50 protein-coding genes and 2 pseudogenes (2 of these 52 cut by a window edge) are annotated in these 57,671 nt (G+C 56.7%); 29 read left to right on the forward strand and 23 right to left on the reverse strand.

Annotated elements, in window-relative coordinates; translation table 11 throughout:
- On the forward strand, positions 1-302 hold the final stretch of the coding sequence (locus tag CSQ95_RS21950) for a DNA polymerase Y family protein (protein ID WP_099411054.1). It extends 1,171 nt beyond the left edge of the window; 302 of the gene's 1,473 nt are visible here — the last part of the coding sequence; its start codon lies beyond the left edge, outside the window; its stop codon occupies positions 300-302.
- A gap of 3 nt (positions 303-305) precedes the next feature.
- Entirely contained in the window at positions 306-3,452 is a 3,147-nt protein-coding gene (locus tag CSQ95_RS21955; protein WP_099411055.1) for an error-prone DNA polymerase, read from the forward strand.
- Positions 3,453-3,754: 302 nt separating this feature from the next.
- Here the strand turns inward: CSQ95_RS21955 and CSQ95_RS29295 are convergent, their stop codons facing one another.
- From CSQ95_RS29295 to CSQ95_RS21965, 3 genes are all read right to left on the reverse strand, one after another.
- A complete protein-coding gene (locus CSQ95_RS29295) occupies positions 3,755-4,045 on the reverse strand; it encodes a hypothetical protein (RefSeq protein ID WP_143450039.1) in 291 nt (96 codons plus the stop codon).
- A gap of 106 nt (positions 4,046-4,151) precedes the next feature.
- Positions 4,152-4,853 (reverse strand): lasso peptide biosynthesis protein, encoded by a 702-nt coding sequence (locus CSQ95_RS21960; protein ID WP_099411056.1) that lies wholly within the window; start codon positions 4,851-4,853, stop codon positions 4,152-4,154.
- Positions 4,854-4,949: 96 nt separating this feature from the next.
- Complete coding sequence (locus CSQ95_RS21965) at positions 4,950-6,293, reverse strand: RES family NAD+ phosphorylase (RefSeq protein ID WP_099411057.1); 1,344 nt, start codon at positions 6,291-6,293, stop codon at positions 4,950-4,952.
- Positions 6,294-7,126: 833 nt separating this feature from the next.
- On the opposite strand from CSQ95_RS21965, the gene CSQ95_RS21970 reads away from it, so the two are divergent.
- Complete coding sequence (locus CSQ95_RS21970; RefSeq protein WP_180279134.1) at positions 7,127-8,992, forward strand: DUF4209 domain-containing protein; 1,866 nt, start codon at positions 7,127-7,129, stop codon at positions 8,990-8,992.
- Positions 8,993-10,780 carry a site-specific integrase gene (locus tag CSQ95_RS21975; RefSeq protein ID WP_099411059.1) on the forward strand — a complete coding sequence of 596 codons (1,788 nt, stop codon included), beginning with the start codon at positions 8,993-8,995 and terminating at the stop codon, positions 10,778-10,780. It abuts the gene before it with no gap.
- Positions 10,781-10,922: 142 nt separating this feature from the next.
- Here CSQ95_RS21975 and CSQ95_RS21980 read toward each other — a convergent pair whose 3' ends face one another.
- A complete protein-coding gene (locus CSQ95_RS21980; RefSeq protein ID WP_099411060.1) occupies positions 10,923-12,185 on the reverse strand; it encodes an AAA family ATPase in 1,263 nt (420 codons plus the stop codon).
- 41 nt (positions 12,186-12,226) lie between these two features.
- On the opposite strand from CSQ95_RS21980, the pseudogene CSQ95_RS21985 reads away from it, so the two are divergent.
- The 3 genes and pseudogenes from CSQ95_RS21985 to CSQ95_RS21995 all read left to right on the forward strand — a co-directional run.
- A pseudogene (locus CSQ95_RS21985) lies at positions 12,227-12,673 on the forward strand (Tn3 family transposase); the annotation flags it as partial.
- A gap of 319 nt (positions 12,674-12,992) precedes the next feature.
- A complete protein-coding gene (locus CSQ95_RS21990) occupies positions 12,993-14,687 on the forward strand; it encodes an AAA family ATPase (RefSeq protein WP_099411061.1) in 1,695 nt (564 codons plus the stop codon).
- Positions 14,688-14,734: 47 nt separating this feature from the next.
- A complete protein-coding gene (locus tag CSQ95_RS21995) occupies positions 14,735-15,616 on the forward strand; it encodes a DNA adenine methylase (RefSeq protein ID WP_099411062.1) in 882 nt (293 codons plus the stop codon).
- Between the two features lie 447 nt (positions 15,617-16,063).
- Here the strand turns inward: CSQ95_RS21995 and CSQ95_RS22000 are convergent, their stop codons facing one another.
- Positions 16,064-16,363: a hypothetical protein gene (locus CSQ95_RS22000; RefSeq protein WP_143450040.1), complete on the reverse strand. Its 300-nt coding sequence runs from the start codon at positions 16,361-16,363 to the stop codon at positions 16,064-16,066.
- A 1,240-nt stretch (positions 16,364-17,603) separates the two neighbouring features.
- Here CSQ95_RS22000 and CSQ95_RS22005 point away from each other — a divergent pair.
- The 4 genes from CSQ95_RS22005 (at position 17,604) to CSQ95_RS22020 (ending at position 21,126) form a co-directional block, all read left to right on the forward strand.
- Entirely contained in the window at positions 17,604-18,674 is a 1,071-nt protein-coding gene (locus CSQ95_RS22005; RefSeq protein WP_099411064.1) for a type IV toxin-antitoxin system AbiEi family antitoxin, read from the forward strand.
- A gap of 2 nt (positions 18,675-18,676) precedes the next feature.
- On the forward strand, positions 18,677-19,600 hold the full coding sequence (locus tag CSQ95_RS22010; protein ID WP_099411065.1) for a hypothetical protein: 924 nt from the start codon (positions 18,677-18,679) through the stop codon (positions 19,598-19,600).
- Positions 19,601-19,626: 26 nt separating this feature from the next.
- Complete coding sequence (locus CSQ95_RS22015; protein ID WP_099411066.1) at positions 19,627-19,890, forward strand: hypothetical protein; 264 nt, start codon at positions 19,627-19,629, stop codon at positions 19,888-19,890.
- Positions 19,891-20,331: 441 nt separating this feature from the next.
- Entirely contained in the window at positions 20,332-21,126 is a 795-nt protein-coding gene (locus CSQ95_RS22020; RefSeq protein ID WP_099411101.1) for an SDR family NAD(P)-dependent oxidoreductase, read from the forward strand.
- 203 nt (positions 21,127-21,329) lie between these two features.
- On the opposite strand, the gene CSQ95_RS22025 is transcribed toward CSQ95_RS22020, so the two are convergent.
- A complete protein-coding gene (locus CSQ95_RS22025) occupies positions 21,330-22,334 on the reverse strand; it encodes a LysR substrate-binding domain-containing protein (RefSeq protein ID WP_143450041.1) in 1,005 nt (334 codons plus the stop codon).
- Between the two features lie 11 nt (positions 22,335-22,345).
- Here CSQ95_RS22025 and CSQ95_RS22030 point away from each other — a divergent pair, with 11 nt between their 5' ends.
- Positions 22,346-23,101, forward strand: a complete 756-nt coding sequence (locus CSQ95_RS22030) for an SDR family oxidoreductase (RefSeq protein ID WP_099411068.1) — start codon at positions 22,346-22,348, stop codon at positions 23,099-23,101.
- Positions 23,102-23,206: 105 nt separating this feature from the next.
- Positions 23,207-23,410 (forward strand): annotated as a pseudogene (locus CSQ95_RS22035) (NADP oxidoreductase coenzyme); the annotation flags it as partial.
- Between the two features lie 196 nt (positions 23,411-23,606).
- On the opposite strand, the gene CSQ95_RS22040 reads toward CSQ95_RS22035, so the two are convergent.
- The 7 genes from CSQ95_RS22040 to CSQ95_RS22070 form a co-directional block, all read right to left on the reverse strand.
- Positions 23,607-24,002 (reverse strand): ACT domain-containing protein, encoded by a 396-nt coding sequence (locus CSQ95_RS22040; protein WP_099411069.1) that lies wholly within the window; start codon positions 24,000-24,002, stop codon positions 23,607-23,609.
- A 159-nt stretch (positions 24,003-24,161) separates the two neighbouring features.
- The gene (locus CSQ95_RS22045; protein ID WP_099411070.1) at positions 24,162-25,115 is read right to left on the reverse strand and encodes a TIGR03571 family LLM class oxidoreductase; all 954 of its coding nucleotides are present in this window, start codon (positions 25,113-25,115) and stop codon (positions 24,162-24,164) included.
- A 363-nt stretch (positions 25,116-25,478) separates the two neighbouring features.
- Positions 25,479-25,880, reverse strand: a complete 402-nt coding sequence (locus CSQ95_RS22050) for a DUF6632 domain-containing protein (RefSeq protein WP_099411071.1) — start codon at positions 25,878-25,880, stop codon at positions 25,479-25,481.
- 107 nt (positions 25,881-25,987) lie between these two features.
- Positions 25,988-26,686 carry a DsbA family oxidoreductase gene (locus tag CSQ95_RS22055; RefSeq protein ID WP_099411072.1) on the reverse strand — a complete coding sequence of 233 codons (699 nt, stop codon included), beginning with the start codon at positions 26,684-26,686 and terminating at the stop codon, positions 25,988-25,990.
- Between the two features lie 63 nt (positions 26,687-26,749).
- Positions 26,750-27,082, reverse strand: coding sequence for a carboxymuconolactone decarboxylase family protein (locus CSQ95_RS22060; protein WP_099411073.1), 333 nt, complete (start codon positions 27,080-27,082; stop codon positions 26,750-26,752).
- 219 nt (positions 27,083-27,301) lie between these two features.
- Entirely contained in the window at positions 27,302-27,865 is a 564-nt protein-coding gene (locus CSQ95_RS22065) for a TetR/AcrR family transcriptional regulator (protein WP_099411074.1), read from the reverse strand.
- Between the two features lie 125 nt (positions 27,866-27,990).
- Positions 27,991-28,545, reverse strand: coding sequence for an OsmC family protein (locus CSQ95_RS22070; protein ID WP_099411075.1), 555 nt, complete (start codon positions 28,543-28,545; stop codon positions 27,991-27,993).
- A 370-nt stretch (positions 28,546-28,915) separates the two neighbouring features.
- Between CSQ95_RS22070 and CSQ95_RS22075 the strand changes: the two genes are divergently transcribed.
- Together CSQ95_RS22075 and CSQ95_RS22080 are read left to right on the forward strand one after the other, a co-directional pair.
- On the forward strand, positions 28,916-29,329 hold the full coding sequence (locus tag CSQ95_RS22075) for a hypothetical protein (RefSeq protein WP_099411076.1): 414 nt from the start codon (positions 28,916-28,918) through the stop codon (positions 29,327-29,329).
- 23 nt (positions 29,330-29,352) lie between these two features.
- Positions 29,353-29,682: a co-chaperone YbbN gene (locus CSQ95_RS22080; RefSeq protein ID WP_099411077.1), complete on the forward strand. Its 330-nt coding sequence runs from the start codon at positions 29,353-29,355 to the stop codon at positions 29,680-29,682.
- A gap of 120 nt (positions 29,683-29,802) precedes the next feature.
- On the opposite strand, the gene CSQ95_RS22085 is transcribed toward CSQ95_RS22080, so the two are convergent.
- Both CSQ95_RS22085 and CSQ95_RS22090 read right to left on the reverse strand, forming a co-directional pair.
- Positions 29,803-30,576: an SDR family NAD(P)-dependent oxidoreductase gene (locus CSQ95_RS22085; RefSeq protein WP_099411078.1), complete on the reverse strand. Its 774-nt coding sequence runs from the start codon at positions 30,574-30,576 to the stop codon at positions 29,803-29,805.
- Positions 30,577-30,653: 77 nt separating this feature from the next.
- Positions 30,654-31,769 carry an alkene reductase gene (locus CSQ95_RS22090; protein WP_099411079.1) on the reverse strand — a complete coding sequence of 372 codons (1,116 nt, stop codon included), beginning with the start codon at positions 31,767-31,769 and terminating at the stop codon, positions 30,654-30,656.
- 435 nt (positions 31,770-32,204) lie between these two features.
- Between CSQ95_RS22090 and CSQ95_RS22095 the strand changes: the two genes are divergently transcribed.
- From CSQ95_RS22095 to CSQ95_RS22110, 4 genes are all read left to right on the forward strand, one after another.
- The gene (locus CSQ95_RS22095) at positions 32,205-33,536 is read left to right on the forward strand and encodes a sensor histidine kinase (protein WP_099411080.1); all 1,332 of its coding nucleotides are present in this window, start codon (positions 32,205-32,207) and stop codon (positions 33,534-33,536) included.
- Positions 33,536-34,288, forward strand: coding sequence for a LytTR family DNA-binding domain-containing protein (locus CSQ95_RS22100; protein WP_099411081.1), 753 nt, complete (start codon positions 33,536-33,538; stop codon positions 34,286-34,288). Before CSQ95_RS22095 ends, CSQ95_RS22100 begins: the two co-directional genes overlap by 1 nt.
- A 107-nt stretch (positions 34,289-34,395) precedes the next feature.
- Complete coding sequence (locus CSQ95_RS22105; RefSeq protein ID WP_180279135.1) at positions 34,396-35,448, forward strand: S41 family peptidase; 1,053 nt, start codon at positions 34,396-34,398, stop codon at positions 35,446-35,448.
- A 364-nt stretch (positions 35,449-35,812) separates the two neighbouring features.
- Positions 35,813-36,202, forward strand: coding sequence for a hypothetical protein (locus CSQ95_RS22110; protein ID WP_143450042.1), 390 nt, complete (start codon positions 35,813-35,815; stop codon positions 36,200-36,202).
- Between the two features lie 40 nt (positions 36,203-36,242).
- On the opposite strand, the gene CSQ95_RS22115 is transcribed toward CSQ95_RS22110, so the two are convergent.
- Positions 36,243-36,521 carry a hypothetical protein gene (locus CSQ95_RS22115; RefSeq protein WP_143450043.1) on the reverse strand — a complete coding sequence of 93 codons (279 nt, stop codon included), beginning with the start codon at positions 36,519-36,521 and terminating at the stop codon, positions 36,243-36,245.
- A gap of 128 nt (positions 36,522-36,649) precedes the next feature.
- Positions 36,650-37,999, reverse strand: coding sequence for a glutathione-disulfide reductase (gorA, locus tag CSQ95_RS22120; RefSeq protein WP_218963634.1), 1,350 nt, complete (start codon positions 37,997-37,999; stop codon positions 36,650-36,652).
- 612 nt (positions 38,000-38,611) lie between these two features.
- On the opposite strand from gorA, the gene uxaC reads away from it, so the two are divergent.
- From uxaC to CSQ95_RS22170, 10 genes are all read left to right on the forward strand, one after another.
- Positions 38,612-40,006, forward strand: a complete 1,395-nt coding sequence (gene uxaC, locus CSQ95_RS22125; RefSeq protein WP_099411086.1) for a glucuronate isomerase — start codon at positions 38,612-38,614, stop codon at positions 40,004-40,006.
- 27 nt (positions 40,007-40,033) lie between these two features.
- On the forward strand, positions 40,034-41,632 hold the full coding sequence (locus CSQ95_RS22130) for a UxaA family hydrolase (protein ID WP_099411087.1): 1,599 nt from the start codon (positions 40,034-40,036) through the stop codon (positions 41,630-41,632).
- 11 nt (positions 41,633-41,643) lie between these two features.
- Positions 41,644-43,071: a tagaturonate reductase gene (locus CSQ95_RS22135; protein WP_099411088.1), complete on the forward strand. Its 1,428-nt coding sequence runs from the start codon at positions 41,644-41,646 to the stop codon at positions 43,069-43,071.
- Between the two features lie 148 nt (positions 43,072-43,219).
- Positions 43,220-44,512 carry an MFS transporter gene (locus CSQ95_RS22140; protein ID WP_099411089.1) on the forward strand — a complete coding sequence of 431 codons (1,293 nt, stop codon included), beginning with the start codon at positions 43,220-43,222 and terminating at the stop codon, positions 44,510-44,512.
- A 116-nt stretch (positions 44,513-44,628) separates the two neighbouring features.
- Positions 44,629-45,900 carry a porin gene (locus CSQ95_RS22145; RefSeq protein WP_099411090.1) on the forward strand — a complete coding sequence of 424 codons (1,272 nt, stop codon included), beginning with the start codon at positions 44,629-44,631 and terminating at the stop codon, positions 45,898-45,900.
- Positions 45,901-46,047: 147 nt separating this feature from the next.
- Positions 46,048-48,114, forward strand: a complete 2,067-nt coding sequence (locus CSQ95_RS22150; RefSeq protein ID WP_257218148.1) for a glycoside hydrolase family 28 protein — start codon at positions 46,048-46,050, stop codon at positions 48,112-48,114.
- 101 nt (positions 48,115-48,215) lie between these two features.
- Positions 48,216-49,151 carry a sugar kinase gene (locus CSQ95_RS22155; protein ID WP_099411092.1) on the forward strand — a complete coding sequence of 312 codons (936 nt, stop codon included), beginning with the start codon at positions 48,216-48,218 and terminating at the stop codon, positions 49,149-49,151.
- A gap of 55 nt (positions 49,152-49,206) precedes the next feature.
- Positions 49,207-49,929, forward strand: coding sequence for a GntR family transcriptional regulator (locus tag CSQ95_RS22160; RefSeq protein ID WP_099411093.1), 723 nt, complete (start codon positions 49,207-49,209; stop codon positions 49,927-49,929).
- A 103-nt stretch (positions 49,930-50,032) separates the two neighbouring features.
- The gene (locus CSQ95_RS22165; RefSeq protein ID WP_099411094.1) at positions 50,033-51,562 is read left to right on the forward strand and encodes a methyl-accepting chemotaxis protein; all 1,530 of its coding nucleotides are present in this window, start codon (positions 50,033-50,035) and stop codon (positions 51,560-51,562) included.
- A gap of 390 nt (positions 51,563-51,952) precedes the next feature.
- A complete protein-coding gene (locus tag CSQ95_RS22170; RefSeq protein WP_099411095.1) occupies positions 51,953-53,209 on the forward strand; it encodes an amino acid--tRNA ligase-related protein in 1,257 nt (418 codons plus the stop codon).
- A 592-nt stretch (positions 53,210-53,801) separates the two neighbouring features.
- On the opposite strand, the gene CSQ95_RS22175 is transcribed toward CSQ95_RS22170, so the two are convergent.
- The 6 genes from CSQ95_RS22175 to CSQ95_RS22190 form a co-directional block, all read right to left on the reverse strand.
- Positions 53,802-54,236, reverse strand: coding sequence for a hypothetical protein (locus CSQ95_RS22175; RefSeq protein WP_099411096.1), 435 nt, complete (start codon positions 54,234-54,236; stop codon positions 53,802-53,804).
- A 37-nt stretch (positions 54,237-54,273) separates the two neighbouring features.
- Positions 54,274-54,831, reverse strand: a complete 558-nt coding sequence (locus CSQ95_RS29300; protein ID WP_143450044.1) for a hypothetical protein — start codon at positions 54,829-54,831, stop codon at positions 54,274-54,276.
- Between the two features lie 53 nt (positions 54,832-54,884).
- On the reverse strand, positions 54,885-55,328 hold the full coding sequence (locus tag CSQ95_RS22180; RefSeq protein WP_099411097.1) for a single-stranded DNA-binding protein: 444 nt from the start codon (positions 55,326-55,328) through the stop codon (positions 54,885-54,887).
- Positions 55,329-55,433: 105 nt separating this feature from the next.
- Positions 55,434-56,000: a hypothetical protein gene (locus CSQ95_RS29305; RefSeq protein ID WP_143450045.1), complete on the reverse strand. Its 567-nt coding sequence runs from the start codon at positions 55,998-56,000 to the stop codon at positions 55,434-55,436.
- Positions 56,001-56,039: 39 nt separating this feature from the next.
- Positions 56,040-57,188 (reverse strand): PFL_4669 family integrating conjugative element protein, encoded by a 1,149-nt coding sequence (locus CSQ95_RS22185; RefSeq protein WP_099411098.1) that lies wholly within the window; start codon positions 57,186-57,188, stop codon positions 56,040-56,042.
- 27 nt (positions 57,189-57,215) lie between these two features.
- Positions 57,216-57,671 carry the 3' portion of an STY4526/YPO1902 family pathogenicity island replication protein gene (locus tag CSQ95_RS22190; RefSeq protein WP_099411099.1) on the reverse strand. It continues 219 nt past the right edge of the window, so only the last 456 of its 675 coding nucleotides appear in the window; the start codon falls outside the window, past its right edge — the gene reads right to left on this strand; the stop codon is at positions 57,216-57,218.

A 57,671-nucleotide genomic window follows, 5' to 3' on the forward strand; every position in this document is an offset into this window, starting at 1 on the left:
GCAATAGCTGGGGGCCGGCCACGGTGAAAATCACTTCGACCAGCGAGGATGAGTTGGTGCTGGATCGTCCATGCTTTGTACTGCCCAAGCCCATACAGCTGCTGACGCGCGATGAACGGCCCTTTTATTTGAGCCCTCTCAGGCTGATACGCGGACCGGAGCGACTTGAGGCCGGCTGGTGGGATGCGCAGTCGGTCGCGCGCGACTACTATGTTGCGCAAGGTACTGATGCGACATGTTACTGGATTTACCTCGAGCGTACCGCGGATAGTCGCTGGTTTCTGCACGGATTGTACGCCTGACGGATGCGCGCCATGGCGACCGCCCTGCCCTCCTACGCCGAATTGCAGTGCGTGAGTCATTTTACGTTTTTGCATGGATCGTCCGCTCCCGAGCAACTGGTGCAACGCGCCGCTGGCCTCGGCTATCACGCTCTGGCGATCACCGACGAATGCACGGTGGCCGGTGTGGTGAAGGCACATCTTGCCGCCAAGGAGGCTGGCCTCAAGTTGCTGATCGGGAGCCAGATGCTGGTGACGCCAGAGGACGGCTCACCGCCCTTCTCCTTGCTAATCCTGGCCATGAACCGGAACGGCTATGGCAATTTGTGCGAACTGATTACCGTCGCGCGCCGGCGCGCGAAGAAGGGAGAGTATCTTGTGCGGCCTCGTGATATCGCGGCGCCGCCGCCTGATTTGGTTGCGTTGCGAGGTATGCCCGATTGTCAGCTGATTCTGCTGCCAAGCTACGGCGCAGGGCTCGAAGTCATCGAGCGGCAGGGAGCCTGGCTGTTGCAATGTGCGGCCGGTCGTGCGAGGATCGCGCTGACCTTGCACTTTCGATCGCGCGACCAGGAACACAAGGACATCGTCGCTGCTGTCGGCGCCCAGTTCGACTTGCCCGTGGTGGCTACCGGCGACGTCGTGATGCATGTGCGTTCCGCCAAGCCCTTGCAGGACACGATGACTGCGATCCGTCATGGCGTTCCGGTCGCACAGTGTGGCTATCGGCTAGCATCGAACGCGGAGCAGCACCTGCGCTCCAGAGTAAGGCTGGGAAACCTTTATTCGCGCGCCGCGCTCGAGGAGACGATCCGCGTCGCAAATCTGTGTACGTTTTCGCTCGACGAGTTGCGTTACGAGTACCCGGTGGAGATTGTGCCAGAGGGGATGACGCCAAGCGGTTATTTGCGGCAGCAAGCCTACCTTGGTGCGCACTGGCGGTATCCCGCCGGCGTGCCGGCCAACGTCCAGTCTCTCATCGAGCGGGAGCTCGAATTGATTGCGGAGATGTCCTATGAGAGCTACTTTCTCACGGTCTACGATATCGTGCGCTTCGCACGGGCCAACAGGATTTTGTGCCAGGGACGCGGCTCGGCGGCCAACAGCGCCGTGTGCTACTGCCTGGGCGTGACCGAGGTCGATCCATCGCGTGGCACCCTGCTGTTCGAACGATTTATTTCCAAGGAACGTAACGAACCTCCCGACATCGACGTGGACTTCGAGCACCAGCGCCGTGAGGAGGTGATCCAGTATATCTATCAGAAGTACGGTCGCACTCGCGCTGCACTCACGGCCGTTGTCATCAGTTATCGCCCGAAGAGCGTGTTGCGTGACGTCGGCACCGCGCTTGGTGTTGATCTTTCCATTGTTGACAAGGTGGCCAAGGCCAACCACGGATGGGGAGGGCGGGCCGAACTGGCGGAGCGCATGCACAGCTGCGGACTGGATCCCGAGTCCGACGTCGCCCGAAAATGGGCTTTCTTGGCTGAGCACATGATGCGCTTTCCACGTCACATGTCACAGCACCCTGGCGGTTTCGTTATCTCGCACAGCAAGCTGTCGCGGTTGGTGCCGGTGGAAAATGCCAGCATGGAGGACCGTACCATCGTGCAGTGGGATAAGGACGATCTGGATGCGGTCGGTTTGTTAAAGATCGATATCCTGGCGCTGGGCATGTTGAGTGCCATGCGTCGCACGCTGGAACTGGTATCGGCCAGGCGCGGCGTGCGATTTGAATTGGCAGACATTCCGAAAGAGGATGCTGCGACGTACGAGATGATCTGCCAGGCCGACACGGTCGGCGTGTTTCAGATCGAGAGCCGTGCGCAGATGTCAATGCTGCCGCGGCTGAAGCCAAAGGTGTTTTACGATCTGGTGATCGAGGTTGCCATTATCCGCCCAGGTCCGATTCAGGGGGGGATGATCCATCCCTACCTGCGCCGGCGCGAGGGGACCGATCCCGTGTCCTACCCTAGTCCGGAAATGGAGGCGGTGTTGTCGCGCACACTGGGTATCCCGATTTTCCAGGAGCAGGTGATGCAGATCGCGATGGTCGCGGCCGGGTTCACAGCTGGCGAGGCAGATCAGCTGCGCCGTGCCATGGCCGCGTGGAAGCGAAAAGGGGGCTTGGAGCAATTTGAAGACAAGCTCAAAACAGGTATGGCGGCGCGCGGCTACAGCGACGATTTCGCTAACGGCATCATTGGTCAGATCCGGGGATTCGCCGAGTATGGTTTTCCAGAATCGCATGCTGCCAGTTTTGCTCTCCTTGCCTACGCATCGAGCTGGATGAAACGGCATGAGCCGGCCGCGTTTCTGGCCGCCCTGCTGAACAGCCAGCCGATGGGTTTCTACAGTCCGTCTCAACTGGTACAGGACGCCGTGCGGCATGGCGTTGAGGTGCGTGGTGTGGACATCAATATCAGCGGCTGGGAGGCCACGTTGGAGGCTTCAACTGGCGCCCAACCTGCGGTTCGCCTGGGGCTCAACCTGATTCGAGGTATGGAGCGTGAAGCCGCCTGGCGGATTGAAGAGGCGAGGGCGGTGCGGCCGTTCAAGGATCTGCATGACTTGGGCGTACGCGCGGCGCTCGATGCAGCGCAACTGAAGCTGCTGGCCAGTGCAAATGCGCTTTTGGAGATGAGCGGCAATCGGCGCCAGGCGATATGGAATGCGGCGGGGAGCGTTCCTGACCGCGGACTATTGCGGGAGGCCCACATCGTTGAGGAAGAGTTGACGATTGCGCCACCCACTGAAGGGCAGGAACTGGTGGCGGATTACCGCCATATGGGATTGACGCTCGGCCGTCATCCGCTTGCGCTATTACGTGAGCGATTGCACGCGATGCGCTTTATGCCAGCGGAAATTCTGAATTTGTATGATGATGCGCGTCTCGCGCGTGGCTGCGGCTTGGTGACCGTGCGGCAACGCCCGGAGACAGCGAAGGGTGTCGTGTTCTTGACGATCGAAGACGAGACAGGAAACGTCAACGTCATTGTCTGGCCGAGCCTTTTGGAGCAGCAGCGTCGTGAAGTGATGAGTGCGCGTCTGCTGGGCGTCTATGGCCAATGGCAGTGTGCGAACAACGTCAGGCATTTGGTGGCGAAGCGGCTGGTGGATCTTACCCATCTGCTTGGGGATCTGGATACACGCAGTCGCAACTTTCATTGAGCTATGTTTTGCCCCAACAGTAAACCTAAGTGAGTCTAAGATATAAGTCTTTGATTTTATGGGGTGTTCTAGTTGAACAATTCCTCTCTTGTTGTGGATTGACTTCAGATCTTTGGCGCCGACCAGTGGTGATTACGTGCGGGGTTGTAATTCGCAAAGTTCGATGAACTAGGCCTAGACAGACGGATAAAAAACTGTAAATCTTTGATTTTATTAGGTGTTCAAGTAGAACAACGTTGATTTCAACGATTTCTTCCGCGGTTATCGGTGCTACGAGCACCCATGGCGCGTTTCCTCACACTCTACAATTTCGACTGCTTGCCGTCGCTTACTGTTTCATCCTGTTTAATACCAGAGGCTTCAAGAACATCCTTTTTAACACGTGCCAAAATATTTGCAGCGGAATCATGAGGATGTATTGGGACCTCCCTACCGAGTCGATCTCGGATGTAATCCGTGGCCGGTTTGAGCGTATCACGCACTTTATCTGCTGGACTCGGATAGTCCCAAGTTCCCTTTGCTGGGTTTTCTTTTACAATTATTGCGCCCTTATCGATGGCATTGTGTACCTCCGGCGGCGTCGTCGTTTTCATCCGTTTTCCTCGAACGTCTTATGTCAATTTTTCGTGATCAAGTTCGACGGTAGCCAAATCGTTAACCGCCAGCAGCCTTGTGCCTCGCGTTAGATTGTGATCACATTTACATAGAAGTACCACCACAGCGATATTCTCTCCGCACGGCTCCGTACCTTGCGACGAGGTCTCGGACTGTGCAATGAACGTCAAGTTGCTTCGCTAGATCCACAGTAAGCTCCCAAATGTCTTGGTGAACGTCCGGCGTCTGTCGTTGCACTTCAGCGTATTCATTTAGCGTACTATTCGATACACGCAAAGCATCGCTGTCAAGTCCCCGGCCACCGGCGATGCCGAATTTTACATTTGACGGGTTGCCGCTATGTAGATCGACAGACGCAAACACCGGGCCGCCAGCATGTCTGCCACTCGGTAGTGGAAGGCTAATGGCAACATCCAAAACTTCACCATCGAGTTCAACCCATGAGTGGTCGAAGCATGGACCGTTGAACCTGACCTCGCCAATACATAAGCGAGGCTTGAGTCCCATCTCTGATAATAATATGAAGAGGACTGCGGAGGTCGAGTGACATGCTCCGTGGCAATTTGTTTCCCATACATATAGCAATAAGGCTCTGTAAGCCTCTGTTGCCGCCTCACTAAAATGTTTTTTAGCAACCACCTTCTGCATGTTACTCGAATAGTGTTTTACAAATGCCATCCTTCCCAACCACGTAATTTCACCATGGTCTGGCCCACGGTGCTGCGTGGCAAAAATTTCTTCGCGCTTTGGCCCTTCCGGTATCTCGTTATTGCTAGCTTGGTTCATATTGTCTCGCTGTTGTACTGAGGGGAGGTACCTCACAATGGATTATCCCGTCATGCGGGTCGTGGATGCTGCTGAGGGGGCACCAAGGCGGCGGGATTACCCATCATTACCATGTTGATCTTGGCTGACCAATCGTACTGACGTAGGATTGGTATTGATTGTTACTGAAGCTACCTTGTGAATGACAATGCTCGTCGGATCGAGTTGTAGGGCCGGCTCCGGCTGGTGCGTGCTCGCCAAATAAAAACGCCGCTCGCTCGGTTGTGGCAGATATATCTTCGGATCATACTCATCGTACTCGTCAGCGCCTTCATCGTGGGACGTCCATAATTCCGCACTGGCGGTAACCTTTTCAAGGTCGCCATCGACTGCAACCGCAGCTTTGTAGAATAGAACGACATTCATATTCTCGGCGCCGTGTGATCCGTTCGAAACTTGCACGGACGGGTAGAGAATACCGTCGATATGAACCTCAGTATGCATTGCTAGATAATCCGCGATCACCTGCGTGATAAGGTAATTGCGATCCTGTTCCTCTGGCATCACGGGGGCCGTCATTTTTTGCGAAAGCGCCTCGAGAAAATCACGTCGCTGAAATACAGCCATTGTCGCGGGATCGAATAAGCTAGCGTTGTGTGGGATCTGCACTTGTGCCAACAAAGCAAGGTTCAATAACTTCAATGGCCGCACAATGCAGAAGCGTGCAACAACAACCTGACTACCCACGGGGGGACGTACCTCGGCAAGCGCGGTGGCCTGCAGGGTCGCGCCGTAAAAGGCAGGTTGCCCGGCCGTATTCATCCGGCCTGCGTTGCCCATACCCACAGGTGGCGCTCCAAGCCATTTTTCAGGATGGCAAAGGGCTTTTTTGATATCCTGGTCGGACTGGAATACGCGGGCCCGATAGAATGCGCGGTACTCAGAAGCGGGTCCGACGTCGACCAACACCGACAATCCTTCGGCGGTGACGTCCGATGCAATCCCGCCGAATATCCGCTCCATGAACCCGGATACTTTTGGATTGAAGAATCTGGCTTCGCTGCGAAGGCTAATTTCCATTTGCGACCACTCCCACGGCAATGGCGAGGTAACGGCGCGACGTCGTACGAACCATGGATCATCAGGCCATTCCTCTTCCAACACCTCCACGATGTCGGCAGCCACCTCCCAGGTCACTCCTGCCATATTTTCGATCGTATCGGGAAAATCCTGGCCGCTAGGCATTCGATCATAGACAATCACAGCCATGGTCTGGCTTGAGTCCTCGTAAAAGGCATGTAGCACCTCACTGCAGCGCTCGGCCACCGTTGAAATTGGGGCCGCAGGGTAATCACCCGCACAGTAATCGCAGGAATAGTCGCCGGATGCCTGCGATTCAATTTCGAAGCGAAGGAAGGGCTCGGTAATACACGCGATACAAATATGTTTCATCGGTTCCATAAACAAGATCGGTGGGTATTACTGGTTGGATGGAGCGGTGATGATACGCATTTTGCAATAATAAAGCTACGCGGGCTTGGGCCGTCCCTCGTGCGCGGTGGGGCGATGCTACCGGCGACAAAAAACATGCCTCGTGCCCTGGCCAAAGCACCTCAGGCGATGATGCCAGCGCTGATGTAGCGACTGCAGGCCGGGCCGCACGACTTGCGTAGGCTGTGCCGTACGGTACGTAGGCCGCCGGTTCGTCCTCTCTCGATGCCATACGGTGCGTGCCGCACGCACCCACGCATCACTCCAACAGTTGGTGATACCGTCGACTAGGTATGGATTGATGCAGTAGACGGCAGAGCAACTGTTCGACTAGCAGGTGAAGCCCGTTCTATCCGGCGCACTTTGGCCGTCTGTATGCTGCAGTAGAGGAGGGGACGGCAACGGAGCAGACCGGAGCACCATCAAACCAAGCAACAGCTGCGACGCCGTCGTCCAGGCGCCAAGGTCGCAGGTCAAGTGACTGGCAGTAGTGCTGCGGGAAAGTGGTGGTGGCCGGCCAGCGGCAGAGGAGGGCGCCTGTTGCCGAAGACGGACTGGGCTAGCACCAGGTCACGGTCCACCATACCGGCCAGGTAGTTGGCAAACCCCTGTAACACGCGAGGTAGCGCATTGGAAATGCCTGTTCTTCCGTGATAATCCGTATTATCACGGAAGGATTATTACTCTTTTTGTGCGTGAAACGGGTATTATGGCCGGGTAAACCCCCATTTTTATGGGGCCGCCCACTACACACCATGCCGGGCGCCATCCCACCGTCCCGGTCACCCAGGAGCAACGTCGCCATGACTGCCACCCCTTCCACATCGCCCGAGTCGCCGCTCACGGCCGCCGACCTGGCCAGTTGCGGCTATCAGCGGGCCATCGCGCGCGACCCTGAGGAGTGGTATATCGCGATGTCGACGGAACTTGACCTTGAGATCCGCACGGCGCAGCAGGAGGGGGAGCAGACGCGTGAGCGCGCGCTGATCCTGCTCGCCAGGATATGCTCGCTGCAGCTGGAACCGGACAACAAGAGGGCACCATTTCAACCTGAGTGGAAAGCAGCTGACGGCCGTCGCGGGTTCATGCCTGAGGACCTGACATCGGACGAGATCGCAACCTTGTCGGGGTTCGCCGAGGGCGTGGAGAACACCCTGTTAAAGGCGCGCGTGGCCGATATCGTCTGGCTGCGTGAGCGGCGTTGCGGCATCGCGTTTGCCTACATGGCCATCGATACCTACTGCAAGCTACCGCTCGATGGCGACAGCTGGCTCCTGTCGGGGCGTGATGGGTGGCGGCGCGCGCTGCAGCTGGCGTTCGGGATCGGCGACGCCGGACGCGTGGCATCGATTGAAGCCAGCTTGTTACGTGCATTCTATGATGTGGTTGCTTTACCTGATCGCATAGCTTTGTCGTATCTCGGGCCGTTGTGGGCTGAAGACGCCGGGCGCGCCCACGCGGCGGACATTGGTGAGCGATTAGCGGCGCAGGCCGAAGCCCGGCAGCGGGAGGGCCAGCATGCAGATGCTCTGGAATATGCCGAGCTGGCGGCACGGTGGTTTACACGAGCACCCGCTGGTGACCGGCACGAGGCTGCCATGCTGACCCTGACCGGCCAGCTAATGGTTATGATCGGCGACGCCGCCAGTGCCGCCATCAGTCGAAAATATTGGTATGCGAAAGCGATCGACATGTATCGCGCGGTGCCGGGCGCGTACCGGGAAGAGCATCAGGTTAATACCATAATCGCTGCAGTGCGCGCGCAGCAGGATGCGGCCGGGCGTGAGGCCCTAAACGAAATGGAATCGTTCGAGCTCGTAATCGACCTGTCGGCATTTGCCGCAAGAGCCCGGGATCGCGTACATGGCCGGTCGCCATTCGGCGCGCTATGGGCACTGACCAGGATCCATGCGCTACCGAACCGTGCACAGTTGATTGCGGCAGCTGAGCGGCCGCTGCCAACAGGGCGTATCAGTAGACTGTTCGATTCGGTGATACTGGCCAGTGACGGCCGGGCGGTCGCCCAGCGGCCCCGAGTCGGTGTGGATGGTGAGGGCGGCGATGCCCAGGTGCTGGCCGAGGCCACTCAGGCATGCCATCTGCAGTGTACCGCAACGGTAACGGGTATGATCCTGCCCGCATTGGAGACCATGTGGCGGGAAATGCATTTTGACCTCGGAACGTTCGAGGCACTCGCCGGCCGGGCACCGCTGGTGCCAAACGAGCGCGCTGCGTTGGTCGCCCAAGGGCTGCACGCCGGCTGGTGTGGTGATTTCGTACAGGCCGAGCATATTCTCGTGCCGCAGTTCGAACATATCGTCCGCATGAAGCTGAAAGCCACCGGCGCGCTGACCACGACCCATGACGTGGCTGGTCTCGATACCGAGATTGGCTTGTCCAATCTGATCGAGCGTCCTGAAATGCGTGACGCATTCGATGTTGACTTGACCTTTACGATACGCGCGCTGATGTGCGATCCGTCAGGACCAAATCTCCGCAATATGGTGGCTCATGGCCTGGCCGACGAGAGCCTGGTTAAGGGGCCGTACGGAATATACCTCTGGTGGCTGGTGCTGCGCCTAGTGGTTGAGCAATGCGCCGCGATGGCGCGCCCGGCCAATACCGCTGATGCAGCTGCCACCGACCACCCGGCGAACGCAGGCAAATAAATGGCACAGAATACCAATGTCGTAATCCCGCCGATCACCTATAACCGGACTGATTACACGGCGCTGCGCGCTTTTGTTCAAAAAGTGCCGATTCAACGTATCGCCGACTTGTACTACCAGGAAGACAGCCCTCAGGTGCAGCAGGGGCTCGAACGATTTCTGATCCACATGCGCGACGAGCTGGTCGAACGCGCAATCGGACATAATCCGGCGTTCGCGGACATCCTGCAAAACGCCCGACGCGGCGGTTCAATTTCGGTCAAGGCGCTCGCCATCCTGGTACAGGCGGCGGACCTGCCGGAACCGGTCCCCATGCCGGATGACGCGATCGGCCGGTGGTTTCGGCCGCGGCTGACGGCCGCGCTGCGCGGTGAGGACGTGCACACCCTCGGCGAACTGATGGCGATGATGCGGGTGCGCGGGCCGGCTTGGTGGCGGGCGGTCCCGCGCGTCGGGTTCGGCCGCGCCGAGGTGCTGGCGCGCTGGCTGCAACGACATGCCGAAACGCTTGGCGCCATCGATACGGATACGCGCGCGCTGGTGACGCGCGAAGATCTTCCGGTGCTCGATGTCGCCGAGGGCGTGCTGTCACCGCTTGGAACATTTTCACTGCCCGCGCTTTACGACGGCAGCCGCGGCATCAATCGCGCCGAGCGGTTTTGCTTCATCAGCGCCACCAACGACCTGGAGGCGATCGAGTGCTACCTGGCGCGGTATGAGGGGCAGCCGCATACGCTGCGCGCGTATCGGCGCGAGCTGGAGCGCCTCGTGCTGTGGAGCGTGCTGATCGCCTGCAAGCCGATTTCGTCGTTGCTGGTCGATGAATGCCAGGCCTATGTGCGCTTCCTGGTCATGCCGGCGGCGAGCTTCTGCGGTCCGCGCGCGCCGCGCACCAGCCGCCGCTGGCGGCCATTCTCCGACCAGGCGATGTCGCCGCAGTCGCAAAAGCAGACGGTGCAGATATTGCGCGCCGCGTTCGAGTATCTGGCGCGCGTGCGCTACCTGGGAGGCAATCCCTGGCTTGCGGTCAAGGATCCTGTCGTCGATATCGAGACCGACCCGATCCAGGTCGACAAGGCGTTGACGGCCGAGGCCTGGGAAGTCTTGATCGCGGCGCTTGAGCGACGTGCGCAGCAAGCCGACGGCGGGCGGGACCGGATCGCCCTTGTGATGCTGTTGTTGATGGGCGATTCGGGATTGCGTCGCGCGGAAGCCGTATCGGCCCGCCGCAACGCGCTCACGCCCAGTCGCCATGTGCCCGGCATCTGGATGCTGAAGGTGCTGGGCAAAGGGCGGAAGAAGCGAGTGTTGCCCGTCAGTCCCCGCACCATTGACGCGCTGCGCGCGCACTGGGCTGATCTCGGTGTGGACTTTGACCAGGCCGGCAATGATCGACCGCTGTTGTCTCCCTTGGTCATACCGGCCACACCGGCGGCGCTGGCACGCCATGGTGATGGAACGGCGGGCCACCGTGGCTACACGGCAGGAGCGCTTTACGATGTGGTCACAGGGGCCTTGCGGCGCGTGCACGACGACCTGCAGGCCCTGGGGGCCGAAGCCGAACTGTCACCAGAAGACATGTTTGCCCTGATCGAGGCCACGCCGCATGCCTTCCGGCACACGTTCGGTATGTTGGCGATCGAAGGAGGGGTGGAACTGTATGTGGTGCAGGAAATTCTCGGCCACGCCAGCGCCGACACCACGGCAGTGTATGTCCGGGCGCGGGAGAAGCGTCTGGCGGAGGCGGCCGGCATGTTGCATCGAAAGGACTTGCTACGAATCGAATGAAAGCTCACCAACGATATCAAAAACATTGACAACCATCGGAATTTGCATTCCTGCTGTCTACCACACGGAGTTGAAAGCTACGGTGGCCAGTTAGATGCAGAAGTGTTGGTACTACTGACAACAAAGCTCCCGTTTTTAGCACTTAGATATCCCAAATCTCCCCGTTGTGAAGCTGTTCGTCTATCTCGGGCGGATTCTTCTTGACCGCAGGATGGCTGGCGAAGGCTAAGCGGATGGTTCGGACGGCGTTGTACGCATCGATCACGATGTCCCGCTGCTTCCGGAAAATTTCCTGGTCGAACGCGTCGGCATTCACCTTGTGCGCCGGTGCTTGGCGGAGCCTCCGAACCTTCCTGAAACTGGAGATCATGGCTTTCATGGGGCCTTCGTCGGCTGCTCGGAACAGCTTGGCGAACCAGGCTTCCAGTATCTGCACAGTTCCCTTGGGCTTGACCACGATCTTGCCATCGGCGCGCACCTCGTCAGTTTCGATTTCCACGTCGTTGCCGAAGAAGTCCTTGTCAATGTTTTCGGACATCATTTTGTCTAGGAGCAGGATGAAGTCGTTGAATTCCGCAACCGTCGGCCGGAGGAGAAATCCGAACTCTTTGGGGCGATCCTCGCTGAACGAATCCCGGAACAGCGGAGGGCGTTTCATAAGCACGCACATCTCATTTATCGTTTGCAATTCCATCACGAACGCTTCGAAAATCGAGATCCGCGTTCCCCAAGAACCCTCGATGGAAGACGCATAGTAATCGGGGTGGAGTTTGATGTTTCCGGAGACCTCCTTTGCATGCCATACCCGCTGGTGTTCCGGGCTGAGTTTCGAGATGTAACGCAGGAAGACAGCCACGTACCGGTTCAGGTCGTCGTCGTACGCGAAGCCGAAGGTTTCGAGAAGTATCTGGTCGTGTTCGGCCATCTTTCCGGATTCGTAGTATGAGTCTTCGATGCAGATCTGGCCATTGATAAAGTCCGTGCTGTACGAGTAACGCGGATCGTTCCGGTAGTGTTCCAGGATCGACAGGTCGAACGTTCGGAAATCGAGTTGCCCGCCACCCTTGGCCAACTCAAGCTCGTATGGGGCCTGCGCGTAGCCGGAGAGGCGCGGCGAACTTGCCAGCTTGCTGGGATGCGGGTAAAGGCAAGTATGGGACGGGTACTCAGCGGAATCGAAGACTTCAAGCACCTTCGCCGTCGGCATCCGGGAAAAGGGTTTGATGTGGGTGTTGCCGTGGAAGTTGGCGGTCAGTACCTCGTTCTCTATCCCCTTGCGCAGGACAGAGCGGAACTCGGGCGTATCCACATCAAAAGAACCTTTTAACGCGTAGATCGGCAGGCCGTTGAAATCTCCGGATTCGAAGTATTGCCGTTCCACTGCTTCGTAGATTATGTCGATCATTTTTCAATCCTGGTTAGATGCGAAGTCGCGTACGGTAGTCGCGACGTTCAATGATAGCCCAGGCCATCGCCGAGTTCGGCCGCATCGACAAGACCTTACACACGCTGACCTACATCAATGACGAAGCCAAGCGCCGGGGGACGCTGACCCAACTCAACCGGGGTGAGGAGCGGCATAGCGTCGCGCGCGCAGTCTTCCATGGCAAGCGTGGCGAGCTGCGTCAGCACTACCGCGAGGGGCAGGAGGACCAGCTTGGCGCGCTCGGTCTTGTGCTCAACATGATCGTGCTGTGGAACACGAACTACATGGAGGCCTCATTGAACCAGCTGCGCGACGATGGCTTCGAAGTGAGGGATGAAGATGTTGCCAGGCTGTCGCCGCTGCTGCATGAGCACATCAACATGCTGGGCCGGTATTCATTCGCGGTGCCGGAGGCAGTGGCCAAAGGCGAATTGCGGCCGTTGCGCAACCCGGCGAGCGACGAATAGGCCGCGAACCAGCCTTAACTCGGTTTTCCGTTCCACTGCACCTCAGACCCCACTTATGTGAGATTCGGTCCCGGGTTAAACGAAAATCTTCGTGGTAAGTCCTTGATTTTTACAATTTCCAGTCCTGATTTATACGAGACTCAACGATCCGTTCAAAGGCTTTTCGTAATGAAATAAAACTTCAAAAAAGGCAGTATCGAGAGACACATGAAGTGCGTGCAATGATTGAAGAAATTTTCCACAAAAACAAGTTTGTTACTGTATTGCACGATGTTAGAATGTTGCAAACATTCTAATTGATCTTTTATTGAGAAAAATCATGCCGCCAGTCACGCGTCGGAACAAACTTGAGTCGATTCATTTTTTTAATCCACCATTCCGAAAACTTTCGAACACCGTCATTAGCTTTGCTGACAGAATCACTGTGATCGCTGGCCATAACGGTATCGGTAAATCAACGATACTCGGCTTGGTTGCCAATACGTTTGGGTTGACAGGGAGGTCAAGCCCTAAAAGTTATTTCGGCGAACCGTTCTATGCCAGCATCGAACGAATCGTTTTCCTGGATATGAGCGAGGTCGAAAGAGCGCAAAAAGACCCGGCATCCGCTCCGATCGTAAGAGCAGCATATGATGGGTTGTCGATAGGCAAGCGTTGTGCTATGACACATCGGAGCGAGTGGCAGCGGGCAAGAGTAGTGCCCCGAACTGTGGATAGTGAAGACCAACAAAAACTACGTCCTTCGGATGCTCAGCAAGAAGGAGACCTCGGAAACGATGCAAAGATACCACTACCTGTAATTTTTTTGGGAGTAAAACGTTTGGCTTCAGTAGGGGAAGCTGCTGAAGAAGATGTAGCAAGCAAGGCAATGTCAATGCATGCCGAGGACAAGGAGTTGCTCGCAGATTTTGTTCGTTCGGTAATCGTTGGCAGTGATGTTACGACAGATATTACACACCAAAGCATCAAAGGATCAGGTAAGAAGACAGCCCAACCAGGATATGTGTCTCATGCTGCGCTTGCAATTTCGATGGGACAAGATAGTTTAGGGAGCATCGGAACTGCGTTAGCTTCGTTCAACAAGCTCAAACGCGACCAAGGTGATGATTACCACGGCGGTTTGTTGATTATTGACGAGCTGGATGTCGGATTTCATCCCCATGCGATTGATCGACTAACGCGGTCTCTAAAGACATATGGCAAGCGACTCGATCTGCAGATAGTCGTAACAACGCATTCTCCCCGGCTCATCGAAGCGATCCACCCGGATGGTTCAGGAGATGCCAGATCTCCCGATAAGGTAATATATTTGGTCGACACAAGACATCCTCGTTTGGCAGAGGATCAATCTCTGGAGGCGGTTCTTGCGGACATGTCTTTAATTCAAAATGACGACGCCCCAGTCAAGATCAAAAAGCCTGCACTGTGCGTTTATTTTGAAGACGCGGAAGGTGCTCAGTTCTGTAATGCACTGATTTCCGCCTATAAAAGGGGCGTTTTGGGGAGAAAATACGGTGTGCATATTAAATTGGTCCCCCTTGGGGTCGGAGGCTCAAACTTAATCGGTTTGCCAGATATGGACCCAATTTTTAAGGATCGGGTGCTCATTGTGGACGCAGATACACCGATACCTAAAAAAGCTACTCAGCGTGGAAATACTATCAAGCTTCCATGTGTCAAAGGGGCTGGAGGTACCGACCGCTCGCCAGAGAACACCATCAAAAAGTTTCTTCGCGGTGCTGCAGGTGCTTCTGACGGAGCGTTGTACGAGGCAATGTTGTCTTTTAATGTTAAAAACCCAAGTAGCGATAAAATTCTGAGCAGTTTCTTCGATGGTGAAAGTGGTGCGAGTAATAATCGCGAGGGAAGCAAAACTTGGTGGAAAGATCATTGGACGAAGCTAGTCAGTTGGGGCGTGTTGGAGCAATGGGCACGATGCTACCCTGAAGAGGTCAAAGGTTTTGTGACCAATTTTGAGGCTGCAGTCGCATCAACTGCCAGGCGGATAACGTAGAATGACGGGTTCAATGATTCTTTCCAGTGACTGTTTGGTCACATCATATGTACTCAAATAAACTTTACACCCCACTTCGCTACCCTGGAGGGAAGGCGCGTTTCGCGCCTCTCATAGCTTCCGTGATGAAGGCGAGTCGGTTGGATAACGGGCACTATCTTGAACCTTACGCGGGTGGTGCAGGGGTAGCTATGTTCCTGTTATTTGAGGGGGTCGTTGAACAAATTCACATCAATGACGCCGATCCAGCGATTGCTGGCTTTTGGAGAGCAGCTACCGAGGATTCTGAAAGTCTTATCAAAATGGTAGCGGAGGAGCCCGTGACGATGGATGCGTGGTATCACTGGCGCGAAGTGATGCTCGGTAACTCACCTGCGTCCGATCTTGAGAAGGGTTTTGCCACTCTCTTCATGAATCGAACCAATCGCTCTGGGATACTTAAAGGTGGTGTAATCGGCGGTAAGCAGCAAGCGGGAACGTACAAGGTTGGCGAGCGGTTCATGCGAGACGAACTATGTTTGCGTCTGGATCGTATCATGGCTCACGCCGAGCGCATAAACGTATATGAACGGGATGCACATGATTTGTTGTTAGAGTGTCATCGGTTCCTTCCACTACGATCATTAATTTATTTGGATCCACCTTACTACGTCAAAGGCGCAGGTTTGTACCGAAATTTTTACAAACACGACGATCACGTAAAAATTGCCAAGCTCTTGGGTAGTTCGCGTTTTCGCCGCCCATGGGTGGTTTCCTACGACAATGCTGATGAAATCCGGGAAATGTATGCTTACGCCCAGTCACTGACATATGGTCTAAATTACACGGCGCAACGGCGGTATGAGGGATCGGAAGTAATGTTTTTCAGTGAAAGAGTGAAATTGCCAGAAGAAATTGCGACGAATATTTCTAAACGGCTCGCGGCCTGAGACTGGACGTAAGTCCCCATCCAGCTGCACGTGCCTCTTGAAACGCTTGCGTTCCCTGATTCTGACGGTTCTATTGTAAGGAGCCGCGCGCTGCATGATGACAGCGTGATCATCGCCGCAGCCACATTGGGGCACTGCGGCACGCCAGCGTAAATACCACCATGGTCCATATCGAGCCGACCACGCTCAATTTGATTTTGGCTTGACAGCGGTTGTGGCTAGGCATGCTGGTTGAAGCTGAATGTGTGGATTGAGCTCCATGGTTGCGATAGGGGGCGTGAACTCAACGACGTGCTGCACACCAGGCGTCCCTGGCGGTTCACGCTGTTTCTACCCCTCGCCTCGGCCAAACGTTGACTCAGGGTGGGGATGCTAGTGCATGCGCAAAAATCGGGCACGAGTATAGAGAGATTCTCCCCCGCAACAGGGGACCGAAGTTTTCACTCCCTATAGAACCAGCGGAAAAACACTGTGCAAAATGCCGCAGATATTGCTGGGTTCGAGCTGCTGAAGCAGATGAGTACCACCGGTGAGCAACCACTGGCCAAGGTCGCTTGAGAGGAAATTCATGGTTAAGCTTTTGAGCATATTGTGCCAGCACCACGCCTTGTAGGTGAGCTCCATCAGTTGTTCAAGGACGGTCTTGTTTTGATTCTGAAGCATTGTCGATCTCCGTAAAGTAGAAAGTAGGCGCGCGGTATGCACTCCTGCCAAGTGAAGCGTTTGCTGTTCAACCTTGCTGGCCATCAGCGGGGCTTCTTCATATATACATATAGTGTTATCTGCTGCTCATGACGCGACGGACTTTCACATCCTCGCCAGCGTATGTATGTCCAGTATTTTTGTGGGTTGCTTCTCCTATTTCTTGTGGTAGGTTTTCCGAAGATCAGATTCATTCAGCGTACTGTCACGACGTGACTGGTTGACATCTATCAGTGCATGTTGCGCCGTCCTGACGTCGGCTTCCTCTGGTGGGTTTTCCATGCGGTTAAGCCCTGGCCGATGCCAGCGGCGTAGTAATCCAAGTACTGGCGCATTAGGCAAGTGTGGACCTGGCAGCTAAAACAGTCGTCTGGCTTTTCTAGTGCCGGGATTTATTCCCAGCGACTAAATCAGCGCACCGCTGTCAAAAAGATTGGTAGATGGGAAGGGAGTAAAGCGAAGTGGAATCACGCCAATGAAAGCGATGTACTAGGCAGGTACGATCACTGTGCGTTAATCCTGTTGTGAGGGTTAATTGCGCGGCCCCCTTGTGAGGGGCACTGGTCAGATGCGGAGACGTCCCTAAATTGGGAAACTCTTGTGAAGCCTGTCTCCGTCCATAGTGTGGGTTAGACGTTGTGTTCTGTATATTATGTAACTTCTACCGGAGCAGGCTGTTGTTTGTCCTGTTAGTGTCCCAAAAGGTGCCAAGCGCCCTTTTCCGTAATCTAGTCGTGATTACTAGACTATTCACGACGAGCCCGTTACTGAAGATCAAAGGGATCCTCAAGGATAGTTTTGATGACCCACTGGGCAGCACCCAAGAGATTGAGTGGTCGTGAAGCAAGGAGCGCCATTACGATGAGTACCCAATGCGGCTTCCCTCGCTTAGCTGGGCAGCGTTGGACTGTTGGGGGGAGGCACGCATATCGCCTGCGCCGTCGCCATCAACACTTGGTTCGGAACGAGTTGTGCGTTCGGGGGGCGGGGCATTTTTTCGCTGCGGTATCCCCATCCCACTGAGGGGTGGGAGAAGGAAAAAAAAGATCGAGACGTATCAGAAGCGCTGTGCAGCCCCGACGATGATATCGTCGGTCCCTGGACTTGGTGGGTGTCTGTACGCCATGTGCGTTGTCGCTACATTGCCTTTGGTGAAGAATATGTTGTTCGTTAAGGCTAAGTTGCTTGATCATCGTTTTACTTGCACTTGTTTATCTGCGCAGATAAACTATCGTAATTAGCTAAACAAAATTCAAAAACAGCCGTATATCTGCGCAGATAAACTATGTCGAACTCAGAAAAAAATCTCGTGCAATTGGTCACGCAGTCCTTGAAAAGTGTCGATATTGAGGTCGAAGCAACCATTTTTGAGGTGGAACATCATGGTGGCTATCTAGATTGCCTGATGCATATCGTCTCTCCCCACGGCCACCGAAGACTCGCCATTGAAATGCTGCGTCAAGCATATCCAAGAGACGTTCGCGACGCCGCTTGGCAGCTCCAAGCATTTATGAAGGACAACGACGACGCCAACGATATCATCCTGATGGTCGCCGCCGAGCACCTCAGTGAAGGTGCGAAGGACGATTTACGGCATCATCACCTAGCTTACTTTGACGCCAGCGGGACGTTTTATCTAAGGCACAAGGAATGGTTGATTGATATTCAGCGTTCCTCCAAGCCAGCTTCCCGCCGTGGCGCACTGTCATTATTTACCGGTGCGCGGGAACAGGTGATCCTCACCTTGCTGGTGGAACATCGCAACTTCAGGAGTGGGCTGGAGCTTGCAGAAATGTCGCAGACCTCTACCTACACCGTGTCCACCGTGCTGGCTGAGCTGGAACGCCGAGAATGGATCGAAAGCGAGGGGAGCGGCCGAACACTGCGTCGCAGGCTGTCCAAACCCACCGAGTTGCTTGACGTTTGGGCGAAGGCGTGGACACAGCGCAAGGAAACGAAAACGAAATGGCATTGCTATGCATCCGACCCGGCAAATCTGATTGAACAATTGGCCGATAAAATAGATGCCGAATCACTGGAAAGCGGTGTATTTACAGGTGCCGCGGCAGCCAACCGAGTCGTCCCACATCTGACCCGGACTGATACGATCGACATGATCATTCCGCCAGGTGAGGCAAAATTCTATGCGAACGTGTTCTGGATGAAGCCGGTGGACAAGGGGGCTAACGTCACACTGATCGAACGCTCTGGTGTCAGCACCATGTTTGCGAAAAAAGATCCGGCCTCCAGGGCATTGCTGGCCAACCCGTTTATCCTGTACCTTGACTTGCTCGATGGCAAAGGAAGAAACAAGGAACTCGCCGAACAACTCCGACTACAAGAATTGGGAATATAAGGATGGCCACTGCAGGAAAACCAAAAACAGCCGATGGTTACGACAATGCGCAGACGCTGGCGTGCGAGCGGGTATTGGTCACCTTGCTGACCGCGTTCGGTACCATGAAAGATTCCATCCGGTTGGTTGGTGGCTTGGTGCCACGCTACCTGACGCCGGAAGTACCGCCAGATGTGCCTGCGCATGCGGGGACGACTGACGTTGACATCGTCTTCAACCTGCAGGTGATTGCGGAAGGCGAGGGCTATGCATCGTTGGGCGAGCAGCTGAAACAGCGTGGCTTCAACCGCTATCTCAAGCCAGGCGCCACTGGGCCGAGTAGCTGGCAATGGGTGTACCAGATTTCGGAGCACGAAAGTGTGATGGTCGAGTTCCTGCATAACGCAGCTGAGCGCTCCCAGGAAGGTAGACCTCTGTCGATCGAGGGGGAAAAAGTTTCTGCGTTGGGCATTCGTCATGCCGGCGTTGTACATGACTGGTATTGCGAGAGGAAGGTAACAGCCGAATTGTTCAATGGTGCCGGCATTTCCACCGAGTTGGTCCGGTACGCCGATGTGACGTCATTTCTCATTTTGAAGGCAATTGCCTTCGACCAGCGGGCTGAAAACAAGGACGCAGGTGACTTGGTACACGTGATGCGCTACGCTGGTACGCCCGAGCAGGTCGGCGAAGAGATTCTTAAGCGCTACCGTTCAGGTGTGCACAACCAGGCTATTCTGGATGCATTGGACAAGCTGCAGAACTGTTTTTGTGATGGCGATGGCGTAGAGGGATATCGGCGCAATGGGCCTATTGCGGCTGCTCGATTCAAACTCGGCCTGGACGACGAGGACGATGAGGAGCGCATGCGCGAACAGCTGGACGTGGCCGGCTTGGTCATGATGATCGTCACCTACGTACTGGATCGGATTCATGCGCGCGAATAGAAAAGATAATTTAAACAAATGATTATTTGAAAATCAATATCCCAAAGATATTGAGCGTTTCCAAACCGCTCAAAAGCCTCTCGGGTGACCTGACGGAGGAGGCGAAGCGTGACCTTGCGACGAAGGAGCTAGCCGGTCGTGCTGCCGTCTTCCAGGCAAAATACATGGCCGACCTTGCCGCTAAGTTTGAGGCAGAACATCAAGCAGAATTTCTACGGCAAATAGCGGAGGACGCTCAGTCCGACGCTAGACGGAAAATATCGTCGCTGAAAGCTTCTTCCCGCTTCTAAAGCGCGAAGGCATCAAGCACAAGGCCTATGCAACCCGGTACGACGTCAGGCAGGATATCCGTCATAGCCGAGTGTCGATTTCCCCCTGTGCTTCCGGGGTACTCAAGCAGCCATGGCACCAAGATCAGACTTCGACAATTCATCGAAATCGTCTGATCATTGACCCTCCGATCCATTGAAGAAAAGAGCCACACACGTTCAATGCTATTCGATCGCACAAAAACACCATTACTTCGATTCAGCTTGCGTACGGGCGTAGCCCAAACCATCAATTTTTTCCAGCTATTGCCAAGACGTGCGTAGGTAGCGCCAGGACATATCATTCCACGTTCATTACAGGGATTGCAACAAGTCAAATACTCCTTGACACAACAAAATTGGCTGCTAGAATGCCTACCTACTAGTTGGTAATTTTTTATAAACTGAAAAAGGAACGTGATGATGGATACCAAAAGCTTTGATGGCCGCAAACTCCTGGTCGTTGGGGGGACCAGCGGCATCGGTCTGGAAGTGGCCACGATGGTGGCGCAGGAAGGCGGCACAGTGGTGGTCGTGGGAAATCGCGTGGAAAAGGCAGAGGTCGCGCGCCAGCAATTGGCGGCCATTGCTGGCGAAGGTAAGGCATTCGCACTGACTGCTGACCTTTCGGATTTTGCCAGCGTACGTACATTAATCGACAGGTTGAAAAACGAGCATAGTGACATCGATCTGCTAGTCAATTCCGCTGGTATTTTTTATCCTAAAGGGTTCCTTGAGCATTCGCTCGAAGATTACGATAGTTTTCTGAATCTGAATCGGGCGCTCTTTTTTATTACCCAACAGGTGGCCAGTTCGTTGGTGGCGCAGAAGAAGCCGGGCTCCATTGTCAACGTGACAGCTGTTGCAGCTCGCCAGGCGATTGAGACGGTGCTGGCCTCGGCCTATTCGATGGCGAAAATTGGACTCGACTCCATGACGCGGCACGTGTCCGCTGAATTGGCAAAATTCGGTATTCGCATCAATTCGGTTGCGCCGGGCATGGTGGAAACACGCATCTTCGAGCGCTTCATTCCCGGAGATCAACTGGATAACGCGCTGAAAGATTTCAATGATTTCCATCCGCTCGGCCGTAATGGTACGCCACGCGATGTGGCCGAGAGCATTGTCTTTCTGCTTTCGGACAAGGCCTCCTGGGTAACGGGTGCAGTATGGGATGTCGATGGTGGCGTGATGGCATCTCGTAAGCTGGGCAAGTAAGCAGAAAATCTTCGCCCACAGTAAATGCTGAAAGGAAAGACCGGATAGCCTGGTGCGCACATGGTTCGTTCAGGCCAGTTCTTGTGCCGCTGGGCAAGTCCATCATTTAGCCATATCCAGCCTGCAACGGCGATTAACTGATGTATTTTATACAGCATACATACAGTATCAGCAGGAATCGGAAGGTGTTCATGGCAGGCTCATCAATGGCCAAACTCAGCTTCATGCAGTAGCCATTGCCGAAACTGGACAACCGGCTCTGGCAATGCAAGGTGAAGTGGCTGCACAATAAAGTAGCGCCAAGGAACGGGCCAACTTATTTCCGGTAATAAGCGTACCAGCTGGCCGGTTTGCAGTTCGTTCGCCACGAAACGACGTCTTGTCAATGCCACTCCTTGAGCTGCCAGCGCTGCCTGGATTACGGCCGCGGCGGAGTTAATTTTGAACCCTTCGCTGATATGTTCCCTATGGTATCCCTGGCGCGCGAACCAGGTTGACCAACTTGGGAAGGCGGTCGTCTGAGCGAGCGTCAGGTCATGAATCAAGGTAAACCCTGCCATGTCTTCGACACTGCCTGGGTTGCCTCCGGAAAGCAGCGTTGGACTGGCTACCGGGAATACTTCCTCATCCATCAACTCGGTTGCCATTAATCCCTCCCAGCGCCCGGCGCCGCATCGAATACCAAGGTCGGCTTCCCCATGCTCGATGTCGGCCAGATTGTCCGAAACGTCGAGCCGTACATCGATAGCCGGATGCATGGTTGTGAATAGATGCAAGCGCGGAAGAAGCCAGCGGGATACTACTGCTTGCGATGCCGAAACGGTCACGAGCGAGCGGCGGCCTCGCTGACGCATTTGCCGTAAGCCTGCGTCCAGCTGATCCAAACCTTCGGTAAATGCTGGCAAGGCCATGCGTGCGCTATCGGTCAATGACAGGCGGTTGGCACCGCTACCCAAGCGATTGAACAAGGGCGCCCCAAGCCAACCTTCCAAAGCCCGCACTTGCTGTCCGATGGCAGCTGGCGTCACATTCAATTCGAGCGCAGCATCAGCATAGTTTTTCTTGCGCGCGACGGCTTCAAAAGCCTGTATTGCTCTTAGCATCGATAAATTTCGCATCGGGTGGGATAGTTTTTCTTGTTTGTCGGAGAAGAAATTGTAACTCGCGGCGGCGTTCATCACTGAGTAGACTGGGTATTCATTTTTCACTGGAGTAAATCATGAATTTCTCTGATAAAACAGCAGTCGTCACCGGCGGCAGTACTGGCATCGGCTTTGCCACAGCGAAGCTTCTGCTTGAGCAAGGCGCCCGCGTCACGATTACAGGACAGAACCGGGCACGTCTTGATGCTGCAGCGCAGTCATTGGAGGCCTTCGGCGATCGTGTATCCACTGCCATCGTGGAGATGCGCCGCCCGGCAGATCTGATCGCGTTGCACGCACAGGTGCAGCAGCAGTACGGAAAGCTGGATGTACTGTTCGCCAACGCGGGGGTTGCGTTCGCAACACCGTTGGAGTCGACCACCAAAGAGCGCTTTGATGAGATGTTTGACATCAACGTCAAAAGTGTCTATTTCACGGTCCAGCATTTGGCACCATTAATGCAGTCTGGCAGCAGCATCGTGCTCAATACCTCCTGGCTTGCCGAAACCGGTACCGCGGGCTTGTCACTGTTATCGGCTTCAAAAGCAGCCGTGCGGTCGATGACGCGTACACTGGCGGCCGAATTGCTTTCCCGTGGAATACGTGTCAACGCAGTCAGTCCAGGGGCAATCGCGACGCCTATCCACGGCAAGAACGGAATGAAGCCCGACGAGTTGGCGACTTTTGCGGCGAACATCCAGCAAGGTGTGCCCTTGGGCAGGTTTGGCGAAGCCGAAGAAGTGGCCGCTGCCGTCGTTTTCCTGGCCGGGAGCGGGTCAGCTTACATGCTCGGATCCGAGGTCGTGGTAGATGGTGGCTTCTCGCAGCTCTAACCGAAGGCGGCATCAACCCGGGTCATCGGCGGAATTTCACAACCTTTGCCAAGGACCAGTCAACTGTAAAGTGTCCGTGGCATCTGCCGGAGTTCCTTCAAGGGTGACCCGGCCGTACATGCTGGAAACAGAGTCGTGTTCCTGGCGAGCGACGATGACGGTGTGGTAGCGGAGGTTGCTACGCTTGCAGAAAATCTCGGCTTCTCGCCAATCAAACTTGGCGGGCTCTCCGAAGGTGGACTGCTTGTGCAAGCATGCGGAAACAGCTGGGGGCAATTGATCTATAAAAATCTGGTCAAGTACGACTGACTACATAGCCTGGCGGCCCAATTGCTTTCGGGTGTACGTGTCAATGAGGCCATTTCAGATGCGATCGAGCCCTCTACCTGCGGCTTCGGAACCGTGGCAGACGGGGGCTTTTCGCGCATCTCTTGCCATCGGACAGCTGTTATATGAAAAATGGGGAATGCTCAGCGTGTGATTCCGTGGGCCTGCAGCAGTTTCCCTATTGATCGTCACAACTTACCAAACGGTGTCCCGCAGCGGACAGTAACGGCAGCGCTCGTTCTAGATCATTTCGCTGAAGCAGTAGGTGATCGCCATCGAATGTTGATACAACGAAAATACCGATTCCGTTGCGTGAGAGTGGCTCGATTACCGACAAGACAATGCCGGTGGCGCCGAAAGCAAACGGACCGACAAAACGCCAGCAAGCCCAGTCCTGTTCAGACCGTGTGCCAGCGGGTACGCGGTCGGCCCTGCAAACGATAGATAGCTCATGGCGCGAGCGGCTGATGGTGACAAATCCTTCACCATCAGCCCAATCTGGAATCGCTACATCAGGCGCTAGGCGGCTGACTGCATAGGGATGAGGGTCCTGTTCGAGTGTGATTTGATGCATGCGATTTTTTCTTTGAAATGATGTGGGAGCGAGAGTACACGCCTTGACTGTATTATTGCAGTCAATATTTTTTATTTGCCATGCATGATGCTAATAACGTCACCCTCGGTCTACTCGTGGGGGGGCACTGTGGATTTTTAAGGACAAAATTGTATCCGTTTACGTGCCATTTGCATGGAACTCTGGCAGTACCTCAGCGGCCAATTCTTCGATAATCTCATGGAGCGCGCGCTCGGAAGTTGAGATATTGAGCGACACATGATGTGTGCCGCTGTCTCGCATATTCCTCAGTAGTTCCGCCAAACCCAATCTGCCAACTCGGTAACCCAGAGGGATCGGAATTGCTTTTTCATATGGATTGGCACTGAGGTCCAAGCGCATGGCAACCCCAAAGGCGCGGAACTCTCCGGGAGCGACGCGCTCGACCGCTGTTCGCCACATGCCATGGCGCACTTGCTGGTCTTCCGGCTTGCGGTCATACGTCATCCAACCGAGGGCGTGGCGTGCAATCCAATTGACACTCTGGCCACCGGAACCCACGGCGAGCAAGTCGATGCTGCGAGGGAGCCGGGGTAAGAGGAAGAAGGCTGGGGTGTCTTGTGACACAATGTCCGGAACGACTTGCGAAGGTATGCTGATAGCTGCGGCAACGGTTTTCCAGTGACGCCGGAATAATTCTTGCCGCTCTTTGGTATCCTTGCCGAATGCGGCATATTCGGCAGGTCGATCGCCTGATCCCAAACCTAGGATGAAACGATCCTGCGACAAATTGCTCGTGGAAATGGCGCTTTTTGCAATGTGCAATGGGTGCCGTAATGGCAGAACGATTGCACCGCTGACGAGTGCAATCTGCGTAGTTTGCACTGCCAGGGCCCCCAACAAGACCCAAGGATCGAGGTGCCCCACTGGGTCAGGATAGCCGGTGCTGTTAAGTGGGACATCACGTATCCATAAGGCTCGATATCCCAGCGCATCCGCTTTCTTCGCCAAAGTAAGTTGCTCGCTAAAGTCGACCACGGTCTGCCCGACTTGGAGCATAGGTAAGGCGAGCCCGATTGAGAGTTGTTTATCTCGGAACACGCGCGTGGAGGCCGTTGTTTGAATACTTTCCATCTTCTTCCTTTTCTTCCTAGTACCTGGATGAAGGCGAACCCCTCATCGTGGGAGCGGCTGAGCAAAGATTACTTAATGGCTGGTTATTTCACCACGCTGGCGAATCGAGTTTTCTTCGAGTTGATCCAAAGTGGCTGAATTGTCTTTGCCTACTCGTCGAGCACCTTCAGCGGCAACAAACGTCACTCCAGAGGCGTCAGCCAAGGATTTTGAGCGCTTAGCAGCACCGAACAAGAGGGCGCGCGCGGGGTAAGGGCTGGAGCGAGAGTCTATCGACCGTAGTGGAGCTAGTCGTCCAGATCCGAGTCTTAGAACTTTGAAAGGCGAGGCGCTGGCACTTGCCTTTCAGCCGTGAGGCCGCAGCTAGCCTTTGGTATTTGTTTTGATCTGTTGGGTACGTGGCAATAAGTACCAAAGTACACCCGCCATGATGAATAATGCCGGGACATCACCAAGAAGGTTGGCGTGCTCGTGAGCATCATGTCCGGCCTGCAGAGCCATAATCCCAGCGTGCACGATGTTGGACCAGATCGTAAACTGGATCAGGCTTCGGTGTTCGCTTGGTCGACGGGACGCGATGACCAGAAATATACCTAACGTCGCGTAGACCCCTTGGATCATCTGCTCATACTTTGTCTGTCTCGGCTCCCATGTCCAGCCCTCTGGCCAGAACCAGTTCATCAGCGGGTACAGACCAACCAGGAGAAACAGGCCGAAAAATAGCAGGGCCCAACGCAGGAACTTCTCTCGAGTTTCATTATTCATGTCGTTACCGTCTCCATTATTAATATGCGCACCGTTGCCATACGAGAGCGAAAAAAGACTCACCAGCCGAGAGCCTGTCAAAAGGTCAAGGCTGGATTGAGGTACCGTTAAATGGTGCAGCCGTCCAGGCCACAGACCTGCCCGCCGGATGCCGTCAGGTTCACTTGAGACTGCGCATAGAGCTTCTCCAGCGCCTGCTTGAAAACTTCTGGGGACTGAGCCCCTGAAATATGTGTCCCATTGCCAAACAGAAACAGCGGCACACCCGAAGCGATGCTTGAGGCTTTGCGCTCATCATCCAGTACCAGTTGGCGCAAGTGCGGTGTCGACCATGCGCGTTGCACTACCTCGGCAGGAACGCCAGCTTGCGCTGCGATCAGGGCGAGGGACTCACGGTCGAACAACGATTTGCCATGCGAAACACTCTGTTCATAGAGCACCTCGACCAAGTGTTTTTGCAATGCCTCGTCGTCCACTGCCTTGACGAGCATGTGCGCGTCCATGGTATCGCCAAACAGCATGGTGTCGAACTGATAGTCCAAGCCTTCCGCCGCCCCGTGCGACTTGACCGAGTACATCATGCCCTCGGCCGCTGTCGGATCACGAAACTTTTTCAGCAGAACTGTCTTGATCGGTTCGGCGGGATAGTTCGAGCCGATGCGGTAAGCGCGCAGATTCACCTGTACCGCGTCTTTGTGCTCGAAAGCGGCAAGAGCCTTGTCAAAACGGCGCTTGGCAATCCAGCACCAAGGGCAGACGAAATCGGACCAGATATCGACGACGAGTGTTTTTGTGTTGCTGTTCATGGTTTTCCCTTAAATAGCCGACGCTGGCATATATGTTTGCCAGTGTCGGCTGTCGGAGCAGTATCAAGCTTTGTCGAACGCGTCCAGCACGTGGGTGCTGTACACAACTGCGGCGCCGGCATTGAGGTTGATCGCCACGCCGAGTGCTTCGCCAATTTCTTCAACGGTCACGCCGAGTTTCTTGGCCGCGGCGGCATGGAAAGCGATACAGCCGTCGCAGCGCGTGGTGACGGCTACCGCCAGCGAGATCAGTTCGCGCGTTTTCGCGTCGAGATGGTTGGTTTTGTCACCAGCGGCGCCCAGTGCGGCGATGCCTTTCATAGTCTCCGGTGTCAGGGAGTTCAGTTGCATCGCACGTGTGTTGATGTCTTGCCGGGCTTGTTTCCAGTCTTCCATAGTATCCTCGCTTGGCGCCAGGGCGCCGATTGGTTATCTGGGCAATTCCCAGGATTTACGTAGTCTACCATCTAGAAGGTAGGTTGTCAAGGCCTGCATGATTAATCATGCGTATTCGCTTAAAGCTTTGTTCGGCAGTGAGTGTTTACGGACTAAGTGGATCAGTCGATGTGGCCACGGCGGATGCGCCGTGGTCATTGAGGCGCCAGCAAATGGCAGTTAGGTCAGCGTATTGAGAATGTGATGAAATGCAGCCAGCGGATCGGATGAAGGACCCAATGCCCAATCGATAAAGCTGGCGCCTTCAAGGGCGCTGAGGAGCATCAGGGCACAGTCCTTGGCTGATTTGGCGGGTGTTTTGCCAGACAACTGTGCCGCCAGGATGAGATTTTTTTCCATCCAGGACAGCTGCGTCACGATCAGGCGCCGGCCCAGCTCTTGCAGCGAGGCGGGGAGCGCGGCCATCTCGGCGGCAAGCGCACCGCACAGTGGCAACAGGCGATCATTGGCACTGGCCAGAAATAGCCCGGAAAATTCGCGCAGGCGCTCGAGCGGGTCAGTTTGCGCCGCATCGATTGCCTGCAGCTTTTCAGTGAACAGGTCAATATATTGCGTAATCAATGCCACGCCAAGGTTTTCTTTGGTGGGGAAATGGTGATGAATACTGGCTTTGCGGATACCGATTTCTTCCGATAAATCGGCATAGCTGAAAGCCGCGTAGCCTTTTGAGCGCAGCTGGATTTCCGCACTCTTCAAGAGGGCATCCCGTGTGCTGACTGACATGACAAACTCCTCAACCAATGACCATGCTCCAGTCTAGGCTGGAGCATGGTCGAGAGGCTCTGATAGGGCCGCGGCCAATGATATTGGCCGCGGCAGGATTAACAGCGAAACTGCAAAGGGGGCAATTATGCCTCAAGAATCTCCAGCTTGGGCAGCATGTGGATGGCCTTCGAGAAATTGGCCAGGTTGACCGAGGTTTTAGTCACGGCCTGATGCAGTGCTTCGACGCGATCGCGTGAAGCATCCGTACTGATTCGCACCACATAGCTAACCTCGTCGTAGCCAGGATTGACGTTTTCGTCCAGGCCGAGGAAGCCGCGCAGGTCCAGCTTGCCGTCCGTTTCGATCTCCAGGCTGTGCACGGTGATGCCCATGGCCGCCGCATTGGCCGCGTAGCCTACCGACAGACAGGCGTTGAGCGCGGCCATCAGCAACTCTTGCGGATTTGGGGCTGTATTTTGACCCAGCAATTCATGTGGTTCATCGGACGCGATCTCGAAATGGCGCGCATGTTTCTCGCCGCCAAGAACATAGTGGCTGACGGTGGCCACGCTGCGTGTCTGATGTTCCCACTTGGTCTTGACATTGAAACGCGCCTCGCCTTTGTCAGGGTTCTCTGCCACGCACTGGGCGAACTGTTGCAGGCCTTCTACATTAATACCGTTGAGCATATTGGTCATGATCGATCCTTGTAAGACGGCTGTCGCAGCCGACGAGTGAAAGAACCATAGTCTACCAACTAAAAGGTAGGTTTGCAAGTCCCGATATGATTTCTGCCTTTCACAGATAGGACAAACAAGTGTCGAGCAGGTCGTTTGGACGTCCAACTTGTGCCAAGGGCCAAGTATTTGTGCCGTCGACACTGAGGAACTATGGGATAATAAATTACTTGAAATTCTACCTACTAGAAGGTAGAATAGGTGATGATAAAAAAGTCTCCGGAAATACGTTGGGCTGATGGCGTATGGGGGGGGAGCATCTGGAAGCGCTAGACAACAATTTGCGTGGGCGGCCAGACGGTTGCTAGACAAATCAAGGAAAGTACATTTAATGACTTGCCACCCAAAATCTCTCGTCGTCGATATGTGGTGTGAAGTGGGCTGTGCTGTTTGTTTGCAGGCAAAACGTCATTTTGATGAGGCACTGGCTATTTTTCCTGGCAAGGACAGGGTGCGGGTGAATCTGCACGTGCCCCAGCTTGCCCTCAAGGCCGTAGAGACGGAATTCACTCGTAAACCGGGCCCGGAGGATGTTAATCCACAGAGCTTGCCGCACGCTGACATCTCGGTACCCGCAATTTCAGACGGCGTTCCAATGTTTGTCTTTAATCAGCGTTTTTACGTTTCCGGCATGCAGTCCGTGCAGCGCTATGCCAATGCACTTGAAGGTATGTTGATATTGTCCAGCGAAGTGACCGGGGTGAAAGCTGACTTCTCATGCGTTTTGGATTGTTGTCTGGTGTAATTGATTGATAAAAGGGGTGTGCAATGGGAAATTTTACCGAGTTGTCCGCGGATGGGTTTTCAAATTTTATTCGGGAAGGCGATGCGATCATTCTTTTCTCCGCATCGTGGTGCCGGCCATGCGACGAGATGAAGCCGGTGTTTCAGGCGTTGTCGGACGAGTTGTCCTCAGAAGCGGTGTTTGGTGTGATTGACAGCGCCGTCTCGCCTACCGTTGCCGTCACGATGGGCGTGCGTTCCGTTCCATCGATTGCGCTTTTTCGGGATGGGCGCCTGCGTTTGCTGTTGAGTGGTCCACGCACGTTCGCCGCCACAAAAGAGGCGATCCTGGATGCATTGCAGGCTGGGGCCTGATCAAGCTAACGACGCGCCGCCCGTGCGAGCGGCGCGTATAGCCAAGGCAGGATTTTTATGCATGCGCTCCAGACTGTTTGCTGTGGCATGCGCCGCCGGTCAGGTGTATTGAAGCTGTTGTCAGATGCGTCCGGCCGTGACACCGCCATCAACCGGCAGAATGGCACCGGTAATCCACGATGCTTCTTCGGACGCCAGGAACAGCATGGCTTCAGCGACATCGCGCGGCTGACCGTTGCGGCCTAGCGGATGGAAACTGTCAAATCCTGGCAAGGCCGCCTTCACCTGTTCAGCGTCCATGAAGGTGCCGAAGATGGGCGTTTCCACCACAGCGGGGGCCACGGTATTGATGCGGATGTTGGCGCCGGCCAGCTCGATGGCCAAGTTGCGGGTCAGAGCGTGTACGCCCGCATTGGCGGCCGAGTAGGCGGCCGATGGGGTGGCGCCAATCGCCTGCGTAGCCCACATGGAGCCGGTTTGCACGATGACGCCGCCGCCGCGCTGCAGCATCGCCTTGGCGGCAGCTTGCGCCATGAAAAATTTTCCCTTCAGGATAATGTCGAGAAAACCATCGTATTCCTTGGGCGTCACTTCCAGAAAGGACTTGGGTTGGAACACGCCGGCGTTGTTGATCAGGATATCAACGCCGCCAAACGCTGCTATTGCCGTGTCCACCAGGCCTTGTGCCGTGGACGGCAAGCTGATATCGCCGGTATGGCAACGCACGCGCTGATGGCTGGGATCGATCTCGTCGGCGGTTTGCGCCAGCTTGGCGGTATCTCTGCCGCCGATGACCACCGATGCGCCGGCCGCTACTAACCGCTTGGCGACCTCTTTACCGATACCGGAGCTTCCTCCGGTGACAATAGCGACCTTATTGGTGAATGTATGCATGTTGGAACTCCATGAGGATGAGGGAAGTACTGGATCAAAATGTGCTGACCGCATCTGGGGCACGGTCAGCATCTGTTTTAACGGCTTGATGCGGCGTTATAAACTGGGTAGTCGGTGTAGCCCTGGGACAGGGCGCCGCTGACACCGTAATAGGTCGAACGGTCGCTGTCGGCCAGCGGCCAGCTGTTTTGCATGCGCTCCACCAGATCCGGATTGGAGATGAATGGCATGCCGAAGGCGATGAGGTCGAGGTCGCCTTTTTCCAGTTCGCTACGTGCCAGTTCCTGCGTGAAGCCGCCCGCGCCGATCAGGGTGCCTTGGTAGGCTTTGCGGAAATGCGCACCAAAGCCTTCCGGAACTTCCGCCGCCGTGATGGTCGGCTGATAATTCAAATGCACATACGCCAGGTTTCGAACGCTGAGCTCAGCGGCCACGCTCTTCCAGACTTGCGCTTCATCCGCATAGGCGCGCATGTCGTACAGCCGGCCGTATGGCGAGAAGCGCACCCCGACTTTGCTGCTGCCGATGGCGGCCGACAGGGCGTCGATCGTTTCCAGCAAAAAGCGCTGGCGGTTGGCGATGCTGCCGCCGTACTGGTCGGTGCGCGTATTGACGGCGCTGCTGAGGAACTGGTCGAACAGGAAGCCGTTGGCGGCCATGATCTCGATCCCGTCAAAGCCAGCGTCGATAGCGACTTTTGCTGCATGCACGAAGTCGGCGGTGACTCGCGCAATCTCATCAACCGTCAGTGCGCGCGGCACGCTGGGCAGTACCGGACCAGCCTTGCCCGGTTCGATCCAGGCATAGACGGTGGTGTTTTCCGCCGCCACGGCGCTGGGTCCGACGGGCGCCACATTGCCCGGCTGGATCGACACGTGCGACATGCGGCCCACGTGCCACAGCTGGGCGAAGATCTTGCCGCCCTTGGCATGCACGGCATCGGTGACCGGACGCCAGCCCCGGCCCTGGGTTTCGCTATAGATGCCCGGCGTGTACAAATAGCCGCGGCCTTCATCGGAGACCGGCAAGCCCTCGGTGATGATGAGACCAGCCGAGGCGCGCTGGGCGTAATACAACGCCGTGAGTGCATCCGGATTGTTTTCGAGGGTGCGCGTGCGCGTCATCGGCGCCATTACGACGCGGTTAGCCAGGGAAATGCCGGACAGGTCATAAGAAGTAAACAGTTGATTCATTAGATGCCTCGCAAAGGGGTCTGGAGCGCCGGGGCGCCGGATAATTGCCGGGATAAATACCAAGCTCGAAATAAGTCTACCATCTAGTAGGTAGGCTTGTCAAGCAGACTTTGAATTTGTTTTGTGTGAACCGTGCAAATCGTTATCTAGGTATGACGCTGCATGTTTTGTTTCGCAGTGCCACGATGGACACTTTCGAAAGAACCGAGGACCGTGCTCAGAATATGTAATTGGACGCTATCCCTGTTGCTCCGCTCCACCCATCTGGGTTCATGCATATGTCCTTCTAAATCGTTGAGCCCGGCAGCGACTCTATCCACGGCGTCCATCCCGCCAGCGCCGGTTTCCTCCGCGATTTGTAGGCGTTCGTCGCATGGGAGAAGATACGGGCGTCCGTGCCGCTAGAATGGGGGCGAGTTAAACACAAGGAATTTAATGAGTTCTCCCCCATTTTTGCCATTCAACGCGCCTCCCGTATCGGAAGTCAAGCACGACCGCCACCTTGTGCGCCGCTACTTGCTGCAGTCTGCGCTGCGCTTAAACGCCGGTTCACTCTTGTTCCTGTCGCTGGCGATCGCGCTGCTTCCGCTCTGGCTGAACCACACCCCGGCCGCGCCGGGCGAAATGGAGACCCGCAAGCTGACTCCGTACATTGTCAGCGGCGTTGTAGCGGCGGTGATGGTCTGGCTCGCGCTGATGTCTAATGGGATCGCACGCAGCTTTCTAGCGCGGCTGGGCGAAGAGCGCAAGGCGCTGAGTGTCGAGGCGATGGCTTCCATGGTTACGCGTCGCATCCATGCGCCGTTCAATCCCTACACCACCTTTGACCTGTGCACTGAGTCCCTATCGGGGCTGGCGCTCGGCATGGCACTTGGCTACTCCGGTCCGCCTGCGTTTTTTCACGACCCTTTCAAGGGCCGGATCGTGCTGGGTCGCTGGCGCCCGTTGGTGCTGGGGCGCCATGTCGAGGTGAGAATATCGTCCGATTTGGGCCCCAGCTGCGACATTGAGCTGCGCTGCCGACCTGGCCTGGCTTGGTTCGCGATCCAGCAGGGTGAGTCACTAAAGACTGCCGAGATGGTGTCTACCCAACTGCAACAGCACCTCGCGCGCCATGCAAGCGCGCTAAATGCGGCTCGGCGTGAGCGCGAGCTGGAACGCACCTCTCTGCAGGCGCGCCTTTCAGCCTTGCAGGCCCAGGTAGAGCCGCACTTCCTGTTCAATACCCTGGCAAATCTAAAGTATCTGATCCGCACCGACCAGCGGGCCGCGCAAGAGATGCTCGACCATCTGGTCGGCTACCTGCAAAACGCGATGCCCGATATGCGCTCGGTGTCCTCGACCCTGGGACGAGAAATGGATCTTGTTAGCGACTACTTGGCGGTGATGCGCATTCGCATGGGCACGCGCCTACGCTACGCTGTCGAAGTGGCCGAGGAATTGCGCAGCCTGCCGTTCCCGCCGGCGATGCTGATCTCGCTTGTGGAGAACGCCATCAAACACGGTTTGGAGCGGGCCAGCCGACCCGGCCTGATTACCATCAACGTAAGGCACAAAAGCGACAGCACGGACGGGCTGCTGAGCGTGTCTGTTGTCGATGACGGGGTCGGCTTAACCGAACAATCCGGGCAAGGAACAGGGTTGGCGAATATTACAGAGCGCTTGCTGCTGCTATATGGGCGGGAGGCTAGCCTTTTTGTGGAGCCTGGCGACGGACAAGGTGTATGCGCAGTGTTGACGGTGCCTATTGTCGGGAGCCACGCCTGATGCCAAGCGCTCTGATCGTCGAGGACGAGCCTCTGCTAAGGGCGGAGCTGGTGGACCAGCTGTACGCCTTGTGGCCCGAACTGCAAATCGCCGGCCAGGTCGAAAACGGCATCGACGCGGTGGCAAGCATCGACGTACTGAAACCGGACATCGTATTCTTGGACATACAGATGCCCGGCCTGAACGGCATGGAGGTGGCGCGCCATATTCCCGAGTCGTGCCAGGTAGTGTTCGTTACAGCGTATGCGGACTATGCCTTGGCCGCTTTCGATACCGGCGCGTCCGACTATCTGGTCAAGCCGGTGACGACCTCACGCCTGCTGCAGACGATCCGTCGTCTGAAATCGCGCACGGCCGCAAGCCCGCCGCCGGCCGTGTGGGAACAGCTCTTTGAACAGGAGAGCGCACCGGTGTACCTCAAGTGGATCAAGGCCTCAAGCGGCAGTTCGGTGCGACTGGTGATGGTGAGCGAAGTGCTGTACTTCCAGTCGACCGAAAAGTACACGCGGGTGGTGACGGACCACGGCGATTCGCTGATTCGGTTGCCTCTCAAGTCCCTGCTCGAGCAACTGGACCCTCAGTTGTTCACGCAAATCCACCGCAGTGCCGTCGTCAATCTGCAGGCCATTGACCGGATTGAACGCAGTGAATCCGGGGTGCGCAGCGGCCCTGGGCTGGAGGTCATCCTGAAAGGCCGGACCGAGCGCTTGACCGTTAGTGAGGGATTTACCAAGCAGTTCCGTCAGATGTAGCAAGGATGTTAAAGCCTCCCTGCCGATTGGCCGCCTCCGTAACGACGGCGGATTTGTTGGTTCAGTTCGCAGTTAATCATTTAATCATATTTAAAAAAAGGAAAATAATGAAAAATAAATGGATAGTCTCCCTAGCTTTGTTATTACTGACCGTGACAGGGGCAATCGCAGCTACCCCCCCGGTGGCGCCGACAGTGGAGGTCAATCCGGCAGTCCGGTTGGAGGTCATCGATACGCTGATTGCCAAGCTCAATTCCCACTACGTTTTTCCAGACAAAGCCAAACAAGTCGAGGTTGTCTTGCGCCAGCATCTGCGCGAGGGCAAGTACGATAGGGTCACAGACGGTCAACAACTCGCCAAACAGCTATTCGATGACATTGATGGCGTTATCCACGACAAGCATATGTTCATCGATGTCAGTGCCCAGCCGGTGCCGCCCGATGATGCAATGCCGCCGCCACCACAGACGCGGGCGGAATGGGAAAAACAAGTGCCGCCTGCCGTGCTTGAAAGGGTTCTTGCATCAAACCTTGGCGTGGAAAAGGTCGATCATCTTAGTCCCAATATCGGCTACCTGGAGATTTCCTCATTCGGGCCGATTTTCCTTGTATCCGACAAGTTCGCCACAGCGATGAATAAACTCGCTAACACCGATGGCCTCATCATCGATCTGCGCAACAACGGCGGTGGCGGGGAAGACTCAGTGGCGCTACTGATCAGTTATCTTGTTGACGGGCGCACCCGCCTCAACGACATCTGGGAACGTGCGACCGGTATCACCACGCAGTATTGGACGCAGGATAAGCTCGACGGCAAACGCTATGGGGGCAAGAAGCCGGTCCTCATCTTGACAGGCCCCGATACGAAGTCCGCCGCCGAATCATTTGCGTACCAAATGCAGGCGCTGAAACGCGCCAAGGTGATCGGGGAACGCACTTGGGGCGGCGCCAACGCTTCGCGCCCATATCGTCTCAGCGAGCATTTAGCTATCTTTATCCCAAGCAAGCGCCCGGTCAGCTCAATTACCCGTACAAACTGGGAGGGCACGGGAGTCACTCCGGATGTAGCTACAAAGGTGAACGATGCTCTCGCGGAGGCTAAAGTTCTGATGCAGCGACAATTTCATGGGGGCGCACCACGTGCTACCAAGGATCACTAAAAACTATGGTCGATATGCCGGGTGCGAAGTTCATATTTGCCACGATGAGGTAGAGAACAGCCCAGTGCAGTCTTTGGGTGGCGAGATTCTTCACTTCGACGGCAAGAGTTTCACCCGGTCTGAGTTGCCGGAGACAAAGGCAGATAAACACGGCTAGAATGGGATTCAGACGTCTGGCGCAGTGTTGATTGATAGGTTTTATATCTCCACGACGGCACGGCACAAGCATGCACTATGGCGGGAGGGACGCCTCCAAAGTGCGCGCCTCCTCAGAAGATCAAATCATCACCTTAGATAAGCGCTACACCTGGTCGCAACGAAGGCGGGATCGCGGAACGTAGCGCCAAGTTTATCAACCGTGATCTTGCGCCTCTCCAAGGACGTCTCCCAGAACTATTGCCGTAACCGCGAGAGGTTATTCAACTCTGGCGTCGGCCAAATCCCTGTGGTTAATGCCGCCACCATGCGCAAACGAGTCGGCCGTGTGCTGGGCCGTGGCGGTGAATTCGCCAACCGCGTGTACATCAATAGCTGGTATCTGATCGGGCCGTTCAAAGGCAAGCACGGAAGGGGACTATCTTCCATCCACTACTATCCGCCAGAAGATGGAATTGTTCTGGACTCTGCCTATCGAGGCAAGGATAACCGTGTGGTTCAATGGCGTTACATCAACGCGGATAGCTATCCCCTCGTACCGCCCGACTTCGCCGAAGACGCGGTCTACTACGGCTATACCGAACTCATGTCTGGCTAAGAGCGGCACCTGACGATCTGGATTCCGGCCGGCAGGCCGATCATCGCAGCACCCGATCAAGCACCTGCGCCAGCGCGGCCGCGTTGGGCTGGCCTTCGATGCACACGTGGAGCTGGCCCAGCTCAAGCATGATCGTCCCGCCCACATCGATGGTGGCGTTGCCTGGCGCCGGCGCAGTGGGCGCCAGCACCACCGGCAAGAGGCCATCGTCGCGCATCAACGCAGGCACGCCGAGGCGTCCTTGTTGATAGAGGCTGCGCCAGCTGCCTGCGTGGCATGGGTCGAACATCATCAGGTAGCTGCCATTTGGCTGGCGCACTTATTCAGGTGCGGAGCAAACGGCAACGCGGTACCGATACGGCAATCCATCTAGCACAGGATGAAGAGGGAGATTAGCGAGCCGGTGTCGCCCAGCGCCAGTGCGTGGTGTTGGCGCTCGACGCGCCATTACTTCATGGTTACGAACTCTTCGGCAGCAGTAGGGTGGATAGCCACTGTATTGTCGAAGTCGCGTTTGGTCGCACCCATCTTCAAGGCCACGGAAAATCCTTGTAGGATCTCATCCATGCCGATGCCGATGCCGTGGATGCCAACAATTTTTTCCTCCGCGCCGATACACACGAGTTTCATGCGCGAAGGCTGTGCATGATGGGTCGGTGCGGTATACATGGAAGTGAACGCAGATTGATATATCTTGACAGCGCTATCACCAAATTGCACACGGGCCTCGGGTTCCGTAAGTCCAACTGTGCCGATGGGCGGGTGGCTAAACACCACGGTAGGGACGTTGCTGTAATCGAGATGTTCATCAGGCTTGTTGTTGAACAGGCGTTCGGACAGGCGCCGGCCAGCAGCAACTGCGACAGGTGTCAGTTCAATCCGGCCGGTGTTGTCGCCCACCGCGTAGACCCCCGCAGCGCTAGTGTTTTGCAGCTTGTCAACAATGATGTAACCCTGCTCGCTGATAGTGACGCCAGCACGTGCGAGGTTGAGCTTGTCGGTGGCCGGCTTGCGGCCAATGGCCCAGATTAGACAATCCACAGTTTGGGTTCGCCCATCCTCCAACGTCAGGGTCAGACTGCCATCCGCGTTTCTATCCACGGATTTTGGCACGGCGTTGTTGTGCAGATTGAGCCCTTCAGCCTGCATTACTTCGACCAGCGTCTCAACGAGAAGTGGATCAAAACCTCGTAATGGGGCATGCCTTCGAACAAACAGGTGCGTTTCGGCACCCAGGGCATTGAGAACGCCCGCAATTTCTACTGCGATGTAACCGGCCCCCACCACTGCGACTCGCTGCGGCAAGGCATCCAGTGCGAAAAATCCGTCAGAATCAATACCGTATTGTGCGCCGGGAATTGTGGGATAACTGGGGAAACCGCCGGTCGCGATCAGTATATGGTCCGCTGTCAATCGTTCACCGTTGACTTCGACAGTATGGGAGTCGATGAATGTGGCGAAACCCCGGATCACGTCCACTTGGTTTTTACCGAGAACGTTGTTGTAGGAAGCACGGATACGTTCGATATAGGCCGTCCGATTCGCAATCAACCTTTGCCAATTGAAATTGTCGACATTGACGTCAAAACCATAATCGGGTCCGTAGGTGTGAATCGCTGAAGCGATCTGCGCCGCGTACCACATCACCTTTTTTGGCACACAGCCGACGTTGACGCAGGTGCCACCAATGTCCTTCGCCTCGATCACGGCGCATTTCATGCCGTGCATGGCGGCGCGATTAACAGAGGCGATCCCGCCGCTACCACCACCTATTGCAATATAGTCGTAATGTTTCATCAATTAACTGCCCTTTATAGTCGTCAATTTCCCGTATCGTTATCGCAAGCAGACAAGCAAGTTTGTTGAATTTCATACGTCGCACGCTTACTTGCTGATCAATTCTCAACTTTAAATTATTTCCAATACTATACCTACTAAATGGTAGTTTGTGTGAGAAGCCATGAATCTGACAAACCGACACAGAGACGCGAAGGACGGCCACGTTGACCGAACGGGAGCTTGCGATGCCAGGGTCGGGGACCTGTTTAAGCGGAATGGACGCGCGTGTTGCATTCAGCAGCGATAGTGCGTGCTCAAGATATCTTCTTTGTCATAGATGATCGTTTGCTAAGGTCGACACAACGAAGATGCTGACGTAGCCGCTGCCTGCGGCCAACCTGACATACGGTAGGGTGCCATTTTCGCGCGATTCACCGAGTTGCTCAGCGATCCCCGCAATTTTTCAAGTTGTTGTTGTTTCCTCCTCTTCACATTTTTCCCTCTTGATATTTCTGCTTGCCTTTACTGATATATTACATTTACTATTCTGATATATCAGAGCGCGCCAGTTTGGTGCCACGACAAAAACACAGCGCGATGCCCGTCGCGCGCAGCAAGGAGATAGCTACGATGACCGAGTTCATGAATCAGGATTTTCTTCTCACCACCGACACGGCCCGCAAGCTGTACCACGAAGTGGCGGCCGACCTGCCGATCATCGATTACCACTCGCATTTGCAGCAGGGCGAGATCGCCAGCCGCAAGACCTTCCGCAACATCGCCGAGCTGTGGCTGGCGGGCGACCACTACAAATGGCGCCTGATGCGCACGGCTGGCGTGGCCGAGGAGTTCATCACGGGCGCGCGCTCGGACCAGGAGAAATTCCGCGCCTTCTGCAAGGTGCTGCCACTGGCCATCGGCAATCCGATCCACCACTGGAGCCATCTGGAACTGCGCCGCATCTTCAATATCGATTTGTTGATCAATGAAGCGAATGCGGACGCCATCTGGGAACAGGCCAACGCCATGCTGGCAACGATGGACACCTGGTCGCTGCTGGAACAGGCGGGCGTGGAAATCGCCTGCACCACCGACGATCCGGCCGACGACCTGCTGCAGCATGCGCAAATCGCCGCCTCCGGCCTGAAGACGCGCGTCCTGCCCGCCTACCGTCCGGACAAGGCCATGCGCATCAACCAGCCGCGCTTCCCCGAGTACCTGCAGCGCCTGAGCGCAGTGGCCGATGTTCCCGTCACCTCGTTTGCCTCGCTGATCGCCGCGCTGGCCGTGCGCGTGGAATTCTTCCACTCGCGCGGTGCGCGCATCTCGGACCACGCCGTCGACGTGACCTTGCCCGTGCAGGCGGCCAGCGCCGAGGAACTCGAAGCGTTGTTCGCCAAGCGCCTGCAAGGCACCTTGCTCAGCGACGTGGAAAATGGCTTGTACCTGCGCGGTCTGCTCGAGGCGATCGGCCGCGTGTACGCGAACTACGGCTGGACCATGTGCCTGCACATCGGCGCGCAACGTAACAACAACGACCGCATGCGCGGCTTGCTGGGGCCGGACACGGGCTACGACTCGATCTCGGACATGGGCTGCAGCGCCGGCCTGGCCTCCTTGCTCAACGCCCTGGATCTGGACGACCGCCTGCCGAAAACCATGCTGTTCTGCCTGAACCCGAACATGAATGAAGTGTTGTCTACGATGGTGGGCAACTTCCAGGACGGCACGGTGGCAGGCAAGCTGCAGTTCGGCCCGGCCTGGTGGTTCAACGACCACAAGGAAGGCAATCTGCAGCAACTGGTCGGCTTCGGCAATCACAGCGTGCTGGGCGTGTTCGTCGGCATGGTGACCGATTCGCGCAGTTTCGCTTCCTACCCGCGCCACGACTACTTCCGTCGCCTGGTATGCCGCCAGATCGGCGAATGGGTGCACGGCGGGGAATACCCGAACGATTTCGAGGCATTGGCCACCATCGTGCGCGGCATCTGCTACGAAAACGCTCAAAAATATTTTCAACTGTAATCCCTCAGCTGCCGCCAGGAAATAGTCATGCAAAAAGTGTTGTGTATCCATCCAGACGACGACATGCTGGTCGCCTTGTCCGACCTGGCCGCTGGGGAAGTGGTGAACTGGGAAGGCGAGTCCATCCTCATCAGCAGCGCCGTCAAAACCAAGCACAAGCTGTCCCGCCGCGCTTTCGCGGCCGGCGATATCCTGCGCCTGTACGGCGTCCCCGTCGGCAAGGCCACGGTGGATATCCGCCGCGGCGAAGCCGTGACTACGGACAACCTGCACCATTACGCGGCCGAAGTGGCGCTGGAAGCGCAAGCGCCCTACACCTGGACGCCGCCTGACGTGGCGCGGTTTGACGGCGCCACCTTCCCCGGCGTGGTGCGCGCCGACGGTCGCGTCGGCACGGCCAATTACTGGCTGATTTTCCCCCTCGTCTTCTGCGAAAACCGCAACGTCGAGCACTTGCGCAACGCGCTTGAAGCGCCGCTCGGCTATACGCGCAACGACCTCGCTTCGTTCACCTTGTCGCTGCTGGGCGAAGACATGGAAGCGCCGAAGCCCGTCGTGCGCCCGTTTCCGAATCTGGACGGCGTGCGCATCATCACGCACAACGGCGGCTGCGGCGGCACGCGCGCCGATGCGCGCTCACTGTGCAAGATTTTATCTGCCTACGCCGACCATCCGAACGTGGCCGGCATCACGGTGTTCAGCCTTGGTTGCCAGAATGCGCAGATCGCCATGTTCCAGGACGCGCTGGCCAAACAGAACCCGCATTTTGACAAGCCCTGCCTGATCTACGAACAGCAGAAATGGGATAGCGAAGACGCCATGATGAAGGCCGTGCTGACGGACACCCTGGCGCAATTGAAGGAAGCGAACAAGGTGGTGCGCCAGCCGGTGCCGCTGTCGCACCTGAAGATCGGCGTCAAGTGCGGCGGCTCGGACGGCTTTTCCGGCATTTCCGCCAATCCTGCCATGGGCCTGGTGTCGGATATGGTGGTGGCCGTGGGCGGTGCCTCCATCCTGGCCGAGTTCCCGGAACTGTGCGGTGTCGAGGCGAACCTGATCGAGCGCTGCGAAAACGACGACGACAAGCGCCGCTTCCTGGGCCTGATGCGCGACTTCGAAGCGCGCGCCGAGGCGGTCGGCACGCATTTCGCCGATAACCCCAGCCCTGGCAACATCCGCGACGGTCTGATTACCGACGCGATGAAATCGGCCGGCGCGGCAAAGAAGGGCGGTACCTCGCCCATCGTCTCGGTACTCGATTACGGCGAGCAAAGCCCGAAACCAGGTTTGTCCCTGCTGTGCACGCCGGGTGGCGACGTCGAATCGGTGACGGGCATCGTCGCCTCGGGCGCCAACGTGGTGCTGTTTTCCACGGGCCTGGGCACGCCGACGGGCAATCCGATCGTGCCGGTGCTGAAGATTTCCAGCAATACGCGGGTGGCGAAAAAGCTGTCGGACCTGATCGACTACGACTGCGGCCCCGTCATCGACGGCACGCCATTGCCGGACGTGGCCAACGGCCTGTTCGACATGGTGGTGGCGACCGCCGGCGGCAAGTACGCGGCCAAGGCCGACCGCCTGCAGCAGTACGACTTCATTTTCTGGAAACGCGACATTTCACTGTGAACGACATTCTCATGCAAGCATTGCGCCGCAGTACACCGTTCGACCTGCCGATCAAGATCCTGCAATTCGGCCAGGGCAATTTCATGCGCGGTTTTTTTGACTGGCAGGTCGACCTGCTCAATGAACGCAGCGGCCTGAATGCGGGCGTGGTCGTGGTGCGCCCGCGCGGCGGCAGCGGCTCGCCGCTGCTCGACGTCCAGGACGGCCTGTTTACCACTGTCGTGCGCGGCCTTGACGAAAATGGCCATGCCGTCAGCACCTGCCGCACCATCTCTTGCGTGCAGCGCGAAATCGATCCGGCCAGCATGTATGGCGACTACCTGGCGCTGGCCAGCCTGCCCGAACTGCGCTTCATCGTCTCGAACACCACCGAGGCGGGCATCGTCACCAACGACGGCGATGCCTTCGATGATGCGCCGCCATCGAGTTTTCCCGCCAAGCTGGCACGCCTGCTGTCCGACCGCTACGCGTATTTTGAGGGCGACCGTACAAAAGGCGTGGTGCTGCTGCCGTGCGAACTGATCGAACAGAATGGCCCGGCTTTGAAGGCGGCCGTGCTGCACTTCGCGCGCCTGTGGCAGCTCGACGCGGGCTTTGCCGATTGGCTCGACAACGCCTGCGTCTTTTGCTCGACGCTGGTCGACCGCATCGTCACCGGCTATCCGCAGGATGCCGCCGTCATCGAGGCGCAGCTCGGCTATCGCGACCAGTTCATGGTGGCCGCCGAATATTACTATTTGTTCGCCATCGAAGGCCCGGCGTCGCTGGCCGATGAATTGAAACTGGCGGGTGCTGACTTGAACATCCTGCTGGTCGACGATATCGCGCCCTATAAAAAGCGCAAGGTGGGCATCCTCAACGGCGGCCACACGGCGCTGGTGCCCGTGGCCCTGCTGGCTGGCCTGGGAACTGTGGGGGAGGCCGTCAACGACGCGCAGGTCGGTGGCTATCTGTCCGATACTCTCGCCCAGGAAATCATCCCCGCGCTGCCACTGCCGCAGGATGAATTGCAGCAGTTTGCGCGCGACGTGCTGCTGCGCTTCCGTAACCCTTACATACAGCACCGCCTGGCGTCCATCGCCCTCAACAGTTGGAGCAAGTTCGCCGCCCGCATCGCGCCGCAGCTGCTGCGCTATGCGGAAATGCATGGACGATTGCCGCTGCGCCTGGTGCTGGCACTGGCTGCCACCATGCGCCTGTACCGCGGCGACGTCATTGCCTTGTCCGACGATGCGGCCACCCTGGCGTGGTTCGGCCAGGGCTGGGCCGATGTCGATGCCGGCCGGCTGGGCTTGCAACAGCTGGCGCAGCGCTGGCTGGCGCAGGAAAACGTGTGGGGCCGCGACATGAACGCGGTGCCAGGCCTGGCGCAAGCCGTGGCCACGGCCCTGCAGAACATCGCTTCGCAGGGCATGCGCGGCGCCTTGCAGGCCTTGTAGGACAGCCGCACCGCAACTGCATTACCGCACTACGGCAATACCGCAGCACCCATAAAAACCGAGGCCGAAGGCACTTCCCCAGGAAGGCTGAACGGCCCAAAAAGTGGCGGCGCAGCTGCGCCGCCTTGGATGGATAGAGGGAGACAATATGACTAAAATACGCGGCATGCGCTGGTGGATGGTCGGCCTGGTCACGGCCGGACTGATCGTCAATTACCTGGCGCGCAATACCTTGTCGGTGGCGGCGCCAACGATGATGAGCGAGCTCAATATCACCACGCAGGAATATTCGTACATCGTGGTGGCCTGGCAGGTCTGCTACGCGCTGATGCAGCCCATCGCCGGCTATGTGATCGACGCCATCGGCACCAAGCTTGGCTTCGCAGTATTTGCGCTGGCCTGGTCCGTGGCCTGCGCCTGCGCGGCCATGGCAACGGGCTGGCAAAGCATGGCGCTGTTCCGCGGCATGCTGGGCCTGACCGAGGCGGCCGGCATTCCCGCCGGCGTGAAGGCCACCACCGAGTGGTTTCCTGCCAAGGAGCGCTCGATCGCCATCGGCTGGTTCAACATCGGCTCCTCGATCGGCGCCCTGTGCGCGCCGCCGCTGGTGGTGTGGACCATCCTGCACGGCAGCTGGCAAATGTCCTTCGTCATCGTCGGTGCCATCGGCATCGTCTGGACGGGACTGTGGCTGGCCTTCTACAAGCATCCGCGCGACCAGAAGCTGTTGACCGACAAGGAGCGCGACTTCATCCTGGAAGGCCAGGAGCAGAGCGACGCGTCCGGCAACGGCGTGGCGCCGAAGGCGCGCTGGCACCAGATCGTGCGCAGCCGTAATTTCTGGGCCATCGCCATTCCCCGCTTCCTGTCGGAGCCGGCCTGGCAAACTTTCAATGCATGGATTCCTTTGTACATGGCCACCGAGCGCCACATGAACATCAAGGAAATCGCCATGTTCGCCTGGCTGCCGTTCCTGGCCGCCGACATCGGCTGCGTGCTGGGCGGCTACCTGAGCCCGTGGTTCCACAAATACTGGAAGGTATCGCTGTTCACTTCGCGCAAGCTGGTGGTCATCGTCGGTGCCGTCTGCATGATCGGCCCGGCTTGCATCGGCCTGGTGGCCAGCCCGTACGCGGCCATCGCTCTGCTGTGTGTGGGTGGCTTCGCTCACCAGACTTTATCGGGCGCGCTGTACTCGATCACCTCCGATGTCTTCGGCAAGAACGAAGTGGCCACCGCGACGGGGCTGGCCGGCATGTCCGGCTACCTGGGCGCGACGATCTTCACGCTGGTGTTCGGCGTGCTGGTGACCCTGGTCGGCTACAGCCCGCTGTTCATGCTGCTGGCCGTATTCGACCTGGTGGCCGCCGTCGTGGTGTGCATGCTGATACGCGAAAAGATGACGCCAGCCGTGCCGCTGGGTAAGCCAGCCTTTACCTGACGGCCAACCCTCCCTGTTTCCCCCCGTTGTTTCCTGCACCACGCGGTGCGGCGGGGAGCTGTTTTTTTGATGTTTATACATATGCGCCAATCAAGGCGCGAGAAGAGGAGAAGCACATGACACCACTGAACAACCGTTGCACCCGCCGTGTCCTGGCGGCAGCGATCCTGGCGGCCTTGTCCGGCAGCGCGCTGGCCGAAGGCATCCTGGAAAACCGCCATGTCGAAACGCGCATCTACGGCTTCCTGAACGGCGAGATCGAATCGGTGAAAGCCGAAGGCGGCCCCACCCCCTACGGCAGCCGTGGCCGCGTGTCGGACGGCAATTCACGCATCGGCTTTGCCGGCTCGATCGGCATCAAGGGCGACGTGCGCGGCCTGTGGCAGATCGAAGGCAGTCTGAACAACTTTGACGAAGGCGGCATCAATGGCCAGGGCAAATCATCGACCATCGAATCGCGCAATACCTTCGTCGGTATCGAGAGCAAGCGCTTCGGTCGCTTCGTGATCGGCAATAACGATTCCGTCTACCGCAGCCTGGTCGGTTCGGGCGGCGCCCTGGGCGGCAACCTGGGTCTGACGGTGCAGGGTCTGGACGTGTGGAACAACACCTCGGCTCAGCTGAGCGGCAATGCCGACAGTCTGTTCGGCCGCGGCGAAGCGCGCTACAAGAATTCGGCGCACTACCTGACGCCGCAATGGAACGGCTTCCAGGCCGGCGCTTCCTACGGCTTCGATGAAGTACGCGATACCGGCGACGACCGCGCGCGCTACTCGCTGGCCGCCAAATACAGCATCGGCGCGTTCTCCATCGGCGCCGGCTATGACCGCCAGCAAAACACGGGCGTGGACGTGGAAAACCTGTCGAAGGGTTTCGGCATGCGCAATACCTCGGTGAGCGGCGTGAACACCTCGTTCTACAAGGTGCTGGCGACCTACAAATTCCCGACCAAAACCTCGGTCGGCCTGGGCTTTGAGTCGGGCAGCTACGGCTACGCGCTGCAGTCGCTGCCGACGCCGGGCAATATCTACACGGCCCTGCAAACGGGCAGCATGAAGCAGCGCTCGGTAATGGCGTCGCTCACGCAGGAAGTGGGCTACGACACCACGGTGATGCTGGCCGCCGGCAAGCTGGGCAAGCTCGACAACACCACCTTTGGCCGTCCCGACGACTTCGGCGCCACGCAAGTATCGCTGGGCGCGACCTACAAGATCGATGAACAGTTCATGCCCTATGTGTACTTCACGCGCATCAACAACAAGTCGCAGCAAAACGTCAACTTGGGCCAGTCGCCGCTGCACAGTAACAAGGCGGGTACGGACGACGCCTTCCTGGCGCCCGGTAATTCGCCACGCGCCTTCGGCATCGGCTTGATCGCCCGCTTTTAAACCTTGTTTTTAAAAAGAAGCCGGCGCAAGCCGGCATACAGCGCGCCTCAGAGCGCGCTTCCATCAGGAGATACATACATGAAGTCAGGTATCAAACAACTTAATACTGGCTGGACGCAGGCATGCGTCGCCCTGCCGCTGGCCGTCATGCTGGCTGCCTGCGGCGGTGGTGGCGACACCAAGGGCGAAACCGCCACCAGCTATACCCCGGGCAGCGTCTACCAAGTTGGCACGACGTCGTTCGATCCGGACCTGCCGGCCGAACCGACCCTGCCGAAAGACACGCAAGTGTGCGCCACGCTCGAAGCATCGCCGAACCTGGTGCGCCGTCCGGACGGCTCGCTGCCGCCGGAAGCCGACCCGTCGAAGCCGGGCGTCGGCGTCGTCGTCACCACGGCCACGGCCAATCCTGACCAGGCCCGCATCCAGGCAGCGCTCGACGCCTGCGGCGCCGCCGTCGATGCCGAAGTGGGCGCGAAGATCGCCGCCGCCGATGCCGCCGCCACGGCCGCGCAACAGGCCGCCAACGTCAAGAACGTGAATATCGCCGGCGTCACGGGTGAGGAACTGGCCAAGCCGGAATACCGCGGCAGCAAGTTTGCCGTGCGCCTGGTGGTCAACGGCTCGGGCGTGGGCGATGGCTTCATCAGCGGTCCCTTGACCCTGCCATCGGGCGTGACCCTGTGGATCGACAAGGGCGTGACCCTGTACGCCTCGCGCGACGTGACCGCGTATTCGCCGAATCCGGCCGGTCCGTACTGCGGCAACACGGCTGTCAGCTCGACCAAGGCCGGCAGCTCGGGCAACTGCTCGGCGCTGATCAACGGTAACAATCTGGTCAACTCGGCCGTCATGGGCGATGGTTCGATCGACAGCCGCGCGTATGCGGAAATCGTCACCACCAACAAGCTGTATCCGCTGATGAAGGTCGACATGACCTGCTCGAACACCTATGCCATGTACGCCACGGGCAAGCAGGCGGCGGACGGCGTGTCGTGCGATAACGGCGGCACCGTCGTCGACTCGAAATCGTCGGCACGCAACATGAGCTGGTGGGACTTGGCCTTCTTGGGCAACATGGTGCAGAACGGCGTGACGGGCACGGGCTCGCAGTCGAACTTCCGCATGATGGTGTTCAACTATGCGAAAAACCTGACCCTGTACCGCATCTCGCTCAACAACAGCGCCAACTTCCACGTCGTGCCGAGCGGCGTCGATGGCTTGACCGTGTGGGGCGTGAAAGTGCAGACGCCGACCCTGGCGGCCTTCGCCAATCCGGCCGGCAACGGCAACCCGCTGTACAACGGCGATACCTATAACGCGGACAACGTCAAGAACACCGACGCGTTCGATCCGGGCGCGGCCGGCAAGGCCATCTCCGGCAAGCTGGCCACCGGCAGCAAGACCACATCGACGGGTGCCATGTCGTTTGACGGCTATCTGAAGAACTTCGTCTTCGCTTACAATTTCGTGAGCACGGGGGACGATGACGTGGCCCTGAAAGGTAGCGCCAATCCCTCGCCGCCCGGCTCGGGCCTGTTCGCCATCGACGGCAAGCGTGATGTGCGTTCGGACCGCAAGCACGGTATCGTGATCGCGCATAACCACATTTATTGGGGCCATGGGATTTCGGTCGGCAGTGAAACGAATGCGGGCGTGACCAACGTCGAGGTGTACGACAATTCGTTCACGCATTCGGAAGAAGGCTTGCGCATCAAGTCGGACTATGCGCGCGGCGGCGAAGTGAGCAACGTCCACTACCGCAATATCTGCATCCGCGATGCCTTGAACGCGCTGCTGTTTACCACCTACTACAGCACCAAGGCGCTGCCGACGGCGGGTCCGCAATACCCGAACTTCCACGACATTACGCTCGATAACGTGCGCATCCTGGGCAATACGGCCATCAAGCTGCAGGGCTTCAAAGCCAATACGGGCGGTTTCGACAATCCGCAGTATCCTCTGGTGATGTCGTTGAATAACGTGGTGACGGATGCGCCGAACGGCACGACGATGACGTCGTCGGACGCGAACCTGACGATCAAGGGCACCAATTTGCCTATTTTCGCCAATGCCGCTGAACGCGTGACGGTCAACGGCACGGCCACGCAGGCAGTGGACGTCGACAAGGTGGTCGACTGCAGCAAGGCCTTCGTTGATTTCCCGGCCATCGGCCAGTCGAACCTGTTTGGCTCGACCTGGGACAAGAAGTAAGCCGCGGCGCCGGGCTGAGTAGCACCGCGCCGCGCCGGCATCCCGAAAGATGGCCAGCGCGGCGCCGCTCTGAATCGATGGAAAATTGGGAGATAATCGCAATGCAAGCACCACAAACCATCTTCGTCATCGGCGAATGCATGATCGAACTGCAGCGCAGCGCCGGGACGCAGGCCATGGCTTACCGTTTTGGCGGCGATACGCTCAATGCGGCGCTGTATCTGGCGCGCCTGGCCGATCCGCGCCGGCATGCGGTGGCATACGTGACGGCGCTGGGCGTCGACGGCCTGTCGGACGACATGCACGCCAGCTGGCAGGAGGAGGGCATCGATACCCACTGCGTGCAACGTCTGGACGACAAGCTGCCCGGCATGTATCTGATCGAGACGGATGCGCACGGCGAACGGAAGTTTCATTACTGGCGCAGCGATTCGGCCGCGCGCCACTGGATGCGCGGACCCCAGGCGCCTGCCATCCTGCGGCAGTTGGCCCGTGCGCGCCACGTTTATCTGTCCGGCATCAGCATGGCCATCCTGGCGCCGGCGGACCGCGAACTGTTGCTGGACACGCTGGCGCAGTGTCATGCACAAGGCGGCCAGATCATTTTCGACAACAACTATCGCCCGCGCCTGTGGGAAAGCGCCGATGCCGCCGCCTCGGTCTACCATCGTGTGCTGAGCCTGTCGTCACTGGCCCTGTTGACGCTGGACGATGAAGATGCCTTGTACGGGCCTGCCGATGTGGCACAGGTACTGGCCCGTACCCGCGCGCTGGGTGTGCCGGAGATCGTGCTCAAGCGGGGAGCCCAGCCGTGCATCGTCAGCTACCAGGACACGCTGCAGGAAGTGGCCGCCGAGCCCGTGGCGCAGGTGGTCGACACCACGGCTGCAGGCGACTCGTTCGGCGCCGCCTATGTGGCGGCGCGTCTGGCGGGCCAGCCGCCGGCAGCGGCAGCGCGTGCGGGACACCGGCTCGCCGCCCGCGTGATCGGCCAGCGCGGTGCCATCATCGCACGCACGGAAATGCCTGCCGGATGAACGCGGACGCGGTATCATCATTCCTGTCAAACTTTGCCGTACCATTACACAGTCTATGAATTCGACGTCTCCTTTTACGCTCGCCGATGGCGAAACCGGTGTCAGCGCCGCCCGCCGCATTTACGGACTGCTGCGCCAGCGTATCGTCGACATGAGCATGCTGCCGGGTACCCGCATTGTGGAAAAGGACCTGGCCGATGAACTGGGCACCAGCCGCACGCCCGTGCACGAAGCAGTACAGCGCCTCGCCGAAGAGGGCTTGATCGAGGTATTGCCGCGCGTGGGCACGTTTGTCGCGCGCATCCCGCTCGACTCGCTGGAGGAGGCCATGCTGGTGCGCTGTGCCCTGGAAACGGCCATCATCGAAAAGGCCACCGAAAGGGCGACGCCCGAGGGTATCGCCAGCCTGCGTGCCATCCTGGCGGCCCAGGCCGAGTGCATCGAACGCAATGACATCCGGGGATTTCACCGTACCGATGAGAATTTCCACGCGGCCCTGGCCGAGTTGTCAGGCTATCCGGGAGTCTGGCCCATGATCCTGCAGGCGAAAACCCAGATGGACCGCTATCGCCAGCTGACATTGCCATTGGAAGGACGCATGAGCGACGTGATGGCCGAACATGCCGGCGTGGTTGAAGCGGTGGCTTCGGGCAATCCTCAGCATGCCGTCGCCGCCATGCGCAGCCATCTCGATCATGTGCTGCCGGTGCTGGAAATCACCCGCAAACTGCGGCCTGAGTATTTCATTCCGCATCTGGCAGTCAAACCCAAGCGCTAAAACGCCGCCGCACCGCCCAGCGCCCGCCCTTACAGCGGCGGGCAGGGACAGGCACGCCTGTCGTGGGCGATTGCGCGCGTTTGCGCACAACAAGGAACACCCCATGAAAGTTTCTCAACGCCTGCTGTTACTCGTTGGCGCCGCACTGCTGGCCATGGCCATGCTAGGTGGCTCCAGCTTGCGTACGCTGCACAATGCCATGCTGCATGACCGCGAAGCCCAGATCATCAATATGCTCAAGATGGGCGAACACCTGGTCGCGCATTTCCATGCGCAAGAACTGGCAGGCCGCCTGACGCGCGAGCAGGCGCAGGCAGCGGCTAAAGAAGCGCTGACCCAGCTCAATAACGACGGCAAGAGCTACTACTGGGCAAGGTTGCCCAATGGCTTGAACCTGGTGCATCCGAATCCCAAGAATATCGGTGTGATCGCCGAGGGCGAGACGATGGACGGACGCCCTGATTCGCAGGCCTATGTCGAGGCGCTCGCCCGGGACGAGGTGGGCCTGGTGTCCGTGAAAAGCAAGCGCGAGGGCCAGCTGGTCGCGAAGCTCAACGGCATCATCGCCTTCAAACCGTGGGGATGGTGGATAGGCACGGGCTTTTTTAGCGACGATATCGACAACGCATTCTGGCAAGCGGCGCTGCAGTCGCTATGGTTTTTCCTGGCCGCGCTGGCGGTGATGTCGGCGCTGGGCTGGCAGGTGATCCGCAGCGTGCTTGGCGCTCTTGGTGGCGAACCGGCCTATGCGGGAGAGGTCACGCGGCGCATCGCAGGTCGCGACCTGTCCACGCCGGTGGGGCTGCGGGATGGCGACAGCAGCAGCTTGCTGCACAGCATCGCGCGCATGCAGCACGATCTTGCCGGTACGGTGCACCAGCTCCACGGCAATGCGTCGGCAATCGCCACGGCGTCGCAGGAAATCGCCCGAGGCAACCTGGACCTGTCGGCGCGCACGGAAGCGCAGGCAAGTTCACTGGAACAGACGGCCGCCTCGATGGAGGAATTGACGGGCACGGTCAGCCAGAATGCCGGTAATGCGCAGCTGGCCAGCGCACTGGCAGAAGAAGCCTGCGAACTGGCCCGGCAGGGCGGCACGGTGGTCGCGCGCATGGTCGACACCATGGATGCCATTCGTCTGTCGTCGGCGAAGATTGCGGAGATCATCGGCGTCATCGATGCCATCGCCTTCCAGACGAATATCCTGGCCCTGAATGCCGCCGTCGAAGCGGCGCGCGCTGGGGAACAGGGGCGCGGCTTTGCCGTGGTGGCTGGTGAGGTGCGTAACTTGGCACAGCGGTCGGCCAGCGCAGCCAGGGAAATCAAGGAGCTGATCGGCGCCTCAGGCACCCAGGTGCGGCATGGCGGCGAACTGGCAGGAGAGGCGGGCGAGGCAATGCGCCACGTGGTCGACAGCATTGGCAGGGTGACCACACTGATGCTGGAAATCAGCACCGCCACGCTGGAACAGAGCCAGGGCATTGCGCAGGTTAACCAGGCGATCATCAGCATGGATGACGTGACACAGCAGAATGCGGCCTTGGTGGAGCAGGCGGCCGCTGCTGCGCAGGCCATGCGGGACCAGGCACAGCAACTACAGCAACTGGTGAGCCTGTTTAAGCTGGGACGATAGGTGCAGCCACGTTACCCCGCTTGCTTCCGTTGAAACCACGGTTATCGCGCTGTGTGCTCGGGGGCTTGTTACGGCGAACGGCTTTTTGCTGCTGGGGCAGGATAAATATTTCTGTCATTTAAAAGTAACAATAGTTGGAGGGGCTTGATTTGCTGCAAATTCCCCAATACTATTGTCATAGCTTCTCATTTGAGAGGTACAGGAGAACGATGTGTCGACGATGATTTTTGCTCAGCTCAATAACAATGATTTCTGCCCGACCGGGTGGGAATCAGCGTACGCCTGAGCAAGAGTACGTCGAAGATCCCCAACCCGGCTGAATGCCGGGTTTTTCGTTTTGTCTCCCGGTTTTTGGCCACAGGTATTACTTAGCCATCCAAGGAGCAAGACATGTTCAGTTTTACGCAGATCGCGGGAAAAGTAGGACAAACGATTCGGGTCGAAGGATTTGTTTCGGCCGTCCGGATTCAAGGGAAGATGGCCTTTGTCGTCCTCGAGTCAGGGGCAGAGAAGATTCAGTGCGTGGGCTCCGGGCCTGTCCGAGAGAAGGCCAAAGTACTTATGGTGCACGGTTATGCCGCCGTAGAAGGTGAGGTTGTGAAATCTTCTCAAGCGCCGGGGGGTGTCGAGATCCAGATATCGTTGATAGAACTGGTGTCGGCATCCATTCCATGGCCCATTGCGGAGAAAAGCGACATTGGCGTCAAGCTGGAATGGCCGGTGGCGCGCTTCCGCGAACGCAGGGAAGCCCTTGGCCAAATTGCGCAAAGCCAGCTGGAATTCCACATGATGGCCCACTTGCAGGCGCAAGGTTTCATCGCCCTGCATTCGCCAAAACTCATGGGAGCCCCATCGGAATCTGGCGCAGAGGTATTTGAGGTCAAATATTTCGGCGAAAAGGCATATCTGGCGCAATCTCCTCAGTTCTACAAACAGATGGCAATCGCGGCCGGCTTCGCAAAAATATACGAATCGGCCCCGGTCTTCAGAGCCGAACCAAGCTTTTCATCGCGCCATGCCACCGAGTTTGTTTCATTCGACGTCGAACTGGAGGGTGTCAGAAGTGAGCATGAGCTTATCGTCCTGGAGTGCGCGATGATCCGCGAAGCGATGAGAAAAACAATTCATGCGATGGGCGACGAATTAAGCTCGTCCTTTCCCAAGGCGACGGTGGCAGGCGCCGAGAAGGTCATTACTTTTGCCCAAGCGCAAGAAATTTTGGGAGTGCGGGGAGATGAGTCGCTCTCAGCAGAAGAGGAGCGTCGGCTCGGGGGGATCATGGCGGAGCAAGGTCATGAGTTAGTGGCCATCGCGCAGGTGCCTTGGGCACAGCGGCCGTTCTACCACATGAAAGAGACAGCTGACGGACGCATGCTGACTCGCAGTTTTGAGCTGCTCTATCGCGGCGTGGAGATCACGACCGGAGCCGTACGCGAGCACCGATATGCAATCCTAATGGAGCAACTTGTAGAGAAGGGCCTGAGCGGCAAGGGAATGGAGTTTTATTTGGAGTCCTTTCAGCTGGGTTGCCCGCCGCACGGAGGCTTTGGATTAGGACTTGCCCGATTGAGCATGCTGTTTTTGGGCCTGCCTGGGATCAAGGAGGCGTCCTTCATACCTCGCGGTCCGGGAAGGTTGATTCCATGATGTTTTATGTGATGACGGCGCTGTTTGGTGTGGCTACGCTTTCTGGATGCAGGTCTGCGATGCCGCTCTGCCTTAGCAGGCATGCCAGGCAGCAAAATGTGCCGGATGGCCGGCCGCCCAATTTGGCTGGTAGTGGAGTTCATTGGCAACGCAGGTGGCATAACCGCCTTGTCGGGGGAGTAGTGCAAAAAATGGCCGAGGCTCCGATTCTGAATAAAAGTGCGGAGCAGATTTTATCCTGTTGATCCCAGTGAATAAAACGGACGCCAGCCCGAGTCGGGGAACTGTAACTAGCCCGCGTGCCGAACTTCTTGTCAAGGGCAAGTGGTATTCGGCCGGGTGTTAGTCGTGCTGTTGAACGCGGCAGATGCCGGCAGCAACGCCTTACCCCAACATCGCGCTCGCCTGAAGACCAGTTTGAGCTTGTTGCGTCGTGCGGTGAGCCGCGATCAACGCATCGATTGGGCTAAGGTGTTGCACTAGCTCCATTTCATCGCCGTGGTAGTCGGTAACCAATGTGTCTTGATTGAGGGGAGAACTTCCATTCCCGCATGCTGTGGTAACTCTACAGCAAACATGAAATATCCAGCGGTTAATTTCCGCGAGAAATATATGGAACGTAGACCGGCCAAAACCAAGCATAGAAAATTCTGAGCCAGAAACGCTCCCAAATCTTCAAACCGGTCATTTCATTGGTAGACGGAACTTTAACCAGGTGTTGCACTACGAATCCGACAGCAAGGTAAGCCAGTCCAAGCCCGAGCAGAAGAATCGAGCGGTGGCTGAACCACAACCACCCGTACAAAAGATTGGCATTCAGAATTATGATCACCAACGTTTTGATCGGCGAGCCGAACTTAGACGCTTTTCGTTGCATGCCCTTGGTCGGTGCCTGGAGGGCGCGTTCAATCATTTGTTCTGGCGTTAATTTCTTGCGCTCCTTAATGATGGGCCACCACCATTTCAGCACAAAATGGGCACCGATGCCACAAATCACCAAAAGTAAGATCAGACCGGGGATATCCATTGGTATTCCTTTCACTTATTAAAGCGCTGGAACAGTGTTAAACACCGAGAATCTGCTGGATACGAGCGCTAATTTTCTGGCGTGTATTGCTGCTGGACGCTATTGGGTCAGTGGGATCCACACAAAACTCAGCAGAAACGTCGCTGCCAGTACCATTTTTTGAAAACTTGAATTCGAGCCACATTGCTCGCGATCCTCCAGCCACGTCGTACGCAACCGTTTGAGCCAAATGGTAGAAAGAGCCACCTTGTTTCTCGTGTTTGTACCCTTGATCGACAAGATAAGTTCTATCGACTAATTTTCGATGAATCGCAATTTGCTCCGGCGACTTAAATCCGAAGCGCGACATCGCTCGCCCATAGAGAGTATCCACATCGAGCTTACTTCTCTGATTAGGAAGCACGGTGCAGCCTTCTTCTTTGGAAGAAATAGCACCCGATGTATAAATTGGCCCAGCAGCACGATCACTCAGTCCTGGTGGTTCGGCCACATCGGTATCGATTTTTATCAGGCCATTCAGCGTGGGATCAAAATTCGCGCAGCCCGAGTATATTGTCGCGAGTACACCTGCGAACAGTACGTTGATGATTTTCATGATAATTCCTAAAAAAGGGCCGGAACGCTGGCCCCGGTTAATCAGGAACAGACCTATGCTTGTTGCTCATAGAAATCGGTATCGTCAAATGGCGCAGATTCGTCCATGGTGCTTGGCGCGCTTCGAGTGCGAGACTCAGCAAACTGGACCGAATTAACTCGCGTAGGCGACAAGAAAACAGCGCTCGCTATGACTGAGAACGCGGTGACAGCATTGCCTGCTTCATCATGCGCTTCAAACTGCATAAGGCGCCCTTCGACCTTAACGCGCGTGCCTTTACGCAGCAACCGTGCGCAGTTTTCAGCCGTATGCTCATATGTAGTTACTGGTAGCCATATTCCCCCACTTTGCGTATAAGAACCGTCGCCGGCTTTCTCGTATTCATCAAAAAACACGCGCATTTCTGCCGCCTTCATCGGTTTACCTTTTTTCGCGATGATGTTTTTAATGGAAGGTGCATCAGCTAAATTACCGACCCCTTGAAATGTGTTTGGCATTACAACCTCCGAGTAAATATGGCGCCACGTGTTTCCACAAAAGGCTCGGCGCGTCTGCCTATTATGGGTTTGAATGGAATAAATACATCGGCCTTCGTTTACGTTTTATCGTCGGATTTGATCCTCGAAATGCCGTAAAACCGAGCGATTGTGTTTTTCCTGGCTGTTTAGAGAGGCGGCCATTTTATTGACCGTCTGATACCACTGAACAAGATCTGGTGGAAGCGGTGACAGGAACTCCTCAAGCTCGTCCCATGCGATGTGGCTAGTATTGGTGGTCCCGGCGCGTCTCCACCGAAGGGACAGCTGGCCAGTGGATGCACGAGTGTGGATAGCCAGATAGAACCGTTTTGCCTTAATTGACCTGGTCACAGCAGCGAGCCGCCGCATATCATGATGGACCTGGTCAACAGCAACTTGTGCTTTGAGCAGACGGCGGTGGTCGCCCCTACCCTTAAAGGCTTTTCGGTCTACATGATGTTGACCGGAAAAACCGGAAGCAATTTTGGTCGATGTTGACGAAGGGATTGCGGCAGTGAGATCGACGCTGTCAAGCGGCCTCGCTGTCAAAGACGGTAGCCGTACCGGACGGAAGGCGAAATCGGCATCTGGCGCACCCATGGATTCCCGAGCCGATTGTTCCAATTGGGAAGGAAGATTGTCGCAGTTCATAATGCCTCCTGAAGATATCACCAGTCTTATTGCGGCTGCTTAAAGCAATTTGTCGATTGCCGTAGCGTCAATGTCGTTCCCAGCCTGTTTCGCCATCTCTGAGCTGACATGCGCCAGTATGGCTTTTTCATTTGGCGCCAAATTCAGTCGTCTACGACTGTGGCGTGGTTGAATTTTTCCGCTGTATACATCAGGGGGAATTTGGCCCAATAATTGAATCACGTCCGTCTGGCGTTTTGCCGCATCACCGGATGCATTTGGAACAAAATCGGCTCGGCATAAATCGCGAAGTTCTGGACGCATCAAAAATCGCTCAAAGCGGGCCGTCTCAATGAACGCCGCCCGTATTGCGCGTGTTAGTTCGCGGATGCTTTGCCGACCTTGATCATCGGTGAGCTGATCTTTCCGTACCAGTGTTTTTACAGTTCGAATGTAGTAGTCGAAATGTACGACGAGATCGCTGATTGCGTAGCCATATGGGCTTTTAAATCCAAGCAGAAGCACCTTTGGTTCAGCTGAACGCAAAATGGAGTATTGCAGGCCTCGGCTTCGCTGCGCTTCCAGTTTTTGCTGCAATCGATTTACTTCGCGCTCCAATCGACGGGTAATGTCTTGCATGAGTTCTTCGTGCCGTAATAGTGCCCAATCAGCATACGGATTATCAGCACCAGATAGGAGCCATAAACATTTGAGGGCGGCCGCGACCCGCTTCCCGCCTACAATTTGTGCGAATTGCCCATTTGGATCTTTGGCCCGACCCATAAATAGGCGAAACGCCTCCTTGGTGTGTAGTTGCATCGTGTCTTGGTCTTCATTGATCAGAGATCCAAGACTTTGAAGATGTGCAGCTTCTTGTGTCGAGACAATTTTTTCTGCACCAGCCCTGTTTTCGTATTCTTCCTGCATGGCGTTGAATTCCAGAAGACGTTCTTCATACAGCATTAGTCGTTTGAATCGAGGATCATTTTCGTTCGGTGTATCTGATTCCAAAAGGTCGCGCAATGCCTCGCGCTCTTTAAGTATGGAATAGCCATCAGGAAATGGTGAACTATTTTCAGTTTCAAATACCACTTCGGTTGTGGTCGCAAACGGTGAAGGAATAGAAGAATAGATATCTGCTATTGAGACGAGCTTTTTTGAAGCGTCATGGCCCTCTGCGGTAGAGTGGTCCTGAATATTAGCTGCCATGTTAGTCCCCTGTGGGTAGAATAATTTTTATGAAATATTCGAAGTCGTTCTCTTGGAAAGGTTAACTAATTTGTGCACGCAACTGCCGCCGTCCCATTTGGTTCCTTGCTGAGAGGATTGATCATTTTTCGTTATCATTCCTTGATTATCAAATGGCTCAAATTCATTAATAACTAGCCACAATGTCGCCAGGGTATGAGATGGAAAAATCTTATGAAGTAGGACAATTTTCTCTCGAATCGGAGAATTTTGATTCGCTTTAACAATTTTGTCCCAGCTATCATGTATATCTTCGCGTTCATAAGGGCTTGGCATAGGAGGCCGGCCTAAGCGTTGTTCAGAAAGGAGGAGTTGCTTTGCTGCCTTTGCTTCTTTACTGCTCATCTTGAACATTTTGCATATCATCGAAACAGAAGCACCATGTCGTACAAAATATTCTTTCAATTGGCGAACTCTTCGTTCATCTGCTGCTTGCGCGAAAGC

The sequence above is a fragment of the Janthinobacterium sp. BJB304 genome, from assembly GCF_002735765.1.
GTDB lineage: Bacteria > Pseudomonadota > Gammaproteobacteria > Burkholderiales > Burkholderiaceae_D > Janthinobacterium.

Coding starts and splice junctions, on each gene's coding strand:
- CSQ95_RS21955 (WP_099411055.1), top strand. CDS start 306: ATGCGCGCCATGGCGACCGCCCTGCCCTCCTACGCCGAATTGCAGTGC.
- CSQ95_RS29295 (WP_143450039.1), bottom strand. CDS start 4,045: ATGAAAACGACGACGCCGCCGGAGGTACACAATGCCATCGATAAGGGC.
- CSQ95_RS21960 (WP_099411056.1), bottom strand. CDS start 4,853: ATGAACCAAGCTAGCAATAACGAGATACCGGAAGGGCCAAAGCGCGAA.
- CSQ95_RS21965 (WP_099411057.1), bottom strand. CDS start 6,293: ATGGAACCGATGAAACATATTTGTATCGCGTGTATTACCGAGCCCTTC.
- CSQ95_RS21970 (WP_180279134.1), top strand. CDS start 7,127: ATGACTGCCACCCCTTCCACATCGCCCGAGTCGCCGCTCACGGCCGCC.
- CSQ95_RS21975 (WP_099411059.1), top strand. CDS start 8,993: ATGGCACAGAATACCAATGTCGTAATCCCGCCGATCACCTATAACCGG.
- CSQ95_RS21980 (WP_099411060.1), bottom strand. CDS start 12,185: ATGATCGACATAATCTACGAAGCAGTGGAACGGCAATACTTCGAATCC.
- CSQ95_RS21990 (WP_099411061.1), top strand. CDS start 12,993: ATGCCGCCAGTCACGCGTCGGAACAAACTTGAGTCGATTCATTTTTTT.
- CSQ95_RS21995 (WP_099411062.1), top strand. CDS start 14,735: ATGTACTCAAATAAACTTTACACCCCACTTCGCTACCCTGGAGGGAAG.
- CSQ95_RS22000 (WP_143450040.1), bottom strand. CDS start 16,363: ATGGCCAGCAAGGTTGAACAGCAAACGCTTCACTTGGCAGGAGTGCAT.
- CSQ95_RS22005 (WP_099411064.1), top strand. CDS start 17,604: ATGTCGAACTCAGAAAAAAATCTCGTGCAATTGGTCACGCAGTCCTTG.
- CSQ95_RS22010 (WP_099411065.1), top strand. CDS start 18,677: ATGGCCACTGCAGGAAAACCAAAAACAGCCGATGGTTACGACAATGCG.
- CSQ95_RS22020 (WP_099411101.1), top strand. CDS start 20,332: ATGGATACCAAAAGCTTTGATGGCCGCAAACTCCTGGTCGTTGGGGGG.
- CSQ95_RS22030 (WP_099411068.1), top strand. CDS start 22,346: ATGAATTTCTCTGATAAAACAGCAGTCGTCACCGGCGGCAGTACTGGC.
- CSQ95_RS22040 (WP_099411069.1), bottom strand. CDS start 24,002: ATGCATCAAATCACACTCGAACAGGACCCTCATCCCTATGCAGTCAGC.
- CSQ95_RS22045 (WP_099411070.1), bottom strand. CDS start 25,115: ATGGAAAGTATTCAAACAACGGCCTCCACGCGCGTGTTCCGAGATAAA.
- CSQ95_RS22050 (WP_099411071.1), bottom strand. CDS start 25,880: ATGAATAATGAAACTCGAGAGAAGTTCCTGCGTTGGGCCCTGCTATTT.
- CSQ95_RS22055 (WP_099411072.1), bottom strand. CDS start 26,686: ATGAACAGCAACACAAAAACACTCGTCGTCGATATCTGGTCCGATTTC.
- CSQ95_RS22060 (WP_099411073.1), bottom strand. CDS start 27,082: ATGGAAGACTGGAAACAAGCCCGGCAAGACATCAACACACGTGCGATG.
- CSQ95_RS22065 (WP_099411074.1), bottom strand. CDS start 27,865: ATGTCAGTCAGCACACGGGATGCCCTCTTGAAGAGTGCGGAAATCCAG.
- CSQ95_RS22070 (WP_099411075.1), bottom strand. CDS start 28,545: ATGACCAATATGCTCAACGGTATTAATGTAGAAGGCCTGCAACAGTTC.
- CSQ95_RS22075 (WP_099411076.1), top strand. CDS start 28,916: ATGACTTGCCACCCAAAATCTCTCGTCGTCGATATGTGGTGTGAAGTG.
- CSQ95_RS22080 (WP_099411077.1), top strand. CDS start 29,353: ATGGGAAATTTTACCGAGTTGTCCGCGGATGGGTTTTCAAATTTTATT.
- CSQ95_RS22085 (WP_099411078.1), bottom strand. CDS start 30,576: ATGCATACATTCACCAATAAGGTCGCTATTGTCACCGGAGGAAGCTCC.
- CSQ95_RS22090 (WP_099411079.1), bottom strand. CDS start 31,769: ATGAATCAACTGTTTACTTCTTATGACCTGTCCGGCATTTCCCTGGCT.
- CSQ95_RS22095 (WP_099411080.1), top strand. CDS start 32,205: ATGAGTTCTCCCCCATTTTTGCCATTCAACGCGCCTCCCGTATCGGAA.
- CSQ95_RS22100 (WP_099411081.1), top strand. CDS start 33,536: ATGCCAAGCGCTCTGATCGTCGAGGACGAGCCTCTGCTAAGGGCGGAG.
- CSQ95_RS22105 (WP_180279135.1), top strand. CDS start 34,396: ATGAAAAATAAATGGATAGTCTCCCTAGCTTTGTTATTACTGACCGTG.
- gorA (WP_218963634.1), bottom strand. CDS start 37,999: ATGAAACATTACGACTATATTGCAATAGGTGGTGGTAGCGGCGGGATC.
- uxaC (WP_099411086.1), top strand. CDS start 38,612: ATGACCGAGTTCATGAATCAGGATTTTCTTCTCACCACCGACACGGCC.
- CSQ95_RS22130 (WP_099411087.1), top strand. CDS start 40,034: ATGCAAAAAGTGTTGTGTATCCATCCAGACGACGACATGCTGGTCGCC.
- CSQ95_RS22135 (WP_099411088.1), top strand. CDS start 41,644: ATGCAAGCATTGCGCCGCAGTACACCGTTCGACCTGCCGATCAAGATC.
- CSQ95_RS22140 (WP_099411089.1), top strand. CDS start 43,220: ATGACTAAAATACGCGGCATGCGCTGGTGGATGGTCGGCCTGGTCACG.
- CSQ95_RS22145 (WP_099411090.1), top strand. CDS start 44,629: ATGACACCACTGAACAACCGTTGCACCCGCCGTGTCCTGGCGGCAGCG.
- CSQ95_RS22150 (WP_257218148.1), top strand. CDS start 46,048: ATGCTGGCTGCCTGCGGCGGTGGTGGCGACACCAAGGGCGAAACCGCC.
- CSQ95_RS22155 (WP_099411092.1), top strand. CDS start 48,216: ATGCAAGCACCACAAACCATCTTCGTCATCGGCGAATGCATGATCGAA.
- CSQ95_RS22160 (WP_099411093.1), top strand. CDS start 49,207: ATGAATTCGACGTCTCCTTTTACGCTCGCCGATGGCGAAACCGGTGTC.
- CSQ95_RS22165 (WP_099411094.1), top strand. CDS start 50,033: ATGAAAGTTTCTCAACGCCTGCTGTTACTCGTTGGCGCCGCACTGCTG.
- CSQ95_RS22170 (WP_099411095.1), top strand. CDS start 51,953: ATGTTCAGTTTTACGCAGATCGCGGGAAAAGTAGGACAAACGATTCGG.
- CSQ95_RS22175 (WP_099411096.1), bottom strand. CDS start 54,236: ATGGATATCCCCGGTCTGATCTTACTTTTGGTGATTTGTGGCATCGGT.
- CSQ95_RS29300 (WP_143450044.1), bottom strand. CDS start 54,831: ATGAAAATCATCAACGTACTGTTCGCAGGTGTACTCGCGACAATATAC.
- CSQ95_RS22180 (WP_099411097.1), bottom strand. CDS start 55,328: ATGCCAAACACATTTCAAGGGGTCGGTAATTTAGCTGATGCACCTTCC.
- CSQ95_RS29305 (WP_143450045.1), bottom strand. CDS start 56,000: ATGAACTGCGACAATCTTCCTTCCCAATTGGAACAATCGGCTCGGGAA.
- CSQ95_RS22185 (WP_099411098.1), bottom strand. CDS start 57,188: ATGGCAGCTAATATTCAGGACCACTCTACCGCAGAGGGCCATGACGCT.